Source organism: Streptomyces sp. NPDC037242 (assembly GCF_055604165.1).
The window spans coordinates 1-55,796 of record NZ_JBVJUY010000036.1; the positions used below are offsets into that span (position 1 = coordinate 1).

At 72.6% G+C, this 55,796-nt stretch carries 48 protein-coding genes, 1 other RNA gene, 1 pseudogene and 1 riboswitch (1 of these 51 running past the window's edge); of the genes and pseudogenes, 27 read left to right on the plus strand and 23 right to left on the minus strand.

Annotated elements, in window-relative coordinates; all coding sequences use genetic code 11:
• Window positions 1-289 precede the first annotated feature (289 nt).
• From ACZ7GJ_RS31870 to ACZ7GJ_RS31895, 6 genes are all read right to left on the minus strand, one after another.
• On the minus strand, window positions 290-1,141 hold the full coding sequence (locus ACZ7GJ_RS31870) for an ECF transporter S component (RefSeq protein WP_470756655.1): 852 nt from the start codon (window positions 1,139-1,141) through the stop codon (window positions 290-292).
• A gap of 11 nt (window positions 1,142-1,152) precedes the next feature.
• Window positions 1,153-2,892 (minus strand): ABC transporter ATP-binding protein, encoded by a 1,740-nt coding sequence (locus ACZ7GJ_RS31875; protein ID WP_470756522.1) that lies wholly within the window; start codon window positions 2,890-2,892, stop codon window positions 1,153-1,155.
• Window positions 2,892-4,178, minus strand: a complete 1,287-nt coding sequence (locus tag ACZ7GJ_RS31880) for an energy-coupling factor transporter transmembrane component T (protein ID WP_470756524.1) — start codon at window positions 4,176-4,178, stop codon at window positions 2,892-2,894. The genes ACZ7GJ_RS31875 and ACZ7GJ_RS31880 overlap by 1 nt, the downstream gene beginning before the upstream one ends.
• Entirely contained in the window at window positions 4,175-4,885 is a 711-nt protein-coding gene (locus tag ACZ7GJ_RS31885; RefSeq protein ID WP_470756526.1) for an SCO2322 family protein, read from the minus strand. Before ACZ7GJ_RS31885 ends, ACZ7GJ_RS31880 begins: the two co-directional genes overlap by 4 nt.
• A complete protein-coding gene (locus ACZ7GJ_RS31890; RefSeq protein ID WP_470756528.1) occupies window positions 4,885-6,156 on the minus strand; it encodes a prenyltransferase/squalene oxidase repeat-containing protein in 1,272 nt (423 codons plus the stop codon). The genes ACZ7GJ_RS31885 and ACZ7GJ_RS31890 overlap by 1 nt, the downstream gene beginning before the upstream one ends.
• Before the next feature lie 137 nt (window positions 6,157-6,293).
• Window positions 6,294-6,362: riboswitch (cobalamin riboswitch) on the minus strand.
• 114 nt (window positions 6,363-6,476) lie between these two features.
• A complete protein-coding gene (locus tag ACZ7GJ_RS31895; protein ID WP_470756530.1) occupies window positions 6,477-7,538 on the minus strand; it encodes an MBL fold metallo-hydrolase in 1,062 nt (353 codons plus the stop codon).
• 212 nt (window positions 7,539-7,750) lie between these two features.
• On the opposite strand from ACZ7GJ_RS31895, the gene ACZ7GJ_RS31900 reads away from it, so the two are divergent.
• Together ACZ7GJ_RS31900 and ACZ7GJ_RS31905 are read left to right on the plus strand one after the other, a co-directional pair.
• The gene (locus tag ACZ7GJ_RS31900) at window positions 7,751-9,223 is read left to right on the plus strand and encodes an aldehyde dehydrogenase (protein WP_470756532.1); all 1,473 of its coding nucleotides are present in this window, start codon (window positions 7,751-7,753) and stop codon (window positions 9,221-9,223) included.
• Window positions 9,223-9,456, plus strand: a complete 234-nt coding sequence (locus ACZ7GJ_RS31905) for a ferredoxin (RefSeq protein WP_365927877.1) — start codon at window positions 9,223-9,225, stop codon at window positions 9,454-9,456. Before ACZ7GJ_RS31900 ends, ACZ7GJ_RS31905 begins: the two co-directional genes overlap by 1 nt.
• A gap of 308 nt (window positions 9,457-9,764) precedes the next feature.
• On the opposite strand, the gene ACZ7GJ_RS31910 is transcribed toward ACZ7GJ_RS31905, so the two are convergent.
• Window positions 9,765-10,400 carry a TetR family transcriptional regulator gene (locus tag ACZ7GJ_RS31910; protein WP_470756534.1) on the minus strand — a complete coding sequence of 212 codons (636 nt, stop codon included), beginning with the start codon at window positions 10,398-10,400 and terminating at the stop codon, window positions 9,765-9,767.
• Between the two features lie 205 nt (window positions 10,401-10,605).
• Between ACZ7GJ_RS31910 and ACZ7GJ_RS31915 the strand changes: the two genes are divergently transcribed.
• From ACZ7GJ_RS31915 to ACZ7GJ_RS31925, 3 genes are all read left to right on the plus strand, one after another.
• A complete protein-coding gene (locus ACZ7GJ_RS31915) occupies window positions 10,606-11,919 on the plus strand; it encodes a glycosyltransferase family 4 protein (RefSeq protein WP_470756535.1) in 1,314 nt (437 codons plus the stop codon).
• A 91-nt stretch (window positions 11,920-12,010) separates the two neighbouring features.
• A complete protein-coding gene (locus tag ACZ7GJ_RS31920; RefSeq protein WP_365927891.1) occupies window positions 12,011-12,745 on the plus strand; it encodes a class I SAM-dependent methyltransferase in 735 nt (244 codons plus the stop codon).
• Window positions 12,742-13,830 carry a prenyltransferase/squalene oxidase repeat-containing protein gene (locus ACZ7GJ_RS31925; RefSeq protein ID WP_470756537.1) on the plus strand — a complete coding sequence of 363 codons (1,089 nt, stop codon included), beginning with the start codon at window positions 12,742-12,744 and terminating at the stop codon, window positions 13,828-13,830. Before ACZ7GJ_RS31920 ends, ACZ7GJ_RS31925 begins: the two co-directional genes overlap by 4 nt.
• Before the next feature lie 34 nt (window positions 13,831-13,864).
• Here the strand turns inward: ACZ7GJ_RS31925 and ACZ7GJ_RS31930 are convergent, their stop codons facing one another.
• Window positions 13,865-14,167: a hypothetical protein gene (locus ACZ7GJ_RS31930; RefSeq protein WP_470756539.1), complete on the minus strand. Its 303-nt coding sequence runs from the start codon at window positions 14,165-14,167 to the stop codon at window positions 13,865-13,867.
• 112 nt (window positions 14,168-14,279) lie between these two features.
• Here ACZ7GJ_RS31930 and ACZ7GJ_RS31935 point away from each other — a divergent pair, with 112 nt between their 5' ends.
• Together ACZ7GJ_RS31935 and ACZ7GJ_RS31940 are read left to right on the plus strand one after the other, a co-directional pair.
• Window positions 14,280-14,921, plus strand: a complete 642-nt coding sequence (locus ACZ7GJ_RS31935) for a hypothetical protein (protein WP_470756541.1) — start codon at window positions 14,280-14,282, stop codon at window positions 14,919-14,921.
• A 24-nt stretch (window positions 14,922-14,945) separates the two neighbouring features.
• Window positions 14,946-15,326 (plus strand): hypothetical protein, encoded by a 381-nt coding sequence (locus ACZ7GJ_RS31940; protein ID WP_470756543.1) that lies wholly within the window; start codon window positions 14,946-14,948, stop codon window positions 15,324-15,326.
• A gap of 94 nt (window positions 15,327-15,420) precedes the next feature.
• Here ACZ7GJ_RS31940 and ACZ7GJ_RS31945 read toward each other — a convergent pair whose 3' ends face one another.
• On the minus strand, window positions 15,421-15,900 hold the full coding sequence (locus tag ACZ7GJ_RS31945) for a hypothetical protein (RefSeq protein WP_470756545.1): 480 nt from the start codon (window positions 15,898-15,900) through the stop codon (window positions 15,421-15,423).
• A 47-nt stretch (window positions 15,901-15,947) separates the two neighbouring features.
• The gene (locus tag ACZ7GJ_RS31950) at window positions 15,948-19,406 is read right to left on the minus strand and encodes an ALF repeat-containing protein (protein ID WP_470756546.1); all 3,459 of its coding nucleotides are present in this window, start codon (window positions 19,404-19,406) and stop codon (window positions 15,948-15,950) included.
• Between the two features lie 430 nt (window positions 19,407-19,836).
• On the opposite strand from ACZ7GJ_RS31950, the gene ACZ7GJ_RS31955 reads away from it, so the two are divergent.
• Window positions 19,837-20,355 carry a hypothetical protein gene (locus ACZ7GJ_RS31955; RefSeq protein WP_470756548.1) on the plus strand — a complete coding sequence of 173 codons (519 nt, stop codon included), beginning with the start codon at window positions 19,837-19,839 and terminating at the stop codon, window positions 20,353-20,355.
• A 224-nt stretch (window positions 20,356-20,579) separates the two neighbouring features.
• On the opposite strand, the gene ACZ7GJ_RS31960 is transcribed toward ACZ7GJ_RS31955, so the two are convergent.
• From ACZ7GJ_RS31960 to ACZ7GJ_RS31970, 3 genes are all read right to left on the minus strand, one after another.
• The gene (locus ACZ7GJ_RS31960) at window positions 20,580-21,590 is read right to left on the minus strand and encodes an LLM class F420-dependent oxidoreductase (RefSeq protein ID WP_470756550.1); all 1,011 of its coding nucleotides are present in this window, start codon (window positions 21,588-21,590) and stop codon (window positions 20,580-20,582) included.
• A gap of 105 nt (window positions 21,591-21,695) precedes the next feature.
• Entirely contained in the window at window positions 21,696-22,535 is an 840-nt protein-coding gene (locus tag ACZ7GJ_RS31965) for a hypothetical protein (protein WP_470756552.1), read from the minus strand.
• Window positions 22,536-22,674: 139 nt separating this feature from the next.
• Window positions 22,675-23,607, minus strand: coding sequence for an N-acetylmuramoyl-L-alanine amidase (locus tag ACZ7GJ_RS31970; RefSeq protein ID WP_470756554.1), 933 nt, complete (start codon window positions 23,605-23,607; stop codon window positions 22,675-22,677).
• A 430-nt stretch (window positions 23,608-24,037) separates the two neighbouring features.
• Between ACZ7GJ_RS31970 and ACZ7GJ_RS31975 the strand changes: the two are divergent.
• The 4 genes and pseudogenes from ACZ7GJ_RS31975 to ACZ7GJ_RS31990 all read left to right on the plus strand — a co-directional run.
• A pseudogene (locus ACZ7GJ_RS31975) lies at window positions 24,038-24,175 on the plus strand (glycosyltransferase family 2 protein); the annotation flags it as partial.
• Between the two features lie 582 nt (window positions 24,176-24,757).
• Window positions 24,758-28,348, plus strand: coding sequence for a toxin glutamine deamidase domain-containing protein (locus ACZ7GJ_RS31980; RefSeq protein ID WP_470756556.1), 3,591 nt, complete (start codon window positions 24,758-24,760; stop codon window positions 28,346-28,348).
• On the plus strand, window positions 28,348-28,566 hold the full coding sequence (locus ACZ7GJ_RS31985; RefSeq protein WP_470756558.1) for a hypothetical protein: 219 nt from the start codon (window positions 28,348-28,350) through the stop codon (window positions 28,564-28,566). Before ACZ7GJ_RS31980 ends, ACZ7GJ_RS31985 begins: the two co-directional genes overlap by 1 nt.
• Before the next feature lie 620 nt (window positions 28,567-29,186).
• Window positions 29,187-31,082: an FG-GAP-like repeat-containing protein gene (locus tag ACZ7GJ_RS31990; protein ID WP_470756560.1), complete on the plus strand. Its 1,896-nt coding sequence runs from the start codon at window positions 29,187-29,189 to the stop codon at window positions 31,080-31,082.
• A gap of 138 nt (window positions 31,083-31,220) precedes the next feature.
• On the opposite strand, the gene ACZ7GJ_RS31995 is transcribed toward ACZ7GJ_RS31990, so the two are convergent.
• The 3 genes from ACZ7GJ_RS31995 to ACZ7GJ_RS32005 form a co-directional block, all read right to left on the minus strand.
• Window positions 31,221-31,862 (minus strand): class I SAM-dependent methyltransferase, encoded by a 642-nt coding sequence (locus ACZ7GJ_RS31995; protein ID WP_470756562.1) that lies wholly within the window; start codon window positions 31,860-31,862, stop codon window positions 31,221-31,223.
• 61 nt (window positions 31,863-31,923) lie between these two features.
• Window positions 31,924-32,556, minus strand: a complete 633-nt coding sequence (locus ACZ7GJ_RS32000; protein ID WP_470756564.1) for an SMI1/KNR4 family protein — start codon at window positions 32,554-32,556, stop codon at window positions 31,924-31,926.
• A gap of 65 nt (window positions 32,557-32,621) precedes the next feature.
• Window positions 32,622-33,035: an ATP-binding protein gene (locus ACZ7GJ_RS32005; protein WP_470756566.1), complete on the minus strand. Its 414-nt coding sequence runs from the start codon at window positions 33,033-33,035 to the stop codon at window positions 32,622-32,624.
• Window positions 33,036-33,119: 84 nt separating this feature from the next.
• On the opposite strand from ACZ7GJ_RS32005, the gene ACZ7GJ_RS32010 reads away from it, so the two are divergent.
• From ACZ7GJ_RS32010 to ACZ7GJ_RS32030, 5 genes are all read left to right on the plus strand, one after another.
• The gene (locus ACZ7GJ_RS32010; protein ID WP_470756568.1) at window positions 33,120-33,968 is read left to right on the plus strand and encodes a helix-turn-helix domain-containing protein; all 849 of its coding nucleotides are present in this window, start codon (window positions 33,120-33,122) and stop codon (window positions 33,966-33,968) included.
• Window positions 33,928-34,194: a DUF397 domain-containing protein gene (locus ACZ7GJ_RS32015; protein WP_470756570.1), complete on the plus strand. Its 267-nt coding sequence runs from the start codon at window positions 33,928-33,930 to the stop codon at window positions 34,192-34,194. Before ACZ7GJ_RS32010 ends, ACZ7GJ_RS32015 begins: the two co-directional genes overlap by 41 nt.
• Window positions 34,195-34,255: 61 nt before the next feature.
• Window positions 34,256-36,175, plus strand: a complete 1,920-nt coding sequence (locus ACZ7GJ_RS32020; RefSeq protein WP_470756572.1) for a serine/threonine-protein kinase — start codon at window positions 34,256-34,258, stop codon at window positions 36,173-36,175.
• Between the two features lie 71 nt (window positions 36,176-36,246).
• Entirely contained in the window at window positions 36,247-38,397 is a 2,151-nt protein-coding gene (locus ACZ7GJ_RS32025; RefSeq protein ID WP_470756574.1) for an acyl-CoA dehydrogenase, read from the plus strand.
• Between the two features lie 15 nt (window positions 38,398-38,412).
• Complete coding sequence (locus ACZ7GJ_RS32030; RefSeq protein WP_470756576.1) at window positions 38,413-39,600, plus strand: lipid-transfer protein; 1,188 nt, start codon at window positions 38,413-38,415, stop codon at window positions 39,598-39,600.
• A gap of 134 nt (window positions 39,601-39,734) precedes the next feature.
• On the opposite strand, the gene ACZ7GJ_RS32035 is transcribed toward ACZ7GJ_RS32030, so the two are convergent.
• A complete protein-coding gene (locus ACZ7GJ_RS32035) occupies window positions 39,735-40,094 on the minus strand; it encodes a response regulator (protein WP_470756657.1) in 360 nt (119 codons plus the stop codon).
• Between the two features lie 253 nt (window positions 40,095-40,347).
• On the opposite strand from ACZ7GJ_RS32035, the gene ACZ7GJ_RS32040 reads away from it, so the two are divergent.
• The 3 genes from ACZ7GJ_RS32040 to ACZ7GJ_RS32050 are packed head-to-tail and all read left to right on the plus strand — an operon-like array spanning window position 40,348 to window position 43,268.
• Window positions 40,348-41,202, plus strand: a complete 855-nt coding sequence (locus ACZ7GJ_RS32040; RefSeq protein ID WP_470756578.1) for a MaoC/PaaZ C-terminal domain-containing protein — start codon at window positions 40,348-40,350, stop codon at window positions 41,200-41,202.
• Between the two features lie 23 nt (window positions 41,203-41,225).
• On the plus strand, window positions 41,226-42,302 hold the full coding sequence (locus ACZ7GJ_RS32045; protein ID WP_470756580.1) for a Zn-dependent alcohol dehydrogenase: 1,077 nt from the start codon (window positions 41,226-41,228) through the stop codon (window positions 42,300-42,302).
• 24 nt (window positions 42,303-42,326) lie between these two features.
• Window positions 42,327-43,268, plus strand: coding sequence for a 3-oxoacyl-ACP reductase (locus ACZ7GJ_RS32050; RefSeq protein ID WP_470756581.1), 942 nt, complete (start codon window positions 42,327-42,329; stop codon window positions 43,266-43,268).
• Window positions 43,269-43,293: 25 nt separating this feature from the next.
• On the opposite strand, the gene ACZ7GJ_RS32055 is transcribed toward ACZ7GJ_RS32050, so the two are convergent.
• Window positions 43,294-44,376, minus strand: coding sequence for a hypothetical protein (locus tag ACZ7GJ_RS32055; RefSeq protein ID WP_470756583.1), 1,083 nt, complete (start codon window positions 44,374-44,376; stop codon window positions 43,294-43,296).
• A gap of 208 nt (window positions 44,377-44,584) precedes the next feature.
• Here ACZ7GJ_RS32055 and ACZ7GJ_RS32060 point away from each other — a divergent pair, with 208 nt between their 5' ends.
• From ACZ7GJ_RS32060 to ACZ7GJ_RS32075, 4 genes are all read left to right on the plus strand, one after another.
• Window positions 44,585-45,622 (plus strand): ABC transporter substrate-binding protein, encoded by a 1,038-nt coding sequence (locus ACZ7GJ_RS32060; protein ID WP_470756585.1) that lies wholly within the window; start codon window positions 44,585-44,587, stop codon window positions 45,620-45,622.
• Window positions 45,623-45,722: 100 nt separating this feature from the next.
• Window positions 45,723-46,589: a Nif3-like dinuclear metal center hexameric protein gene (locus ACZ7GJ_RS32065; protein ID WP_470756587.1), complete on the plus strand. Its 867-nt coding sequence runs from the start codon at window positions 45,723-45,725 to the stop codon at window positions 46,587-46,589.
• Window positions 46,586-47,329 (plus strand): zinc ribbon domain-containing protein, encoded by a 744-nt coding sequence (locus tag ACZ7GJ_RS32070; protein WP_365917378.1) that lies wholly within the window; start codon window positions 46,586-46,588, stop codon window positions 47,327-47,329. Before ACZ7GJ_RS32065 ends, ACZ7GJ_RS32070 begins: the two co-directional genes overlap by 4 nt.
• Window positions 47,329-48,639 (plus strand): bifunctional RNase H/acid phosphatase, encoded by a 1,311-nt coding sequence (locus tag ACZ7GJ_RS32075; protein ID WP_470756589.1) that lies wholly within the window; start codon window positions 47,329-47,331, stop codon window positions 48,637-48,639. The genes ACZ7GJ_RS32070 and ACZ7GJ_RS32075 overlap by 1 nt, the downstream gene beginning before the upstream one ends.
• A gap of 67 nt (window positions 48,640-48,706) precedes the next feature.
• Here ACZ7GJ_RS32075 and rnpB read toward each other — a convergent pair.
• Window positions 48,707-49,109, minus strand: an RNA gene (gene rnpB / locus ACZ7GJ_RS32080) — RNase P RNA component class A.
• Between the two features lie 76 nt (window positions 49,110-49,185).
• Between rnpB and ACZ7GJ_RS32085 the strand changes: the two genes are divergently transcribed.
• Window positions 49,186-49,923, plus strand: a complete 738-nt coding sequence (locus ACZ7GJ_RS32085; RefSeq protein ID WP_470756591.1) for a MerR family transcriptional regulator — start codon at window positions 49,186-49,188, stop codon at window positions 49,921-49,923.
• The gene (locus ACZ7GJ_RS32090; protein WP_470756593.1) at window positions 49,920-50,804 is read left to right on the plus strand and encodes a hypothetical protein; all 885 of its coding nucleotides are present in this window, start codon (window positions 49,920-49,922) and stop codon (window positions 50,802-50,804) included. Before ACZ7GJ_RS32085 ends, ACZ7GJ_RS32090 begins: the two co-directional genes overlap by 4 nt.
• 127 nt (window positions 50,805-50,931) lie before the next feature.
• Here ACZ7GJ_RS32090 and ACZ7GJ_RS32095 read toward each other — a convergent pair whose 3' ends face one another.
• Entirely contained in the window at window positions 50,932-51,819 is an 888-nt protein-coding gene (locus ACZ7GJ_RS32095) for a helix-turn-helix domain-containing protein (protein WP_470756595.1), read from the minus strand.
• Window positions 51,820-51,950: 131 nt separating this feature from the next.
• Window positions 51,951-53,390 carry an RNB domain-containing ribonuclease gene (locus ACZ7GJ_RS32100; RefSeq protein ID WP_470756597.1) on the minus strand — a complete coding sequence of 480 codons (1,440 nt, stop codon included), beginning with the start codon at window positions 53,388-53,390 and terminating at the stop codon, window positions 51,951-51,953.
• 102 nt (window positions 53,391-53,492) lie between these two features.
• Here ACZ7GJ_RS32100 and yaaA point away from each other — a divergent pair, with 102 nt between their 5' ends.
• Window positions 53,493-54,293, plus strand: a complete 801-nt coding sequence (gene yaaA, locus ACZ7GJ_RS32105) for a peroxide stress protein YaaA (protein ID WP_470756599.1) — start codon at window positions 53,493-53,495, stop codon at window positions 54,291-54,293.
• A 52-nt stretch (window positions 54,294-54,345) separates the two neighbouring features.
• On the opposite strand, the gene ACZ7GJ_RS32110 is transcribed toward yaaA, so the two are convergent.
• Together ACZ7GJ_RS32110 and ACZ7GJ_RS32115 are read right to left on the minus strand one after the other, a co-directional pair.
• Window positions 54,346-54,921 carry a GNAT family N-acetyltransferase gene (locus tag ACZ7GJ_RS32110; RefSeq protein WP_470756601.1) on the minus strand — a complete coding sequence of 192 codons (576 nt, stop codon included), beginning with the start codon at window positions 54,919-54,921 and terminating at the stop codon, window positions 54,346-54,348.
• Window positions 54,918-55,796: the 3' portion of a PhzF family phenazine biosynthesis protein gene (locus ACZ7GJ_RS32115; RefSeq protein ID WP_470756603.1), read on the minus strand. It continues 33 nt past the right edge of the window; the window shows 879 of its 912 coding nt (coding positions 34-912); the start codon falls outside the window, past its right edge — the gene reads right to left on this strand; the stop codon is at window positions 54,918-54,920. Before ACZ7GJ_RS32115 ends, ACZ7GJ_RS32110 begins: the two co-directional genes overlap by 4 nt.

Consider the following 55,796-nt stretch of genomic DNA (forward strand, 5'->3'; position numbering starts at 1 on the left):
CCACTCACGCGGAGGAGAGGGGTTCGTCGGCGGCTTGTGGAGCGGGGGTGAAACACCCCTGCCGCCTTGCGACTCATCCAGTTCTACAGACGCCCGGATCCCCTGGCAACGACCCCTCTTACTAGTGGTCCTCGCAGCCGGGGCGCAACGGCCCCCCGTCGCACCGGACGGCATCCGTGCAGGTGGGGGCCGGGATGAGGGGGCGGATAAGGACCGCCCGAGGACTACGATCCCGCTTCGTATGTGACCTAGGTCCTGTGGGGCGGGTCACCGCCGAGGGCCCCAGATCTCACCTTCTGTCACCCTTCGTACCCCTTTCGGGGGCGTGGTCGGCGGTGCCCGAAACCCCCGAATCGAAGGAAACCGGCGCATCGAAGGCAGCTTTACGAGTCGCCCGCCGGAGCGCCTTCAGCAGCGTCGCGCCGAGCGTGAGCGTCAGGACCACGGTCAGCGCCGCCCGCCCCAGGTCCCAGCCCAGCGAGGTCGCCAGGCAGTACGCGGCGAAGCGCGCCAGGTTCGCCGCCACCGGGTCCCCCGGGTGGAAGGAGATGCCCTGGCCCATGCCCTGCAGGAGCACCCAGCCCTGGAGGTTCATGATCGTGCCGTACGCGAACGAACCCGCGAAGCCGTACGCCGCGAGCATCAGCAGCTCCGCCCGGCCCCGGATCCGCTCCGGCCCGGGCAGCAGTCCGGCGCCCAGCGAGAACCAGCCCATGGCCAGCATCTGGAACGGCATCCACGGTCCGACCCCGCCCGTCAGCAGGGCCGAGGCGAACATCGTCACCGAGCCGAGGACGAAGCCGAAGCCGGGGCCGAGGACCCGGCCGCTCAGCACCATCAGGAAGAACATGGGCTCCAGCCCGGCCGTGCCCGCGCCCAGCGGTCTCAGCGCCGCCCCCACCGCGGCGAGCACCCCGAGCATCGCCACCGCCTTGGCGTCCATGCCGTCGTCGGCGACGGTCGCGACGACGACCGCGACGAGCAGCGGGAGCAGCGCGGCGAAGAGCCACGGGGCGTCCTGGGAGTGCGCCAGCCCGGACTGCCGGTCGGCCAGCAGCGGCCAGCCGAAGGCGGCGATCCCGATGAGGGTGACCAGGACCAGGGCGGCGGCGGCCCGGGGGCCGATCCGGACCGGGCGCATCGCGGTGCGGCTCACCGCAGCGCCTCGGCGACCTGGCTCACGGTGAGCCAGTGGCCCGGGGCCAGGATCTTCGCCACCTGCGGCGCGAAGGCGGGGGAGGAGACGACGACCTCCGCCGTCGGGCCGTCGGCGACGATCTCGCCGCCGGCCAGGATGACGACGCGGTGGGCCAGCTCGGCGGCGAGCTCCACGTCGTGCGTGGCCAGGACGATGGCGTGCCCGGCCGCGGCCAGGTCGCGCAGGATCGCGATCAGCCGGACCTTGGCGGCGTAGTCCAGGCCGCGGGTCGGCTCGTCGAGGAGGAGCAGGGCCGGGCGGCCGGTGAGCACCAGGGCCAGGGCGAGGGCGAGGCGCTGGCCCTCGGAGAGGTCCCGGGGGTGGGTGTCGTCGGGGACGTCCGGGAGCAGGGCGGAGACCAGGTCCCGGCAGGTGCCGGGGGCGGCCTGCGCGTCGGCGTCGGCGGCGGCGCACTCGGCGGCGACCGTGTCGGCGTAGAGGAGGTCGCGGGGTTCCTGCGGGACGAGGCCGACGCGGCGGACCATCTCGGGGGGCGGCGTGCGGTGGGGGGTGCGGCCGCCGACGGTCACCTCGCCGGTGGTGGGGGCGAGGGTGCCGACCAGGGTGGACAGGAGGGTGGACTTGCCCGCGCCGTTGCGGCCCATGAGGGCCACGGTTTCGCCGGGCGCGACGGCGAGGTCGATGCCGCGGAGCACCTCCGCGCGGCCGCGGCGGACGGTGAGGTTGCGCACCTCCGCCACCGTGTCGGTCGCGGAGGCCGGGGTGGCCGGGGTGGCCGCGGGCTCGCCCCGCCCGAGCAGGCGCGCCAGCAGCCCGGGCCGGGGTGCGGGGTGCCGCTGCGCGGAGCTGCCCCCTCCCCGCCCGTTCCCGAAACCGGGGCTCCGCCCCGGACCGCGCGCCTCAAGCGCCGGCGAGGCTGGATCCAGCCGGGCGCGGAGCGGCCCGGCCATCCGGCGCGCGTCGCGGACCGACAGGGGCAGCGGGGACCAGCCGGCCAGGCGGCCCAGGGAGACCACAGGGGGATGGACGGGGGAGACGGCCATGACCTCCGCCGGGGGCCCCAGGACCGGCGCCGCCCCGGGGGACGGCAGGAGCAGCACGCGGTCGGCGTACTGGACCACCCGTTCCAGCCGGTGTTCGGCCATCAGCACCGTCGTCCCGAGGTCGTGCACCAGGCGCTGGAGCACCGCCAGGACCTCCTCCGCCGCGGCCGGGTCCAGCGCCGAGGTCGGCTCGTCCAGGACCAGGACCCGGGGGTGCGGGGTCAGGACCGAGCCGATCGCGACCCGCTGCTGCTGGCCGCCGGAGAGCGTGGCGATCGGGCGGTCCCGCAGCTCGTTCAGGCCGAGCAGGTCAAGGGTCTCCTCGACCCGGCGGCGCATCACCGCAGGTGGCAGGCCCAGGGACTCCATGCCGTACGCCAGCTCGTCCTCGACCACGTCCGTCACGAAGTGCGCCAGGGGATCCTGGCCGACCGTGCCGACCACGTCCGCGAGCTCGCGCGGCCTGTGCGTACGGGTGTCCCGCCCGGCCACGGTCACGCGTCCGCGCAGGGTGCCGCCCGTGAAGTGGGGGACCAGCCCGGACACGGCGCCCAGCAGGGTGGACTTGCCGACCCCCGACGGGCCGACCAGCAGCGTCAGCTCGCCCTCGGGGACCACCAGGTCGACGCCCGCGAGGGAAGGGGAGGACGCGCCGGCATAGGTGACCGACACCTGCTCGAAGCGGATCACTACGACGCCTCCTTGGGCGGAACGGGTGCCACGAAGGCGGGCAGCAGGCCGATCAGGACCGCGGCCGCGGGCCACAACGGCAGCTCGGGGGCGACGAGCGGCACCACGCCCGGGCGCAGCGCGTCCGGGGCGACGGTCCCCGCGTACACGAGGAGCGCGGCGACGGCCGCGCCCGAACCGGCGACCAGCCAGGCGCGCGGACCCCAGCGGTCGGGCCGGTAGCGCGTCCGCACCGAGCGGCGCCCGCCGAGCCGCAGGCCCGCGAGGGCCAGCAGCAGGCCGATGCCGAGCACGGGCAGCCCGTACGAGGCACCCTCCGCGGCGAGCAGCCCGTACGTGCCGGCGCACATGCCGAGCAGGCCGCCGAGGGTCAGGACGTTGGTGGTGTGCCGGACGGCGGGCGGGACCTCGGCGGTGCGCCCGTACCCGCGCGCGTCCATCGACGCGGCGATCGCGACGGAGCGCTCCAGGGCGCCCTCCAGGACCGGCAGACCGATCTGGAGGACGGCCTTCACCCCGCCCGTGGGGCGGCCGCGCAGCCGGCGGGCGGTCCGCAGGCGGACGACGTCGGCGACCATGTTCGGCGCGAAGGTCATCGCGACGACGACCGCCACCCCGGCCTCGTACAGGGCCGCGGGCAGGGACTTCAGCAGCCGGGCCGGATTGGCGAGGGCGTTCGCGGCGCCGATGCAGACGAGGAGGGTCGCCAGCTTGGCGCCGTCGTAGAAGGCGAAGACCAGCTGCTCGGCGGTCACCCTGCCGCCGAAGCGGATGCCCTGGGCCCAGGCCGGGAGCGGGACCTCCGGGAGGGTGAACAGGGTGTGCGAACCGGGGACGGGCGAGCCGAGCAGCATGGAGAAGAGGAGGCGCAGGCCGATGACGAAGAGGCCGAGCTTGAGGAACGCCCCGTAGGAACGCGCCCAGGGGGCGGCGGTGCGGCGGGCCGCGACGACGTAGCCCGCGACGCCGATGATCAGGCCGAGCAGGAGCGGATTGGTCGTGCGGGAGGCGGCGGTGGCCAGGCCGAGGGCCCAGAGCCACCAGGCACCCGCGTGCAGGGCGGTGGCCCGGTCGGCCTGCGGGGGCCGCCATTTTTTGTACGCCGATCCGTGCGGGCCGCCCTGCGCCCCGGGCCGGCTCCCCCGGGGCGGGGTCCCGTCGGCGGGAGCGGCTCCGGTGGGCGGCCGGGGGCCGGTGGCGCGCCCCGGGCCGCGGCCGGGCGCGGCCGGGGCCTCGGGGGCCGCGGCTTCGGCTTCGGCCGCGCCCGGAGCGTCGGGCTCCGTCATCGGTTGCGGCGGCGGGACTGCCAGACGGCGGCCGCGGCCAGGGCGAGGACCGCGGCGATGCCCGCCAGGAGGCCCGCGGAGGGGCCGCCGTCGCCGGAGTCCCCGGCCGCGGCGGGCGCGGACGGGGCGGGAGAGGGGGCAGAGGGGGCAGAGGCCGAGGTCTTGGGCTCGGCCTCGGCGACCTGGTCGCCGCAGCCCTGCTTCGGGTAGCCGGAGATCGCGCAGAGCAGCGCCGAGCTGTCGTAGCGCAGCGGCTTCGCGACCGCCGCCAGGGCCTCGGCCGCCGTGGCCCCGGGGGCCACCTGCGCACAGGCCGTGCGCGGGGCGTCCTGCGGCGGGGTCTCGCCGGCCGGGGCGTCCGCCGGGACGCCGAAGTCGACGACGACGGCGACCCGCTTGCGGCCCTCCACCGCGGCGGTGGCCCCGCAGACGGCCTCGAAGTCGGCCGCGGCCCGCGGCTTCGCCGCCTCGGCGGAGGCGTCCTGGCTCACCGCGAAGCGGAAGCCCAGCGCGGTGCCGTCCGCGGGGCGGGCGATCGAGGGCCCCTGGGTGGCGTACGCCCACTGCCCGCCGGCGCCGTCCCAGAACGACCAGTAGCGGTAGCCCGCCGCCAGCGCCGGGGTGGCGGCCAGCAGGGTCACCAGGACCCCGAAGGCCACCGCGAAGGTCACCCCGAGGGACAGGGCAGCTGTCGTGAGCCGCCGCATCAGAGCTGGTTCTTCTTCCGGCGGCCGCTCAGCAGGATGCCGATGCCCAGGCCGGCCGCGGCGCCCGCGCCGACGATCCACCACACGCTCTGGCCGCCGGAGGGCTTGTCCTGCCCGGTCTCCACCTTGGTCGCGGCGTCCGCGCCCTGCGGGGCCGGGCCCTGCGCGTTCAGCTCGGCCACGAGGTCGGTGCCGCCGAAGGACTTCGGGTCCTTGCCGCCCGCGTGCGCGGCCAGGATCAGCTGGGCGTACGCGCCCGGGCCGGCCTTCTTCGCCCACGCGGCGGAGTTCTGCTCCAGCCAGGCCAGCGGCTTCGCGGCGGCGTCCTTGTGGCCGCCCGCGGCGAGCGCGATGACCGCGTCGGCTGTGTTGCCGAAGTCGGGCTGCTCGCCCGCGCCCGCGAGGGAGGACACCAGGTGGTCGCCGGACTTGGCCATGGTGTCGGTCAGGTACCGGGCACCGCCCTCGGCCGCGTCCCCCGGGCCGGCGGCGCCGGCCTTGCAGTTGACCGGGTGCTCGGCGACGGGCTGGTCGGCCTTGGGGGCCTCGACGGTCATGCCCTTGCCCAGGAGGCCGAGCACCGCCGCGGCGGTGGCGTCGGCGTTGGGCAGCAGGACGCCCTTGTCCCGCTGGAAGGCGAACGCGCCGGTGGGGGTGTCGCCGGTGGTCCCCTCCTCCCGGCAGGTGATCTGGAACTCCTCCAGGGCGGTGTCGGCCGTCCTGCCGGTCTTGGACTTCACCGTGTCGGGCTTCTCGCCGACCGCCGCGAGGGCGCCGATCACGATGCCGGTGGAGTTGGCGTCCGTACCGGTGTCCATGGCGCCGCCGGGGCTGTTGCTCCAGCCGCCGTCCTCGTTCTGTACCGACTTCAGCCAGGCGACGGCCTTCTTCACCGTCTCGTCGTGACCGCCGAGCGCCGCCAGCGCCTGCACGGCGGCCGCGGTGGCGTTGGAGTCGATGTACGTCGTCGCGTCGCAGGCCTTGGCGGTGTCGGCGCGGAAGGCGGGGAAGGCGCCGTTCGCGCACTGCTGCCCCGTCAGCCAGTCGACGGCCTGCGCGGCCGGCTTGACCCCGGCCGTGTGCTGGGCGAGGAAGGCGAGCGACTGGCGGAAGACCCCGTCGTACGTCGGGTCGTTCTTGCCGTAGAGCCCGGACGGGACCACCGGGGCGGAGGGCGAGGGCGGCGCGGTGTCGGCGAGGGCTGCGGGAGCGGCACCCACGCAGAGCACGGCGGAGGCGGCGAGCGCGGCAGCGCTGCGGCGGACGTTCATGGGGCGGGTGCCTCTCGTGCTGGGGAGCTGGAGGCAGGCACGCACAGGCACCGGGCTCCGGCTCCGTGTACCTCGACGGTGCCGGCCGCCGGAGGGACCGGCGGCGTGAGCCGCGCACCTCCGGTACAGGGCATTCCGGCTCCCCGCCCGGGCATCGCCGGGGTGGGTCACGGTTGCGGGTCAGCGCCGGAATTGCACCGGCTTCCCCCCGTACGGAAGTGTGGACGACGGACTCACTCTACCGGCCCGTAGCCTTCGGGCCGGGTGGCGCCGGGCGGGATCGCCCCTTACAGCCGGGGCCGCCCCCTGAGTCGGCGCCCCTACACCACCGCCCTGTACGCCACCGGGTCGCTGTCCGGGACCGCCTCCGCCCGGCCCTGCTTCACCAGCCGCCGCAGGTGCGCCTCCGCCTCGGAGACGGCGATGTTGCGGGAGCCGTACGGGATCTGCTCCCAGGGGCGGTTCCACTCCATCCGCTCCGCCAGCCCCCACGGGGTCAGCGGCTCGGCCAGCAGTCGCCACAGCCCGGTCAGCCGCGCCTCGTGGTGGTCCAGCAGCTCGCGTACGCGGGCCGGGGCGTCGGTGAAGGCGTGCTGGTGGGCGGGGAGCACCTCGGCCGGGTCCAGGCGGCCGATGCGTTCGAGGGAGTCGAGGTAGTCGCCGAGGGGGTCGGTGACCTGGGTGACCCCGTGCTCGTCCGGGGCCTCGTACAGGCCGATGTGCGGGGAGATCCCGGGCAGCAGGTGGTCCCCGGAGAAGAGGCGGCCGTTGCCGGGGAGGTTCGCGGGGTGCTGCTCCTCCAGGTGGAGGCAGACGTGGCCGGGGGTGTGGCCCGGGGTCCAGATCGCCCGCAGCCGGCGGCCGGCCAGCGGCAGCAGCTCCCCGGGGACGATCTCCCGGTCGGGGACGGCGGCCCGCAGCCCGGGCAGGGTGCGCATCCGGCCGCTCGCGCGGGCCGCGCGCAGGGGGGCGACGTGCGCCTCGGGGGCGCCGGCGGCGGCCAGTTTGTCGCTCATGTAGTCGAACCAGACACCGGGTTCGGAGGCCCGGGTCCGTACGACGACCGCGGTGTCGGCGGCGTGCATGGCGATCCAGGCGCCGGAGGCCTCCCTGACCTGGCCGGACAGGCCGTGGTGGTCGGGGTGGTGGTGGGTGATGACCACGCCGTGGACGTCGGCGACGGCGATGCCGAGCGTGTCGAGGCCGGCGACGAGGGTGTCCCAGGACTCCGGGTCGTCCCAGCCGGTGTCGATGAGGACCGGGCCGCGGTCGGTGTCGAGGAGGTGGACGAGGGTGTGTCCGAGCGGGTTGTCGGGGATGAGGACCTTGATGCCCCACACGCCGCCGCCGTGGTCGGTGACCTGTGACGCGTCCTGTGACATGGGGACTCCCTGTGTGCGCTGCGAGCGGGAAGAGAACGAGAACATGTTGCAGTAGTCGCCCAAGTCGACCATCTTCAGGCCGTTCTGACTAGTCGTTGGATCTTCCGGCCTGTCGGCGGGCCGGTTCGGACCCCCGTTCCGTCCTGGCCGTGGACTCCTGGAACTAGAACTGGTATCAGTTCTGGAACGCCAAGCCGCAGGAGGCATCAGCCATGACCGAGCTCGTGGAACACGGACAACTGTTCATCGGCGGGGAGTGGACGGATCCGCTGGGCTCCGACACGATCCAGATCGTCTCCCCCCACACCGAGCAGGTCATCGGCAGCGTCCCGCACGCCTCGAAGGCGGACGTGGACCGCGCCGTCGCCGTCGCGCGCAAGGCCTTCGACGAGGGCCCCTGGCCGCGGATGTCCCTGGACGAGCGGATCGCCGTCGTCAGCCGGATCAAGGACGCCTTCGCCGTCCGGCACGAGGAGATAGCCCGCTCGATCAGCTCCCAGAACGGGTCCCCGTACTCCTGGAGCATCCTCGCCCAGGCGCTCGGCCCGATGATGGTCTACGACGCCGCGATCACGGTCGCGCGCGCCTACCCGTACGAGGAGCACCGCCAGGGCGTGCTCGGGCCGATCCTCGTACGCCGCGAACCCGTCGGGGTCGTCGCGGCCGTCATCCCGTGGAACGTCCCGCAGTTCGTGGCCGCGGCGAAGCTCGCGCCGGCGCTGCTGACCGGTTCCGCGGTGATCCTCAAGCCGTCCCCCGAGGCGCCGCTCGACTCCTACATCCTGGCCGACATCGCCCGCGAGGCCGGGCTGCCGGAGGGCGTGCTGTCGATCCTGCCCGCAGACCGCGAGGTCAGCGAGTACCTGGTCGGGCACCCCGGCATCGACAAGGTCGCCTTCACCGGCTCGGTCGCGGCCGGCCGGCGCGTCATGGAGGTCGCCTCGCGCAACCTCACCCGGGTCACGCTGGAGCTGGGCGGCAAGTCCGCCGCCGTCATCCTCGGCGACGCCGACCTGGAGACCACCATCGCCGGGATCGTGCCGGCGGCCTGGATGAACAACGGCCAGGCGTGCGTGGCCCAGACCCGGGTACTCGCTCCGCGCAGCCGCTACGAGGAGGTCGCAGAGGCCCTCGCCGCCGCGGCCGGGGCGCTCGTGGTCGGCGACCCGCTCGACCCGGCGACGCAGCTCGGGCCGCTGGTGGCCCAGCGGCAGCAGCAGCGGTCGCTGGACTACATCCGGATCGGGCAGGAGGAGGGCGCGAAGGTCCTCACCGGCGGCGGCCGCCCGGCGGGCCTGGAGCAGGGCTGGTACGTGGAGCCCACCCTCTTCGGCGACGTCACCAACTCGATGCGTATCGCCCGCGAGGAGATCTTCGGTCCGGTCGTCTGCCTGATCCCGTACGGGGACGAGGCGGAAGCGGTACGGGTCGCCAACGACTCGGAGTTCGGGCTCAGCGGCAGCGTCTGGACGGGAGACGTGGAGCACGGCATCGACTTCGCCCGCCAGGTCCGGACCGGCACCTTCAACGTGAACACCTTCAGCCTGGACATGCTGGGGCCGTTCGGCGGCTACAAGAACAGCGGCGTCGGGCGGGAGTTCGGGCCCGAGGGGCTCAGCGAGTACCTGGAGCACAAGATGATCCACCTCCCGGCGGGCTACCAGCCGCCTGCGGCGGGTGAGTGATGGGCGACCGCTGGCACGTCGAGGTGGACCGCGGGGTCTGCATCGGCTCGGGGATGTGCGTGAACCACGCCCCGGAGGGCTTCGCCCTCGACTCGGCCCGCCAGTCGCACCCGCGCTCACCGGAGTCGGACGCGAACGAGCCGATCCTCACGGCGGCCGAGGGCTGCCCGGTCGAAGCCATCATGATCACCCTGGCGGACACGGGCGAGGCGGTGTTCCCCCCGGAGGAGTAGGGGGGTGGGGGTTGGTCGGGTCGGGTCGGGGGTGCGGGGGCGGGACTTGTCTGGGTCAGTGGCGTTGAAGGGTTTGGGGGTTTCCCGACAGTCCTGTCTTTCCGTGGCGGGCCGGTCTGTCAAGGGTGGCCGAAGGCCATCGCGCAGCGACGCGACCGCAGGGAGCGCCCTTGACAGGGCGGACCGACACGGAGAGACGATGGGACTGACGGGAAACCCCCAAACCCGTCGAAGCCACCGCCCAACAGCACCCCCGCTCTCTCTCCCCCCCCGTGCCCCCGGCCGGCCGCGCACCGGGGGCGGTGGGATCAGGACGTTTCCGGTGCCGTCAGGTCGATCAGGCGGCAGACCGTTTCGATGTCGATCTTGACCTGGGCGATTGAGGCGCGGCCCGAGAGCCAGGTGATCAGGGCCGAGTGCCAGGTGTGCTCGATGACGCGGACCGCCGAGAGCTGTTCCGGGGTCGGCGGGGCGTCCAGGCCCATCGCGTCCAGGATGATCGCCGTGGTCAGCCGGGACACCGTGTCCACCTCGGGGCTCACGCTGCGGTCCGCGAAGGTCAGCGCGCGCACCATCGCGTCCGCCAGGTGCGGCTCGCGCTGGAGGGCGCGGAAGGCGCGCATCAGGGTCTCCGCCACCCGGGCCGCCGGTTCGTCGCCCGCCGGGGGGCGTTTGCGCAGCGTGGTGTGCATGTGCTGGAGCTGGTCCTGCATGGTGGCGACGAGCAGGTGCACCTTGGAGGGGAAGTAGCGGTAGAGCGTGCCGAGCGCGACCTGCGAGGACTCCGCGACCTCGCGCATCTGGACCGCGTCGAAGCCGCCGCGGCTGGCCAGCTGGGCGCTGGCGTGCAGGATCCGCCGGCGGCGGGCCTCCTGGCGTTCCGTCAGGGGAGGGGACGCCGGTGTGATCGCCGGTGTCGTGACGGCCTTCGCATCCGCTGTCATGTGTCCCGTTCCTGGCGTGGCGAGGTCTGCTCCGGGGCCAGCATGTCAGGCGCCGGAGCCGTGGCGCGAATCACCTGCTCCACCTCTTACGGTGGGGTTCCCGGCCGGTAGATTCAATGGTCTTCAACGGATCAAGTCTGAAACTTGTTCTACATTATCCGAGCGGTTACGCTCCGGCGAAAGTGCAGGGAGAAGGGGGCCGAGAGTGACCGCTGAGGCCATGGTGACGAGCCCTTTCGTGGGTTCCGCCACCGACGGCGACCGCCCGTTGCGCATCGCACTCCTCACCTACAAGGGGAACCCGTTCTGCGGCGGCCAGGGCGTCTACGTCCGTCACCTCTCGCGCGAGCTCGTCAAGCTCGGGCACTCCGTCGAGGTCATCGGCGCGCAGCCCTACCCGGTGCTCGACACCGGTGCCACCCTCACCGAGCTGCCGAGCCTGGACCTCTACCGCAGCCCCGACCCGTTCCGCACGCCCAAGCGCGACGAGTACCGGGACTGGATCGACGCCGTCGAGGTCGCCACCATGTGGACCGGAGGGTTCCCCGAGCCGCTGACCTTCTCGCTGCGGGCCCGGCGCCATCTGCGCGGCCGCGCCGGTGAGTTCGACGTCATCCACGACAACCAGACCCTCGGCTACGGACTCCTCGGCGACCTGGGCGCACCCCTGGTGACGACCATCCACCACCCCATCACCGTCGATCGGGGGCTCGACCTCGCCGCCGCCAAGGACCGCAAGAAGCGGGCCTCCGTGCGCCGTTGGTACGCCTTCACGCGCATGCAGGGCCGCGTCGCCCGCCGCCTGCCGTCCGTGCTCACCGTCTCCGGCTCCTCCCAGCAGGAGATCGCCGAGCACCTGGGCGTGCGCGACGAGCGCATCCACGTCGTGCACATCGGCGCCGACACCGACCTCTGGTCGCCCGACGCCACCATCGCCGAGGTGCCGGGGCGGATCGTGACCACCTCCAGCGCCGATGTTCCGCTCAAGGGCCTGGTGCACCTCGTCGAGGCGCTCGCGAAGCTCCGTACCGAGCAGCCCGACGCCCACCTCGTCGTCGTCGGCAAGCGCGCCGAGCGCGGACCGGTCGCCCGCGCGATCGAGACGTACGGGCTCCAGGACGCCGTCCGCTTCGTCAAGGGCATCACCGACGCCGAGCTCGTCGACCTGGTCCGCAGCGCGCAGATCGCCTGCGTGCCCTCCCTCTACGAAGGCTTCTCGCTCCCGGCGGCCGAGGCCATGGCCACCGGCACCCCGCTGGTCGCCACCACTGGCGGAGCCATCCCCGAGGTGGCCGGCCCCGACGGCGAGACCTGCCTCGCGGTGCCCCCGGGCGACGCGGGAGCACTGTCCGCCGCGCTGGCCCGGCTGCTGGGCGACCCGGAGCTGCGCGCCCGCCTCGGCGCCGCCGGGCGCGAGCGGGTCCTGGCCCGGTTCACCTGGGCCAAGGCCGCCGAGGGCACCGTGGTGCACTACCGCGCGGCCATCGAGCAGACCGCCCGTACCCGCCGCCCGCGGTGACCTGGCGTCCGATCACGTTGCCGTTCCGTATCACCCCCCGTACCACCCCCCGCATCTCCCCCCGCCCCCACCTCCGCGAAGGCAGGACCCCGTGCTGACCGTCGATTTCTCCCGGTTCCCGCTCGCCGCAGGCGACCGTGTGCTCGATCTGGGCTGCGGCGCAGGCCGGCACGCCTTCGAGTGCTACCGGCGCGGCGCCCAGGTGGTCGCCGTCGACCGCAACGGCGAGGAGATCCGCGAGGTCGCCAAGTGGTTCGCCGCGATGAAGGAGGCCGGCGAGGCCCCGGCCGGCGCCACCGCCACCGCGATGGAGGGCGACGCCCTCGCGCTGCCCTTTCCCGACGAGTCCTTCGACGTCGTGATCATCTCCGAGGTGATGGAGCACATCCCCGACGACAAGGGCGTGCTCGCCGAGATGGTCCGCGTCCTCAAGCCCGGCGGGCGCATCGCCATCACCGTGCCGCGCTACGGCCCCGAGAAGATCTGCTGGGCGCTGAGCGACGCGTACCACGAGGTCGAGGGCGGCCACATCCGCATCTACAAGGCGGACGAGCTCCTCGGCAAGATGGAGGCCGCCGGCCTCAAGCCGTACGGCACGCACCACGCGCACGGGCTGCACTCCCCGTACTGGTGGCTCAAGTGCGCCTTCGGCGTCGACAACGACAAGGCGCTGCCGGTCAAGGCGTACCACAAGCTGCTGGTCTGGGACATCATGAAGAAGCCGCTGGCCACGCGCCTCGCGGAGCAGGCGCTGAACCCCGTCATCGGCAAGAGCTTCGTGGCGTACGCGACGAAGCCGCACCTCCCGGTCGGCGCGGCCCTGTGACCTCGCCCGGGCGCACCGAGCCGGAACACCTGGTCCTGGACGGCGTACTGACCGCCGAGCAGGCCGCCGAGACGGTGGCGGGGATCCTCGCCGCACAGCGCGCGGACGGGGCCATCCCGTGGTTCCGCGGCCACCACCTGGACCCGTGGGACCACACCGAGGCCGCGATGGCGCTCGACGCCGCGGGCGAGCACGAGGCCGCGGAGCGGGCGTACGAGTGGCTCGCGCGGCACCAGAACCAGGACGGCTCCTGGCACGCGGCCTACGCCGACCGCGCGGACGGGGTGGACACCGCCGAGCCGCAGGACGCCGGCCGGGAGACCAACTTCGTCGCGTACATCGCCGTCGGGGTCTGGCACCACTACCTGGCGACGGGCGACGACTCCTTCCTGGACCGCATGTGGCCGGCGGTGTACGCGGCCGTGGAGTTCGTCCTCGCGCTCCAGCAGCCGGGCGGGGAGATCGGCTGGAAGCGGGAGGCGGACGGCACGGCCGTGACCGACGCGCTGCTGACCGGCTCCTCCTCGATCCACCAGGCACTGCGCTGCGCTCTGGCCATCGCCGAGCACCGCGAGGAGCCGCAGCCGGACTGGGAGCTGGCGGCGGGCGCGCTGGGGCATGCGATACGCCGCCACCCGGAGCGGTTCCTGGACAAGTCCCGGTACTCGATGGACTGGTACTACCCGGTGCTGGGCGGTGCGCTCACCGGCGCCGAGGCGAAGGCGCGGATCGAGGAGCGGTGGGAGGAGTTCGTCGTCCCGGACCTCGGGGTGCGCTGCGTGCTGCCGAACCCGTGGGTGACGGGCGGGGAGTCCTGCGAGCTGGCGCTCGCGCTGTGGGCGACGGGGGAGTCGGACCGGGCGCTGGAGATCCTGCGGTCGATCGGGCACCTGCGGGCCGAGAACGGCATGTACTGGACGGGCTACGTCTTCGAGGACAAGGCGGTGTGGCCGGTGGAGCAGACCACTTGGACCGCCGGGTCCCTGCTGCTCGCCGTCGCGGCGCTGGGCGGGGACGAGGCGACCGCAGAGGTGTTCGGCGGTACCTCGCTCCCGGACGGCCTGGAGCCGGACTGCTGCCGCTAGGGGGTGTCTGACGGATGTCCGCGGCAGCCCCGCATCAGCGGCGGTAGAGCCAGCCTGCGGCGACGTGGCCGACGACGAGGTAGGTCACGGCCGCGATGCCGTGGCCGACGACGACCTGGACCCATTCGCGGTGGAAGGTGAACAGGTCGTAGGACCAGGCGGAGAGCCAGGCGGCGGCGTCGTGGACGAAGTCGACGAGGCCGTTGCCCTGGTTGGCGTCCAGCAGGTACAGCAGGATCCACAGGGCGATCACGAAGGCCAGCGCGTCCGCCACCAGTGCGACGGTCCGGCCGGCCTGGCTGCTTCCTCGGGCGTGTACTCGCGAGTGTGTGGGCATGCAGCGCGTCTTGCCCCGTTGGCGGCGCGCAAACCCGAACGGGTCCCCCCGGTGGTGGGGCCGGGCGGGCGGGGTGAGGCTGCGGGGGACACCTCAGTCCCCGGAGGCAATCGTGGCCGTACCCACCACCGTCCGATTCCGCCGCGCCCTCACGGCGCTGGTCCTGTCCACCGCGCTCGTCGCCGGCGCCACCGCCTGCGGCAGCGGCGGTGACGGCGGGGGCCAACGCGAGGAGGTCTCCGCGGCGGCGGTGGCCGAGCTGGCCGCCCTCACGGCCGCGGAGCCCGCGGCCGTGGAGGAGGACGAGCTGGCCGCGGTGACGCCCTCGCCCAGCACCAGCGCCGAGAAGCAGAAGTTCGCCAAGACGCGCTTCGTCGCCAACGCCGGACTCGCGGCCGGGGCGACGTACCAGTGGATCATCAAGCCGTACCGTGCGGGCAAGTTCAAGAAGGGCGCGAAGGGCCGTACGTTCGCGCTCATCAAGGCGGGCCTCGCGGGAGCCTTCGCGTACAACCGGCTGAAGGCGGCGGCGGACAACGCCAAGGGCGACCCGCTGCTGTCGAAGGCGATGGGCCCGCTGACGGCGGGCATCGACTCGCTCAAGGGCCTCGGCAACAAGCTCCGCAAGGGCCAGGCGGGCGACGCGGACATCGACGCCTTCCAGAACGTGATCAACGGCGTCAAGGAGGCGGGCAAGAGCGCGGGCGCCGAGGTGACCGACAAGGTCCCGAGCGCCTCCCAGCTGGGTGGCTGAGCCCGGCCTGTTTGAATGGGCGCTGTGATCGAGTTCGTGATGTTCGCGGCGGCGGCCGCCGGGGCCGGCTGGCTCCTGAGGCGCAAGCACCGCGCGCGGGTGGCCGCCGGGCCCGTGGCCGGGATCCCGTGCATGGCGCGCCGGCCCGCCGGCGAGGGCCGCTGGCGCATCGGCCGGGTGTACGCCGAGCCGGGCGCGGCCCGCTGGGTCCCGCGGCGCGGTGCTCCCGTGGTGCTGGCCGAGGGCCGCGCCACCGCGGTGCGGGTGCCCTCCGTGCGGGAGGGCATCTCCATCAACCCCGGGTCGCGGATCGTGACCTGCGCCTACGCGGGCGGCGGGACGATCGAGATCGCCGTGATGCCGCTGGACCTGCGGGAGCTGCTGGCGGCCGTTCCGCAGGCCTAGGCCTGGGCCCGGCCGCCCGCGGTGTCGTCGAAAACGGTCGAGGGGCGGTCTCGGATGAGACCGCCCCTCGATTGCTGTCTGCCCCCGCCGCGTACTAGTCGGGGAGGGTCACGGACACCAGGTACACGCTCACCCGGTCACCCCGCTCGTCGACCAGCAGGTCGAAGGTGGGCTTCTTGGACGTGGTGAAGGCCGTGTACATGGGGTACGAGCGCCCGGGCTCCACCTTCAGCCCGAGCTCCTCCATGGCGTCCGCCGGGAACGGCGTCTTGGCCTGCGGCTTCCGCTTCCCGTCGACGATGGTCTCGCCGTACGGCCACTGCGTGGAGACCGCGAGGTCGACGCCGTGGTCCGTGAGGTACTGGTCCGCACATGACTTCGACGCGGTGAAGCTCAGCGTCATCTCCGCTCCGAACATCTTGGAACCGGAGAAGCGCAGGTTCTCGGTCTCGCAGGCCGGCAGCTCCAGCCCGAACGTGTCCAGCACCTCCTGGCGGGAGGCGCCGCACCCGGACAGCAGGACACCGGCCGTGACGACGGCCACCGCGGAACGGATCACCGTGCGTATGCGCATCGAGCCACCTTCTCTGTTCGTCGGCAAGATCATATGACGGGTTCCGACTACCTGGTGATGTCGATCGACGTCACCTTGCTGCCCTGGATGGCGAAGTCCTTGCCGTACCCGACCGGGGGCAGCGCGGCCCACGCGCCCAGCGGCGTGCCGCCGTCGCCCGCGTCGAAGTTGTAGTCCTTGTAGACGTCGATGCGGACGTCGCCCTTGATGCGGAACTTGCCGCCCTCCAGCTTGGTGAACTCCAGGTCACCGCTCTGGCGGTAGCTGAACCCGCGCATCGCCGCCCAGAGGTCGGTGTTCTCCGAGAAGCTGAAGCTGTCGTTCTTCCACCAGGAGTCCATGCCCATGCGGCAGGTGGTACCGACGCCGCCGGGGCACTGGGCCGAGGCCTGCTCGGCGAACTCCTTCAGCTGCTTGAACCGGCGGTCCTGCCAGCCCGGAGCCGAGAACATCTTGGTGAAGTCGTCGTTCGTCAGGTCGTAGGGCTTGTCGTTGCGCACGAACAGCCACCGCTCGTAGAGGCGGCAGGCGAAATCGCCGAGCGCGCAGACGCCCGTACCGGCGGCGGCCACCTGCGGCGCCCACTGCGACGCCAGCAGCTTGTCCCAGAAGGACGCGCTGTTGTACTTGGGGTGCTCGGCCTGGTCGGAGCCCGGCTGCAACTCGCCCTTGCCCGTGACGCTGATGCTCGGCTTGGGCTTGAACTCCTCGATGATCTTGTTCATCAGGGCGCCGAGGGCACGGGTGCCCTCGATCTTGGCCTCGGCCGCGCTCTTGCCGGCCGCCAGCGCGTCGTTGCGCGCGCGGTCGGCGGACGCGTACGCGTCCGAGGCGGAGGCGCTGGCCCGAGCCGCGGAGTAGCTCGCCGACTTGGCGGAGCTCTCCGCCCACTGGGCCGCGTTCCTCGCCTGCGCCGCCGCGTTCCTCGCCTGCTGGGCCGAGTTCGTGGCCTGCTGCGCGGACACGTCGGCCGCCTTGGCGGAGTTCTTGGCGTCGGTGGCGTAACCCTCGGCCTTGATCGCGGAGTTACGGGCGTCCTGCGCGTAGCGCAGCGCGTCGTTCTTGGCGTCGTTGGCGGTGGCGGCGTACTCGGCGGCCAGCGAGGCGCTCTGGCTCGCGCTCGCCGCGGCCCCCGCGGCCTTCGCGATCAGACCGCGGACGGTCTCGATGTGCGTGGCGGACTCGCTGTCCTCCTTGGCGGCCTGGAAACGGCCCACGGTCGCGAACTCGTGCAGCATGCTCGGCGGTCCGGACAGGACGACCTGCGCCCTGGCCTGACCCTGCGGTCCGCCGTTGCGGGCGACGTCGAGGGCGATCATCCGGTCGTCCTCGATACGGGCGTCGTACCAGCCCGTCTCCAGGAACTGGCGCAGCGCCTCCGGGGTCTTCGCGTTGATCGCCGCGTCGGCCTCCTTCTGCACGACCGGGCCACCGGTCTGGGAGATCTTCAGGACCTCCACCCGGAAGTCCTCGATCTGCGCCTGGTACTGGCCCGTCTTCAGGAAGGTGGAGACGGTCGAGTACGGGCTGCTCAGCGCGGCACCGGCCGCGGGGCGCAGTGCCGGGGAACCGGTGACGGTCATGGTGCCGACCCGCTCGCGGTCGTCCTGCTCCTCCGCGACGGGGCGGGCGCTGCGCACCCAGGAGACGACGTCGGCGTCCGTGCCGGACAGCGCCGTCTCGGCGGCCATCTTGGTCCAGGCGCCACCGGTCTCGATGATCCGTACGGCGGCCTTGCGGCCCTTGGTGGCGGCGTCGGCCTCGGTCACGCCCGGCGCCACGGCCTCACCGAGGAGCTGGTTGGTCTGCGCGTCGCGCCGGGTGGCCTCGGCCTCGTTGGCCCGGGCCGTCTTGCGCTTGGCCTGGTCCTGGGCCTTCAGGTCCTGGGCCACGACGATGGCCTGCTCCTGCTGGGCCTGGAGCTGCGCCGCCTCGGTCTCGCGGGCGGTCTTCTCGATGACGCTCGCCTGGGTCACCGCGTCCGCGGCCGTCTTGGCGGCCTCGGCAGCCCGGTCCGCGTGCACCTTCGACTGGTTGGCGAAGTTGACGGCCTGACCCGCGTGGGCAGCGGCCTCCTCAGCGGCAGCGGCCGACTTCCGGGCGTGGTCCACGGCGTCGTTGGCGGCCTTGTGCGAGGCCCGCGCGGCGGTGATGGCCTGCCCGGCCAGCCGCTCGGCGTTGCCCGCGGCGTTCTCCGCGGTGGTGGCGGCGGCCCGGGCCCGGGCGGCGGCGTTGTTCGCGCGCTGGGCCTCGGCGCTGGAGATGCCGGACTGGCGTCCGGCCTCGGCGGCGGCGGCGGCCGAAGCGGCGGCGTTCTTGCTCGCGCTCACGGCCGCCTTGGCGGAGCCGACCGACGCGACGAGCGAGTCGATCGCGCTGGACAGCGCGTTCGCGATGGTCTGGGCGCCCTCGGCGGCCTCGCGGGCCACCCGTGCGGCGTCCCGGGCCGCACCGGCCTGGGCGTTGTCCCTGGAGGCGGCGGACGCCGCGTTGTACGCGCGGGACGCGGCGTTGCCGGCGGCCGTGGCGGCGCTGGCGGCGGCCGCAGCCGCGTGGGCCGCCTGCCGTGCGGCGGACATGGCGGTGTTGGCGGCCTGGATCGCGGTCCGGGCCGCGGCGGCGGCGCCGGTCGCCGCGTCGGCGGCGCGCAGTGCGGCCGCGCGGGCCTCCTTGGAGGAGGCCTGCGCCTGGGAGGCTTCCCAAGCGGCCTTCTCCGCGGCGGCCTTGGCGTCGGCGGCGGCGCGGACGGCGCGGTCGGAGGCCTCCTTGGCCGCCAGCGTCTCCGCCTTCGCGTTCTGGCTCGCCTTCTCGGCGACCTGGCCGAGCTGAGCGATGCTCATCGTCTCCTGGTCGCGGGCCCGGGCGACGTGCTGTCCGTTGAGCAGGAACTCGTGGACGGCGGCCGCGGAGGTGTTGAGGGCCTCCTGGGCGGCCTTGTTGAGGTTCGGGCCGGCGGACTGGAGCATCATCATGACCTCGATGCGCTCGTCCTCCGCCCGAGCGGCGTACTGGCCGTCGGTCCGGAACCTCAGCAGCGCGGCGATGCTCTTCTTGTTGATCGCCTTCGTGCCGTCCTCGCGGACGGCGTCCCCACCGGCGGTCATGATGTCGAGCACGGCCATGCGCTCGTCCTCAAGGGCGGCGCCGCTCTTGCTGGGGTCCTGCTTCAGGTAGTCGTGCAGCTGCTGCGGCGACCCGTTGACGGCCGCGTTGAGCTCGGCGGCGACGTTGGGGCCGGCCGCGTTCAGCATCATGAACGCCTTCATGCGTTCGTCCTGCTGCCGGTAGGAGGCCGCGTCGTTCTTCAGGAACGCGCTGACCTCGGCGTCGGTGCCGGCGAGGACCGCGGCCGCGGCCTCCTTGGTCGTCTCGCCACCGGTACGCCACAGTTCGACGAGCTGGGCGCGTTCGCTCAGCTGCGGGACGACCGGGTCGGCGGCGGTGGCCACACCGGCCGCTCCCCCCAGCAGTCCGACGCTCAGCGTGAGCGTTATCGCTCCCGCCACGGTCGAGCGGAGGATTCCCCCGCCCAGCCCGAAGGACGGACCCTGATTCCAGGGCCCGGTGTTCCTATTCAACTTTTATCCCCCACGGATGATGCGTGTGCGAAGCGGAATGCCGAGTCCGGTTTGGTCAGGGACCCGGGCGTCTCGTGGTGACAGTACAGGGAGTACTCGACCATGATCGCGAATGTCCCGATTGCCCGCTATGGTCCTTCGTGGCCTGCGGTTTTGATTTTTTGCGGCCAAGTTGATGTGGTACAAAAGATCTTGCCGTACGGGGCGGTTGATGCGCGGGGGGGAATTTCGCGACCGAAAAGCCTTTTGCGAATACTCGCGAGTAGGGTCTTGTGGCCGTACGGAAAATTTGCGCGCGCGTGTGCCCGAAATTAGGCGACACGCATTCCCCCTCTTTTTTGCATCAGAAAGAGGAAGAATGAAGAAGCTGTCGCGCAATGCACTGATGGTCGGCGCTGTGGTCGCCGCGGTGGGCGCGGTGGGTGTGGCCGGTTCGCTGACCGCGTCCGCGAACCCGGCGCCCGCGGCGCAGGCCGCGAACGCCACGGACATGCCGTACGCGGTGGAGAACTTCGAGTACCCCAAGGCCGAGGCCGAGGCGGCCTTCGCGGCGCGCGGCATCAAGCTCAAGAGCGGCGACGGGCACATCATGTACGTCGACTGCGCCGTCGGCGGGAACCTGCTGGAGCTCTACAGCAGCACCGACCGCACCGACACCTTCTGCTTCAGCGTCACCGGCAACGGCGGCTACCTGAACCTCGAACTGCCCGCCGTGTACTCGGTCAAGGGCAACGACTACAAGGTCCGCGTCGACATGACCGTCGACAACACCGAGGTCTCCTTCGACGTCAAGCAGAACTCCTGGACCAGCGTCGGCAAGCTCCTCGACCCGGCCAAGCGCGACCACGCCCTGGTGGCGATCCGCGCGACCAAGTAGTCCTGCGCCGGCCGCGGCTCGGGCACGTCCCCGGGCCGCGCCCACGCCAACCTCCCCGTACTAGGGGGTGTCTGACGGATGTCCGCGGCGTCGCGACGCCCGGCACGCACTCTCGCCGCACCGACCGAAAGCCCGAGTACGACCAGTACGCGGACTTCCGGTCGGCACGCCGGGAGCACGCACCGGACGCCGCTCCTTCCCCACGGATACCCGCCAGACACCCCCTAGCTGTTGAGTTCCGCCAGCACGCGCAGGGTGTGCGGGTCCGGGGCGGTGACGAGCAGGTCGGTGACCGGGCCCTTGCGCCACAGCTCCAGGCGCTCCGCGATCCGCTCCCGGGGGCCGACCAGGGAGATCTCGTCGGCGAACGCGTCCGGGACGGCGAGGACGGCCTCCTCCTTGCGCCCCGCCAGGAACAGCTCCTGGATGCGGTGCGCCTCCTCCTCGTAGCCCATCCGCCCCATGAGGTCGGCGTGGAAGTTGCGCGCCGCGTGCCCCATGCCGCCGATGTAGAAGCCGAGCATGGCCTTGACCGGGAGCAGCCCCTCGGCGACGTCGTCGCAGACCTTGGCCCGCGCCATCGGGGCGATCATGAATCCCTCGGGGAGGTCGGCCAGGGAGGCCTGGTAGGCGTCCGTACGGGTCGGCGACCAGTACAGGGGGAGCCAGCCGTCCGCGATCCGGGTCGTCTGGGCGATGTTCTTCGGCCCCTCGGCGCCCAGCAGGAGCGGCAGGTCCGCGCGCAGCGGGTGCGTGATCGGCTTGAGCGGCTTGCCGATCCCGGTGCCGTCCGCACCGCGGTACGGGTGGCTGTGGAAGCGGCCGTCCAACGCGACGGGGGCCTCGCGGCGCAGCACCTGGCGGATGACGTCGACGTACTCGCGGGTCGCGGTGAGCGGGCTCGCGGGGAAGGGGCGCCCGTACCAGCCCTCGACCACCTGCGGTCCCGACAGGCCCAGGCCCAGCATCATCCGGCCGCCGGAGAGGTGGTCCAGGGTGAGGGCGTGCATGGCGGTGGCCGTGGGGGTGCGGGCGGCCATCTGCGCGATGGCGGTGCCGAGCCGGATGCGCGAGGTGTGGGCGGCGATCCAGGTCAGCGGGGTGAAGGCGTCCGAGCCCCAGGCCTCGGCGGTCCACACCGAGTCGTAGCCGAGGTTCTCGGCCTCGGCGGCGAGGTCGAGGTGGGCGGGCTGGGGGCCGCGGCCCCAGTAGCCGAGTGCGAGTCCGAGGCGCATGTACGTCCCTCCGCGATGCCACAACTGACGGTGCGTCAGGTGACTGTAGGGCAACGGCCCCCCACCCGGAAGGGTGGGGGGCCGTTGCCCGCGCGGGTTCGGGGATCAGCCGCGCTGGATGCCCGAGGTGTCGTTCAGCACGCCGCGGCGGCCGTCCTGGGTCTGGGCGATCAGCGTGGCCGGGCCGCGCTGCTCCACGGCCAGGTACCAGGTGCCCGGGGCGAGCTCGGCGATCGGCGTGGGGGAGCCGTCCTCGGCGAAGAGGGGGCGGGCCACCGGGACCGCGAACCAGAACGGGGTGAAGTCCGCAGCCGGGGCGGCCGCGGCCTCCTGCGGGGCGGCGCTGTAGTCCGCGCCCGGGGCCGGAGTGGCCGAGGCGTCCTGCGGGGTGCCGCCGTAGGGCGGGACCGGCTGCGGGGTGGCCCCGTACGGCTGCTGCTGGGCGCCCGGGTAGCCGTACCCGGCACCCGGCTGCGGCTGGCCGCCGTACGGCGGGGCGGCCGCGACGGCCGGCTTCGGCTCGGGCACCAGGGAACCGGCGAGCGCCGGGACCTTCGAGCCGAACAGGGTCACGCCGGCCATGGCGAGCGTGGCCAGGAACGCGATGATGCAGCCAGCGCCCAGGTCGGCCCCGCTCGGGCTCGTGATCAGCGACCACAGCGAGGACCACGCGGCCGCGACGGCCAGCACGGTGCCCCACGCGCGCAGCGGCAGCCCCAGGAGCTGGCGCCCCTCGGGCTGGAAGCGGGCCGCGATCAGCAGGCCGGCGGCGATGAAGGCGAGCAGGAAGATGCTGGGGAGCGCCAGACGGTACACGTCGGTGTCCCACACGCTCGGCAGGTCGAGGCCGGTCGCGGAGTAGAAATCGAGGAACGAGGCGATGAACAGCAGCGCCGCTGCTCCGATCACCACGCCGTCGCCTCGAGTGAGGGAGCGGATGTTCACGTGTTAGGTGTCCTTCTCGGTCTCGGTCGTCTCGTGGTGCCGCGGTCGCACGCGTCGTGACGGGAGTGGCGCGGGCGGCACCATGGTACGGAGGTCTACCGCGGCCGAGAGGATCGGGGCGGCGGGCCGTCCCGGGGGACTACCCGCCGAGGAAGCCGACGATGCCGTCCGCGATGCCCTGGGCCGCCTTCTGGCGCCACTCCGGACTCGTCAGTTGCGCCGCGTCCTTGGCGTCACGCATGTTGCCGCATTCGATGAACACCTTGGGGCGGGTCGAGAGGTTCAGTCCGCCCAGATCGTCGCGGACGACCAAACCGGTCCCGCTGCCGAGGTAGTTGGCGGGGGAGGAGCCGGTGGTCCGGGCGAAGTTCCCGGCGATCCGCTCGCCGAGCTGCCGGGAGGGCCCGACGATCTGCGCGGTGTCGGCGCTGCCGCCCTTGACCTTGGCGGGCAGGATGATGTGGAAGCCGCGGTTGCCCGCGGAGACGCCGTCCGCGTGGACGGAGACCACGGCGTCGGCGCGGGCCTCGTTGCCGATGCGGGCGCGCTCGTCGATGCAGGGGCCCCAGGCGCGGGCCTTGCCGGCCTCGTGGGTGAGCAGCACCTTCACACCGCGCGCCTCCAGGAGGGTGCGCAGCCGGCGCGAGACGTCGAGGGTGAACTCGGCCTCCATGTAGCCGGAGTTGGTGGTGGTGCCGGTGGTGTCGCACTCCTTGCGGTTGGTGCCGATGTCGACCTGCTGGTCGATCTCGTCCGTGTGCTTGAAGTTGCCGGTGTTGTGGCCGGGGTCGATGACGACGGTACGTCCGGCGAGCGGATCGGCCTTGGCGCCGTTGCCGGCGCTCGGGGCCGGGCTCGGCGCCGACGTGGGGGCGGCCAGGGGCATCACGATGCGCGGCGGGCGGGAGTCGTCCGGCCCGGCCCCGGCGAGGACCTGGGTCAGCACCCAGCCCGCCAGGCAGGTCGGGGCGACGGCGGCCGCCGCGACGGCGAGCGTGGCCCGCCGCGCGTACCAGGGCCGGGCCGGGGCGGCGTCGGCGGCGGGGGGCTCGGGTCTGTCTTCGTAGGGCACGCGGCGATGCTAGACCTGCGGTCTGCTTGTAGTACGGACCCTAGCCCGTCCGGGGGCGTGGCCGGTGCGGCCCGCCCCCTCGGACGAGGCCCTGCTGGGCGACAGCGGAATGCGGAAACGACGCCCTCAGCAGCCGGATACCACCGAGACGGCCGCCTCCGGCGGCGACGATTCGCCACCCTCCGCCGTCCCCGTCCGCTGACATGCCCGTGAATTGCTGCCGTCGCTCTGTCCGGGAGCCCGGCCAGGTTCGACCTGGCGGGGCTCCCGGAGTGTGAGCCGCTCAGTCAGACCCACCGTGACCGGCCCAGCGAAGGATCGGACCATGAAAACGGCGGCCAATCGGGGAGATTCTCTATGTTGTGCCATCGAACATAAGGACTTTCGTCCCAGCAGCGAAGCAGTTGCACGGAGCCGCGGCATATTTCAGCGCCCACGTCCCCCGCTGGCAGGGCTCAAGTCGTGGTGGGCCGGGTTCTTCGAGGGAGTACGGACCACATGTCCGCCCCGCCGCCCCATGCGGTGGCGGACGGCCTGGAACATGACCCGACTGGGTCGGCCACCGGTCACCAAGGCCGGTCAGGATGTCGCAGCATCGGCACAGGCATGCCGGGACCGAGGCTACCCGGAGGCAAACCAGGTCAAGCCGCAACTGGCGCCACAAAGCTGTTCACACATGGACCTTGCACTCCCCAGCTGACCAAGCCCGCGATACCGTAACCACCCCCCCCTCAGCGACACCGCTCCCGCCCGTTCGCAGTCGCGAAAGATTCTCAGCCACCCGCACAACCACACGGGGGGCTGATTGGTCTCCTTACTGAACGTCGAACCGCATCTTGGGCAGTGGAGCCCGCAGGGATGAGCCGCCGTCGCCCTGGCCTGGGGAGCGTCTTGGGCGGCGGCCGGCTGTGCGGCATGTCCGGCGAACCGCGTCGTGTCGGGCCAGGCGACCGCCCTGGCCGGCGTTGTCATGCCTACGTTCGTCGATCCACGTATTTGAAGGGACTCTTTCGTGCATCGAGCAAGAAGTCGCTGGGGGCTGGGGGATCGGGGGTGGCGCCCGGTCCGACAAGTGACAGGCGGGGTGTTGCCTTTGGCCTTGTTGTCGGGGCTGGTGTCTGCGGTCCCGACAGCGGCCCTGGAGCCCGCGGTGAGCAAGCGCGGTCAGGTCCTGGCGTTCTGGAAGACCGGCGGTCCCGCAACGAAGTCGGCCGCCGGGGCGGCCATGACTGGCTCGGAGTCCGACATCGTTGCGTTCCTCGACAAGGGCCGGGCGGTTGCGGAGAACCTCGATGACCGCGAGGCCGCACTGCAGATCGTGGCCGATGCCGGGCCAGCCGTCCGAAAGGCAGCTGAAGCGGCGCTCGCGGGTACCCCCGAGCAGCTGGACACGTTCCTGAAGGAGGGGTGGAAGGCACCCCTGGCCCACGACCAGCGTGTCCAGGCAGCCGCTATCGGCGAGACAGGCGGCCGCGCGCTGCACGCGGCTGCGGAGGCCGCATTGAACTCGGACATCGAGGCGGTGCGGCAGTTCCTGAACGAGGGGCAGTACACGAAGCGGGACTCCGACGCACGCGTACGAGTAGCCCAGCTGGAGACCGCAGGCGGTCCGAAGGTACGAGCTGGCGCGAGTGCGGCTCTCAACGGGACCATCGAGGAAGTCCGCGACTTCCTGAGCTTCGGCCAGTACGTGGCCCGAGCGCAGGACCAGGAGTACGCCTCGGTCACCGAACTGGCCCAGCAGGCTAATGAGGCCGGGGAGGCGGCAGAGCGGGAGAGTAAGGCCGCGAAGGAGTCCGCTGACAAGGCGATCATGCTGGCCCGCTTGGCCAAGGAGGAGACACAGCGGGCGGCCCGTGAAGCGGCGGACGCCAAGAGTGATGCCGGTCGGGCGGCCGATGCGGCTCGAAGTGCGGCGGAGTCCACCCGCAAGGCGGCCCAGGCCGCACAGGCGGCCATCTCTGCCTCGCGCTCCGCGAACGCTGCAGCTCAGGTTGCCGCTGCGGCGGCGAGCGCTGCCGCGAACGCGGCGGCGGGAGCCGCTACTGCTGCCACCAGGGCGTTGCACAGCGCCGCCAACGGCAAGCGTGACGAGGAACTGTCCAGGCAGGCTCTGCAGGCGGCCGACGCGGCGGAGTCTGCGGCGAAGGCCGCGGACCGGGCCGCGATCGCCGGTGACGCCTCGGCTGCCGCTGCCCGCGCCGCCGCTTCCTCAGCCTCCAATGCCGACGACACCGCCCTGGCCGCGGACGAGGCCAGCGGGTACGCGGAGGCGGCCGGTGTCTCGTCGGACGACGCCCGCTCTGCCGCTGCCACCGCGCGTCGGCATGCAGGCGAGGCCACCCGGGCCGCGAACGCCGCGGCCGGCCATGCTGCCGACGCCGCCCGGCAGGCCCGCAACGCACGGGACTCCGCGCGCTCCGCGGCCCAGCACGCCCGCAACGCAGCCGACGCCGCGATGAAGGCCGGTCAGCACGCGGCCGGTTCGAACGAAGCTGCGCTGGAGTCGAAGGCACACGCGGACGCGGCCCTACTGCGCGCCACGGACGCTGTGGCAGCGGTGGCAAAGGCCAACGAGATTCACGACCTCGCTGGGAAGGCCGAAGCTGAGGAGCTGGCTGCTCGCAGGGCGACCGGCATCAACCAGGCCAAGGACGCGAAGGCCGCTTACAACGCCACCCTCGCTGAGCGTAAGAAGGACGGGGCAGAGTCCGACAAGCTGCACACCGACTTCACCCGCCTGTCCCAGGATGCTGAGCAGCCGACCGCGGACGCCAAGGTGATCGCGGCGACCGGGCGAAAGCTGGCGCTGGCCGCGCTTCAGACCCAGGGCACTTGGAGCAAGGTCGCCGCTGAGGGGGCACTGGCCTCTGCCGACGACGCTGTAGTAGTCGAGTACGCCCGCAACGGGTGGCGTTCCGCCTTCCAGCAGGACGAGCGCGACCAGGTCCGCTCCCTGGCGCAGAACTCCGAGTACAGGGCAGTGATCAGCGCCGCCGAGACGGCGCTGGCCGGTGATGTAGCAAAGATTCATGCCTTCCTGGAGGTCGGCCAGTACACGGCCGCCGCTTCCGACCTGCGGGTGGAGGTCGCCCGTATTGGGGAGGCCGGCGGGCCGGCAGTCAAGAAGGCCGCCGAGAGCGCCATGAACGACACCGGCTATCAGCCACTGCTCGATTTCCTCACCGACATCCAGTACTCCGCCCGCCACAGCGACAATCAGGTCACGGCGGCCTATCTGGCCGAGAACGGCGGCCCGGAGGTCAAGGCGTATGCCGAGATCGCGTTGGAGAGCCCAGCTCCGGCCCGACAGGCCTTCGCCGAGCGGGGCCGGCACAAGGCCGCCCAGCGCGACCAGGCCAACGCCACACACGCCGCCCAAATCAAGCACGTCATCGCCGGATCGGCGCAGGTCGCAGCCCTCGCCCAGCAGCGAGCGGCCGAGGCCCTGAAGACCGCCGCTCTCGCCCTAGACGCGTCGAGCGAGGCTGATGCCTATGCGCAGCAGGCACAGACCTACACCAATGACGCCACACGCTACGCCGAGCAGGCGACCTCATCCGCAAGGAACGCCGAGCTCAGGGCGACGCAGGCCGCAGGCCACGCCGCCACCGCCCGCAACGCGCAGCGCCAGGCGCAGAATGCAGCAAGCAACGCCAATGCTGCGGCCCTGTGGGCCGAGGCAAACGTCGGTCTGGCGCGCGAGCACGCCGATATCGCCGTCTCGGCGGCCGAGGCGGCACGGCAGTCCGCCATCAATGCCGGCAAGAACTCCGCCGAAGCAGCCAGTATCTACCAGCAGCACCTCAACACGTACCTCGCCGAACAGGCAAGGGCGGCCGAACAGGCCTGGTGGGAGAAGGTATACGGCAAGTACACGCAGCTGCGAGACGTCTTCGGTGAAGCCTTCGACGTCGGCCTCGAAATGGGCAAATCGGCCTTGGTGTGGTGGGTAACTGCAACTCCCGAACAGAAGCGGCAGTTCTACATCGAATTCGGGCATGCCGGACTCGACGTGCTGGGCCTCGTTCCCGGATACGGCGAAATCGCCGACGGCGCCAACTGTGCCTTCTATGCGATCGAAGGCTACGCCACCGACGACAATAGTAAGTACGTCGACGCGGCGCTCTCCTGCGCATCCATGATTCCTGTTGCCGGCTATGTCGCGGCAGTCCCCAAGGCCATCAAATGGTCCAAGAAGGCCGAAACGATCCTCGACGCCCTGACCAATCTCCGAAAGAAGCTCAAGGAGCCGGACCTTGGCGGCGCTGGCCTCAACATCGGACCGGGAACACCGTCTGGATCAATCACGGCTTATGGTGGAATTCAGTATTGGATGCCCAGCACCACCGGGCTTAGGGACCTCATCAATCCCAACAGATACACGACGAACTGCATGGTGTGCGCTGTAGAAACAGACGGGATTTTCGCTGGGCGATCCGCCATGGCTGCACCGAATATCACTCCGCAGGACTATAGATCGATCGAAAGGGTGATGGGGCGGTCGTTCAGGCAGGAATCCTTCGCAGGACTGGTTCGATCAATCCATCGAGATGGCCACGGTGCACGAGGCATAATCTTCGGTCAGCGGCAGCCCACCGATGCGAACCCTGAAGCCATCGGACATTTCTTCAACGTGGTCAACAGGAATGGTAGGGTTCTGTTCATCGACGCCCAATCCGGACAATCTCGCAACGTTGACAGATATGATTCGTACATGTTCATGAGGACGGACAATTGATGGACGAAAATCAGGCTCGCGCACTCGCCCAGGAGTTCATCGGCCAATCCTTCACTGTCAGCGCGACCCAAGTCCGAGGGGACAAATATTACGTAAGCTACCGACCCTCGCAGGGCAACGGCGCCAGCCTCGGCGGCAATATGCCCGTAGAAGTCGATCCGAAAAGCCGAACATGCCGCCATATCAGCATCGACGAGGTCTTCGATCTGAATCTCTAATATAATCGAAAATGCGGGCGCGCCTTCTTTACGTCGAAACACACAATTCCTCGCTGAATTATGTCAGCCCCGCGACCGGCCCTGGATGGATCCCACTCCGTCCAGGGCCTTGGCGTATTCTTTCTGGACAGCAGGTGCTATACGTCGATCCGGAGGGCCGCCGATCGAGAAGAGCGTGCCGACCCCGGCGGCACCGACACAGCTCAGTGGCAGACACTGGAGTGGCTGGCGCCGACAGACAAGCAGAGCCTCCGCCTCGCGGCCATGAGGCCACAGAGCCGTTGCAGGTTCCCCGAACGCCGATCCGCGCAAACGATCGACCGGCCTATGCCTGCTCAGCCGATTGCTTCCCGCACCACCCCAAACTGGTGCGGGTTTAGCTCGATCGCTATGCTCTCCTTCGGCCCCCAGGCGATCTTTCCGATCCGCGATGAAGCGGACGGGTCCAGTTTGCGTTTTCGGTATGTCTGGAAGCGCTCGACTGCACCCTCGGATCGTCTCCAGGGTGCGCTTCAGAAAGCGATCACATGGCTTTGCTTACACGCTGGTGGTTGCCCACCGCGACTGCTGCTGTCCTGCTGGGGGCCGCAACTCCTCTCGCCTCTGCCGCAGGTGAGCCGGTGGCGAACGCCGACGCCCCATTCATCGTCGAGGACGGCTCTTACCCGGCCAGTGACTTGGTGTTCGCCGAGACCGGTGCCAGGCTGATCCGCGGCGACGGTGGCATCACCTACACCTCCTGCTCCGGCCCCTACCAGATCAAGATCTGGGCACAAGGCATCAAGCTGGACGAGGAGCGCATGTGCTTCGCCGCCCCGCGCGGCACCGGCTTCCTGACGGTGAACATCCCCGGCGCCTACCGGATCCAGACCTACGAGCGGTCGGTGAAGGCCGACATCTCCATCAACGACGAGCGCAAGACGATCGACTTCCCGGCCAACACCGGTAAGGGCTTCGGCATAGCCAGCGCCGACCGGGTCGAAGCCGTCCTTCTAAATCTGCGTGTCACCGGCTCGGCGGCCACACCGGCCCAGTCACCAGCGGACCCGAGCTACGCGTTCACCGGCAAGCTCACCATCGGCGACGGCAAGCGCTTCTGCACCACTGCGCTGGTGGACCCGCGCTGGGTCCTCGCAGCCAAGAGCTGCTTCGCCGACAACCCCGCCACGAGCAACACCGTCACGGCCGGGGTGCCGAAGGAGAAGACCACCGTCACCGTCGGCCGGACCGACCTGGCCACCTCGGGCGGCCACACCACTGACATCGTCGAGCTCGTGCCGCGGGACGACCGTGACCTCGTCATGGCCCGCCTCGACAAGCCCGCCTTCGGCATAACCCCTGGCGCTGTGTCCGCCACCGCCCCCGCCCCCGGTCAGGAGCTGACTGTCGCTGGTTTCGGACGCACCCAGGCCGAGTGGGCGCCCAGCCAGGTCCACACCGCCGCCTTCACCGTCGGCACGATCGCGGCAACCGGGTTCGACCTGAGCTCGAAGACCCCGGCTGACGCGACCGTCTGCAAGGGCGACGCTGGCGCACCGGTTGTGCGGATCGAAAACGGCAAGCCAGCCATCGTCGCCATCGGCAGCCGCTCCTGGCAGGGCAGCTGCCTCGACAGCAGCGAGACGAAGACCGGCACGTACAGCACCCGTCTCGACGACCTCGGCCAGTGGATCAGCGACCTGCGTTCGCGACGCTCCGCAGCCTCCAACGAGGCCGGTGGCAGTGAGCGGGTGCGGTGGGCCGACTTCGATGGTGACCGCAGGCCCGACTACATCACCATCGCCGACAACGGCGAGGTCAAGGTCTATCTCAACCACGGCGGCGACCCCGCCGGGGCGAACGGCTGGCAGTCCGTCGGGAGGGTAGCCGGCGGACTCACCACCGACCGGAGCCGTGCCCGCCTTGCTGACTTCGACGGTGACGGAAAGGCTGACTACATCGTCATCGACGGGGGCGGCTCCGTGTACGTCTACCTCAACCGCGGTGGCGACACCGGCGGCGGCTGGCAGGGCATCGGCAAGGTCGCCGTCGGACTGACCAACGACGCGAGCAAGGTCCGCTTCGCGGACTGGGACGGCGACGGCAAGACCGACTACATCGTCCTCAGCGACACCGGGGCCGTCGATGTCTACCTCAACCGCGGCGGCGACGTCGGCGGCGGCTGGCAGGGTGTCGGGACCGTCACCACCGGCGCCACCACCGACCGCACCCGGATCCGGTTCGCCGACAACGACGGAGACGGCAAGGCCGACTACTACATCGTCAAGCCCGGCGGAGGCGTCGACCTCTTCAACAACCGCGGCGGCGACGTCGGCGGCGGCTGGCAGCCCATGGGTCAGATCGCGGTCGGCCTGACCAACGACCACCCCAAGGTCCAGTTCGCCGACTTCGACGCCGACGCCCACGCCGACTACATCCTCGGCGACGCCAACGGCGGCGCCACCGTCTACTCCTGGAACGGCGGCGACGGCGGCAACGGCTGGAACGGCCTCGGCAAGGTCGCCGGCGGCGCCTAATGGGAGCCATGGAACCGGGGGATGCTTGGTTCCGTAGCCGCCCGTGAGTGAACGCTCTCCACTCCCCCCAGCGCAGGCCGGGGGTCGGAGTGACTGCACGACGGACGCGCTGCCCTTCTTGGGTGGCGCGTCCGGCTGTTAAATGCCTGTTGACGTGCGGCGGAGGACTCGGAGGGAGTTTGTGGCCGAGGCCTCTTCGAAGGCGCCTGAGGACAGGGCGCGGAGGTAGATGCGGTACGGGGCCTGGCCGCCGTCGGCGGGGTTGGGGAAGACGTCGTGGATCACGAGGGTGCCGCCCACCGCCAGGTGGGGGGCCCAGCCTTCGTAGTCGGCGGTGGCGTGTTCGTCGGTGTGGCCGCCGTCGATGAAGACCAGGCCGAGCGGCCCGCCCCAGGCCGCCGCGACCTGGGGGGAGCGGCCGACCATCGCGATCACGTGGTCCTCCAGGCCGGCCCGGTGCAGGGTGCGGCGGAAGGTGGGCAGGGTGTCCATCAGGCCGATCTCCGGGTCCACGACCGTCGGGTCGTGGTACTCCCAGCCGGGCTGCTGCTCCTCGCTGCCGCGGTGGTGGTCGAGGGTGATCGCCGGGACGCCGGCTTCGCGGGCGGCGTCGGCCAGCAGGATCGTGGAGCGGCCGCAGTACGTGCCGACCTCCAGGAGGGGGAGCCCGAGGGCGGCGGCCTCGGCGGCGGCCTCGTACAGGGCGAGGCCCTCGTCCACGGGCATGAACCCCTTGGCGGCCTCGAAGGCGGCGAGGGTCTCCGGCTTGGGGCTGGCCATGTGGTTCCTCCTGCTGAGCTGCGTGTGGGCGGCCCATGCTGCCCTACCGCCCGGTAGCGCGCTACGCCCGGGGTGCCGGGACCAGGGGGTCCCCGTTCAGTTCGGTTTCGCCCGGGAAGGACCACCACAGTGTGGTGTCGTGGGTCAGGTACGGGACCTGCCAGCCCACCTTGCCGCCGTGGTCGAGGGCGTCGGCGACCTCGTGGAGGTATGCGGCCAGGGACGGCCAGCCGTCGTCGAAGTGCCCCGTGTCGTCGTGCGGGGCGTGGCCCAGGCGGCCCTGGTGTGGTCCCTCGCGCATGTCGATCACCTGGGAGTCGCCGTCGCCGTGCGCCCAAGGGATCCACAGCGGGTGCCATGCGGGCTCGCCGCCCTCCTCGAACGGCTCGCAGAGGTCGGGGTCGTCCCCGACGATCTCCATCGTCATCCGCCAGTGGTCGAGGATGCGCGAGACGGGGATCGGCGGCTGGTCGGGGAGCAGGTTGGCCCACTTCGTGAGCCCGTCGTGGCAGGCCAGCGACTCCACCAGGTCCGCCGGGAAGCGCGGCCCCATCGCGGCCTGCACCGCCTCGACCTCGGCCGGGTCGGCGGGCGGTGCGAGCAGGGCGAACGAGGCGGGGGAGTGGGCCGCCATCCACCCGTCGATCCGGGCCCAGGAACGCCGTACCGGTGGGCTTTGGTCCCAGGTGTTCATGTGCTCCCCCTCGTGTGCGTGAGAGAAGGGTGGCAGCCGGTACTGACAGCGGCCGCAGCCGGGGCTCAGACGTCGCACTCGAACCAGACCGTCTTGCCGGTGGCCCGCGGCTCCGTGCCCCAGCGGTCGGCCACCGCCTCGACCAGCAGCATCCCGCGGCCGTCCTCCGCGAGGAGACCCCTGCGGCCGCGGGTGACGCGCGGCGGGTGCGGGCAGCCGTCCGTGACCTCGACCCGCAGCCCCTGCGGCCGCCGCAGGATGAGCACCGCGCAGCCCCGGCCGGGGACGTGCCGTACGACGTTGCCGACCAGCTCGGTCAGCGCGAGCTCGGCGGCGTCCGTCAGCTCGGCGATGTCCCACTCGGCGAGGAACATGCGCAGGATGCGCCGCATGTGCCGGGCCGAGTGCTCACCGACGGTGAAGCCCATGTGGTAGCTGTCGCCAATCTCCGCCGGGAAGGCGTCAGTTGCGTGATTCATGTCACCAGGGTGGGCAGCCCTGGTTACGCTCGGCTACGGGTTGAAACGAACGCCGCACCGCGTGAACTTGGGGGTGACCGCCTCATGGTCAACATCCGCGATCTCGATCCCAGCGCCTCACCGCTGGACTACTACGGCTCGGAACTCCGCCGCCTGAGAGAGGAGGCGGGGCTGAAGCAGGGGCAGCTCGGCGGGATCGTCTTCTGCACCGCTTCGCTGATCGGTCAGATCGAGACGGCGAGGAAGGTCCCGACCCGGGACTTCTCGGAGCGGGTTGACGCAGCCCTGGGGACCGGTGGGTTCTTCTCCCGCTTGGTGGGGCTGGTCCTGAGGAGCCAGCTGCCGGTGTGGTTCCAGGCGTACGCGGAGATGGAGGCGAAGGCCACCTATATCTCCACCTACCAGGCGCAGCTCGTTTACGGCCTGTTGCAGACCCCTGAGTACGCGCGGGCCGTGCTGGGAGTGCGGACCGAGGGTGACGTAGACGCGAAGGTGGCCGCCCGAATGGAGCGCCAGCGCATCCTGGACCGCGAGAACCCGCCACTGATGTGGGTCGTCATGAGTGAGGCCGTACTGCATCAGGAGATCGGCGGCCGTGAGGTCATGCGGAACCAACTGTCCCACTTGTTGGCTTTGCAGAACCGGGAGTGGGTGAAGGTGCAGATTCTGCCCTTCGAGGCGGGTGCCCATGCGGGGTTGCCGGGCTCGTTCAACCTCTTGCGGTTCGATGACGACCCCGACCTCGTCTACACCGAGGACTTCGTGCAGGGCCATATGACGGCTAATCCGCAGGCTCTCAGGGAGGGTTCGCTCCGTTACGATCATTTGCAGGCCGCTGCCCTCTCCGTGGAAGGCTCGGCGGCACGGATCGCCCGCGTAATGGAGGAGCGCTATGGACACCATCCAGAACCTGACGGGCGCGCGCTGGCGTAAGTCCTCGTACAGCAGTGACACCGGCGGTGACTGCATCGAGTGCGCCCCCCTGGGCGGAGCCGCCTGGCGGAAGTCCTCGCACAGCGGCGACACCGGCGGCGAGTGTGTCGAAGTCGCCGCCCAGCCCTGCCTCGTCGCCGTCCGGGACTCCAAGAACCCCGGCGGCCCCGCCTTCGCCGTGAGCCCCGGTGCCTTCACCGCCTTCGTGAGGGCCTTCGCGCGCTGATCCCCCTTTACCCTGAGGCGAGTTCGACCGACCACAGGGGACCAACGGGGGAACCGGCAGCATGAGTACTCAGGACGACGACGACAACGTCGACGGTGGCATAAAGCCGCTCACCGGCACGGATCCGAGCCGAATAGGGCCGTACCTGCTGCTCGGGCGGCTCGGGGCCGGCGGCATGGGGCGGGTGTTCCTGGCCCGTTCCGAGGGCGGGCGTACCGTCGCGGTGAAGGTGGTGCACGAGGAGCACGTCTCCAACGCGCAGTTCCGGGCCCGCTTCCGCCGCGAGATCGACGCCGCCCGTCGCGTCGGCGAGCGGTACACCGCGCCCGTGATCGACTCGGACCCCGAGGCCGAACGGCCCTGGGTGGCGACGGGGTACGTGCCCGGGCTCTCGCTGGAGCAGATCGTGCGCCGGCACGGGCCCCTGCCCGTGGAGTCCGTGCACGCCCTCGCCGACGGGCTGCTGCACGCGCTCAAGGACATCCACGCGGCCGGGATCGTGCACCGCGACCTCAAGCCGTCGAACGTGATGCTGACCGTCGAGGGCACCCGTGTGATCGACTTCGGCATCTCGCGCGCCCTGGAGACCTCCGTCGAGTCGCTGCTCACCAGCACCGGCATGGTCGTCGGCTCGCCCGGGTTCATGTCGCCCGAGCAGGTCCGCGGGCAGAAGGCCGGGGTGAAGAGCGACGTGTTCACGCTCGGCTGCGTACTGACCTACGCGGCCACCGGCCAGCTGCCCTTCGGCGCCGGGGCCAGCAACCAGCACGCGGTGATGTTCCAGATCGTGGAGGCCGAGCCGGAGCTGGACGGCGTCGGGGACGAGGCGCTGCGTGCGTTCATCCGGCGCTGCCTGGTCAAGGGCGCCGACGACCGGCCCGGCGTGGAAGAGCTGCTGGCGGACCCGGAGCGGGTACGTCCCGCCACGCGCGGCGGTGCGTGGCTGCCGCCCAAGGTCGTCGCGCGCCTCGCCCAGCAGGCGGCGCAACTGCTCGACGCCGAGGCGGCGCCGCCGGAGCGGGAGGCGCCGGAGGCCGGGGCGCCCACCGACCGGGCGACGATCGGGCTGCGGCCGGAGGCGGGCTCCGCCGGGCCGGTGGTCGAGCCCACGCCCGGGCCGGCTGCCGGTGGCGAGACCTCCGAGGGCGAGCGGAAGCGGCGCAAGCGGCCGTGGACCGTCGCGGTGCCGGCCGTCTTCGTGATCTCGATCGGCGGCGGCACGGTGGCCCTGATCCAGCCGTTCGGCGGCGACGGGAACCCGGCGGCCTCGCCCCCCGCGAGCAGCGCCCCCGTGACGCCCGGCGCGGCCGGCGGCTCCCCTTCCGCGGCGAGCGGTTCGCCGAGCGCGGGCACGCAGAGCCCGCAGGCCCCCCAGAGCCCCGACGCCTCGGCCCAGGGCGTACAGGGCGGCCAGGTCGGCGGCGCCGCGCAGGGCGGCGCCGCGGGCGCGGGGACGCCCGGCGGCGGCTCCGGCACCCCGGGCGGCAGCGGTACGGGCAGCAGCGCCGGCAAGGAGACCAGCGCGGGTCCCGCCGCCGGGGGCGCGAGCGCCGGAAGTTCCCAGACGGCCGGCACCGGCACCAACACCGGGACCAGCGCCGGTACCACCCCCGGAGGCGGGGGCTCGCCCAGCGGCGGCGGTTCGTCCGGCGGTGACGCGGTCCCCGCGTACTTCGTCGGCACCTGGGTCTTCAAGGGGTCGTTCAACATCGGTCAGCCGGACACGGTGACCGTCTCCCGCACCGGGGCCGTCCGCCTGATCTCCGACCAGAACGTGGGCCATTGCGAGTACATGGCCACGGTGGTGTCGGTGGTCGGGGCCCGGATGAACATCAGCGCGGGGGCGCAGGACAAGAGCAAGTCCACCGGCCAGTTCTGCGGGACGCTCGATCCTTCGTTCTTCACCAAGAGCGAGCCGATCGGGCTCATGCACAACGTGGGGCCGTCCCACGGCGAGGGGTACTACTACGAACGTTCCTGACCCCGGGAACACGTGAGGAACACGTTCATCTGACCTTCCGTCAGATTGGAACGTGTTCTAGTCTGCCGCGCATGGGCATCGGAATCACGCAAGAACAGCGGGAGTTGGCCGAGGCGGTGCGCGGCTGGGTGGCGCGGGCCGTGCCGCCCGAGGAGGTGCGCAAGCTCCTCGACACCCCGCCGCAGGCCGGGGCGCGGCCCGCGTACTGGGACGGGCTCGCCGCCTCCGGGCTGCTCGCCCCGCACCTGGAGGGCGGCACCCTGCTCGACCTCGCCGTCGTCGTGGAGGAGGCCGGGCGGGCGGCGCTGCCCGGGGCCTTCCTCGGCAGCGCACTGGCCTCGGTGCTGCTGCACCGGGCGGGAGCGGCCGAGCTCACCGCCGCGCTGGCCGACGGCAGCCGGGTCGGCGCCGTCGCGCTGGGCCCCGGCAGCCTGACGGCCGTGGCCGTGGAGGGCGGCGGGTACCTGCTCGACGGCACCGCGCCGCCCGTGCTCGGCGCCGGCGAGGCAGACCTCGTACTGCTGGCCGCCGAGGCCGCGCACGGGACCCGGTGGTTCGCGGTGGACGCCGCCGCGCTGGACATCCGTACCCACGAGAGCGCCGACCCCACGCGGCCCACCGCCGAAGTGCACGCCCGCGGGGTCGTCGCCGGGCCCGGCCGGGTGCTGCAGCTGGACGCGGCCCTGGTCCGGGACCTGGCCTGCACGCTCTTCGCGGCCGACGCCTGCGGCACCGCGGCGTGGGCGCTGCACACCGCCGCCGAGTACGCGAAGGTCCGCGAGCAGTTCGGGCGGCCCATCGGGCAGTTCCAGGGCGTCAAACACCTGTGCGCCGACATGCTCGTACGCCTCGAACAGGCGCGGGCGCTGGCCTGGGACGCCGCGCAGGCGATGGAGGAGCCCGCCGAGGTGCGCTCGCTGGTCGCCGCCCTGGCCGCCGGGAGCGCGCTCGACGCCGCCTACACCTGCGCCAAGGACTGCATCCAGATCCTCGGGGGGATCGGCTTCACCTGGGAGCACGACGCCCACGTATACCTGCGCCGGGCCGTCGTGGCCCGGCAACTGCTGGGCTCCGGCGACGGGCACCGCGTACGGGCCGTGCGGTGCGCGGCCGCCGGCGCGCGGCGGGAGCTGCGCCTCGAACTCCCGGCGCAGGCCGAGGCGTACCGGGCGAAGGCGCGCAGCGCCATCGAGGACGCGCGCGGCCTCGACCCGGCCGCCGCCCGCCGGGTGCTGGCCCCCACCGGGTACGCGGCCCCGTACCTGCCGCCGCCGTACGGACTGGGCGCCGGGCCCGTCGAGCAGCTCGTCGTCCAGCAGGAGCTGCGGGCGGCCGGGGTCAAGGTCGCCGACCTCGGGATCGCGACCTGGGTCGTGCCCTCGCTGCTCGCCTACGGCACCGGGGCGCAGCGCGACGCCTACGCGCTGGCGACCCTGCGCGGGGACGTCACCTGGTGCCAGCTCTTCTCCGAACCGGGGGCGGGCTCGGACCTGGCCTCGCTGCGGACCCGGGCGGAGCGCACCGGGGACGGCTCCTGGAGGATCAACGGGCAGAAGGTGTGGACGAGTTCCGCGCACAGCGCCGACTTCGGGATCCTGCTGGCCCGCACCGATCCGGACGCGCCCAAGCACAAGGGGCTCGGCTACTTCGTCGTCGACATGAGGAACAGCCCCGGCATCGACATCCGGCCGCTCAAGGAGATCACCGGCGAGGCCCTCTTCAACGAGGTCTACTTCGACGACGTGCTGCTCCCGGCGGACGCGCTGGTCGGGGCGGCCGACGACGGATGGAAGGTCGCGCGCAACACGCTGGGCAACGAGCGGGTCCACATGGCCGACCAGATGACCTTCGACACCGGCCTGGAGGCGCTGATCGCGCGCAGCGCCGAGCTCGACGGGGCGTACCGGGCGCGGATCGGTGCGCTGGCCGCCGAGGCGCACGCCCTGGCCTGCATCGGGCTGCGCACCACCCTCCAGCAGGTGTCGGGGCTGGAGCCGGGCGCGGGTGCGTCCGTACGCAAGCTCGTCCAGACCCCGCACCAGCAGCGGACCGCCGAGCTCGCGCTCGAACTGCTGGGTCCGGCGGGCGCGGTGTGCGAGGGGGCGGGGGAGAAGGCGGTGCACGGGATGCTCATGTCCCGCTGCCTGACCATCGCCGGGGGCACCACGCAGGTCCAGCTCAATGTCGTCGCCGAGCGGATTCTCGGCCTCCCGAGGGACTGAAGGGACACCAGGGGCATGAAGTCGTACATCGTGGGCGTCGGCATGACGAAGTTCGAGAAGCCGGAGTCGAGGGACTGGCAGTACTGGGACATGGCCAAGGAGGCCGGGTCCGCGGCGCTGGCGGACGCGGGGGTGGACTACGGGCTGGTCGAACAGGTCCCGGTGGGCTACTGCTTCCAGGCCTCCACGGCCGGCCAGCGGGCGGCGTACGAGCTGGGGCTGAGCGGGGTCCCGGTCTACAACGTGAACAACAACTGCGCGACGGGCTCGACGGCGCTGATGATGGCGCGGCAGTTCGTGGAGGGCGGGATCAACGACTGCGTGCTCGCGCTCGGCTTCGAGAAGATGAAGAAGGGCGCGCTGGGGGGCGGGGCCGACGGCGGCGACTTCAAGACCTCCCCGGTGGCCCGGCACTACGGGATCATGGCCGCCGGGCACGGCTTCGAGATGTCGCCGCCGACCGCGCAGATCTTCGGGAACGCGGCGCGCGAGCACATGGAGCGGTACGGGACCACGGCCGCGCAGCTGGCGGCGGTGGGCGCCAAGAACCACCGGCACTCGGCGAACAACCCGAACGCGCAGTTCCAGGACGTGTACACGGTCGAGGAGATCCTGGCGGCGAAGTCGATCCACGAGCCGCTGACGAAGCTCCAGTGCTCGCCGACCTCGGACGGCGCGGCGGCCGCGCTGGTGGTGTCGGAGCGGTTCGTGGTGGAACACGGGCTGCACGACAAGGCGGTGGAGATCGTCGCGCAGTCGATGACGACGGACACGGAGGCGTCCTTCTCCTCCGGCTCCTGCATCGACGTGGTGGGCAAGCCGATGACCGCCGCCGCGGCCCGTCAGGTGTACGAGGCGTCGGGGCTCGGGATCGAGGACGTCGACGTGGTCGAGCTGCACGACTGCTTCTCGATCAACGAGCTGCTGACGTACGAGGCGCTGGGCATGTGCGAGGACGGCTCCGCCGGGAGCCTGGTGGAGTCGGGCGCGACCACGTACGGCGGGCGGTGGGTGGTGAACCCCTCGGGCGGGCTCATCTCCAAGGGCCACCCCCTCGGGGCCACCGGGCTGGCGCAGGCCGCGGAGCTGGTCTGGCAGCTGCGCGGGCAGGCCGGGGCCCGCCAGGTTTCGGGCGCGCGGGTGGGCCTCGCCCACAACATCGGCCTGGGCGGCGCGGCCGTGGTGACGCTGCTGCGGCGCTAGGGCCGGGCCCTGCGGGGCTGTCCCCTACCCGCCCTTCCGCCGTTCCCCGGGCTCTGCCCGGACCCGCGCCTCAATCTCCCCCAGCTACCGCTGGGAGGTGCCCCCGGGCGGGGCTGGAATTGCCCCGCGGGCGTTCAGGGTTCGAGGGCCGGGTCGACCACCGTTTCGCCCATGGACGCGCGGCGGATCGAATCGGCCAGTTCCTCGATCGGGCCGTCCCGTAGGACCAGCCCCGCCGCGCCCGCCTCCAGTGCGGCCTCCCGCAGGCCCGGGTGCGCCGAGCCCGTCAGGACCAGGACCCGGCACTCCGGGTCCTCCCCGAGGAGCTCGGCGACCGCCCCGAGCTCCTCGACCAGCGCCACCGCGGGCCGGGCCAGCGCGGTGGCCACCACCTCGATGTCGGGCTGGAGCCCGAGCCGCACCGCCAGCGCGGCGGCGTCGGGGAACGCCAGCAGCACCCGCAAGGAGCGGGTCGGGCGGTGGTTCACGGGCATCTCGTCCACCCGGCCAGGGTAGGACCCGCTGGTCCGCACCGATCGTGCAACACGCCTGCCTCTGAGTGATTCTGACGTTAAGTCAGGAGTCTTCCCAACTGCTGGGGCGTGCGTTATACATTCCCTCACCGGATACCTAGAACGCGTTCTAGAGTGCCGGTCCCGCATACGACCTCGGTGCGGCCGACGGTGCGGACGGCCGCACCGAGGTCTTCCATTGCGTCGATTTCACAAGACAGGGAGCAGCATCCCCATGCCGATCGATGCCGCCAGGGCCCTCGCCGCCGACCCCCGCCAAGGGGAGATCGCCTGGGACCACAAGGACATCCAGCTCTACCACCTCGGCCTCGGCGCGGGTCTGCCCGCCACCGACCCCGACGAGCTGCGCTACACCCTGGAGTCCAAGCTCCACGTGCTCCCCAGCTTCGCGACCGTCGCCGGCGCGGGCATGGCCATGATGGGCGGCCTCGCGGCCCCCGGCATCGAGGTCAACCTCGCCCACGTGCTGCACGGCGGCCAGTCCATCGAGCTGCACCGGCCCATCCCGGTCAAGGGCCGGGCCGCTTCCACCGCCAAGGTCGCCGCCGTCTACGACAAGGGCAAGGCGGCCGTGGTCGTCCTGCGCACCGAGGTCGCGGACGCCGACGGTCCGCTGTGGACCTCCGACGCGTCGATCTTCGTACGGGGCGAAGGCGGCTTCGGCGGCGACCGCGGCCCCTCCGTCCGGGAGGAGCTTCCCGAGCGGGCCCCCGACCGCGTCGAGGAGCGGACGATCCGCGAGGAGCAGGCGCTGCTGTACCGCCTCTCCGGCGACTGGAACCCCCTGCACGCGGACCCCGAGTTCGCCAAGCTGGCCGGCTTCGACCGGCCGATCCTGCACGGCCTGTGCTCGTACGGGATGACCCTCAAGGCCGTCGTCGACACGGCCCTCGGCGGGGACGTGTCCCGGGTCCGCGCCTACCGGACGCGCTTCGCCGGGATCGTCTTCCCCGGCGAGACCCTGCGGATCCGGATGTGGCAGGAGCCCGCCCGCGTCCTCGTCTCGGTGACCGCCGTCGACCGGGACGACGCGCCGGTCCTCGCCGACACCGTCGTCGAACACCAGTAATACCGACACAAGGGAGCCGCACCGTGCGCGCAGCACTGCAGAGCGAGATCGGCCAGGACAAGCTCGAAGTGGTCGACGACATGGAGGCCGTGGGCTTCGGCCCCGGCAAGGTGAGGATCCGCATCAAGGCCACCGGCCTGTGCCACTCCGACCTCTCCGCCATGAGCGGCGTCCTGCCGCAGCCCGCCCCCTTCATCCCGGGCCACGAGGGCTCCGGCGTGATCACGGACGTCGGCGACGGGGTCACCACCCACAAGATCGGCGACCGGGTGCTCGTCTGCTGGCTGCCGCCCTGCGGGCACTGCCCGTCCTGTCGGCGCGGCCAGGGCCACCTGTGCCTGGAGGCCTTCGGCAACGTCGCCACCGCCAACTTCCGCCGCGCGGGCAGCGACATCTTCGGCTTCGCCGGCACCGGCACCTTCGCCGAGGAGATGGTGGTCCCGGCGGGCTGCGCCGTGCCCATCCCCGACGACGTCCCCTTCGACATCGCCGCGCTGATCGGCTGCGGCGTGACCACCGGCCTCGGCGCGGCCATCAACACCGCCAAGGTCGAGGCCGGATCCTCGGTCGCCGTCATCGGCTGCGGCGGCGTGGGCATCTCCGTCATCCAGGGCGCCAAGGTGCAGGGCGCCGCCCAGATCGTCGCCGTCGACCCCGTCGCCTCCCGCCGCGAGGCTGCGCTGCGCTTCGGCGCCACCGAAGCGGTCGCCCCGGACGCCTTCGGCGACGCCAAGAACCGGATCACCGCGGGCGAGGGCTTCGACTACGTCTTCGAGGTGGTCGGCAAGTCCGCGACCGCGCACACCGCCTACGAGATGACCCGGCGCGGCGGCTCGGTGGTCGTGGTCGGCGCGGGCGCGCTCGACGACAACTACTCGATCAACATGTTCTCGCTGTTCTTCGACGAGAAGAAGATCCTGCCGTCGATGTACGGGGGCGGCGACGTCCTCCGCTCGTACGAGCGCACCATCGCGCTGTGGCGGGCCGGCCGGGTGGACCTGGCGGGCCTGATCACGCACCGGGTGCAGCTCGGCGAGATAAACGACGCCCTCGACCAGATGCGCACCGGCGTCGCCCTGCGCACCTGCATCGAACTCTGACCTGTTTCGAGAGGAACCGTACGGATGTCACTGCCACTTGAGGGACTCTCCGCCATCGTCACGGGCGCCGGCCGCGGTCTCGGCCGGGCGGAGGCGATCGAACTCGCCCGGCTCGGCGCGAGCGTGGTCGTCAACGACTTCGGACAGAGCGGGCGCGACGGCTCCGGGGAGGCCTCGGCCGCCCCGGCGGAGGAGGTCGCCGCCGAGATCCGGGCCGCGGGCGGGCAGGCGGTGGCGCACCTCGGCGACGTGGCCGACTTCGAGCAGGCGCGCGGGCTGGTCGAGCTGGCGGTCGGCAGCTTCGGCAAGCTCGACATCCTGGTCAACAACGCGGGCATCCTGCGCGACCGGATGGTCTTCTCGATGTCGGAGGCGGAGTGGGACTCGGTCATCCGGGTCCACCTCAAGGGCCACTTCAACACCACGCACTTCGCCTCCGTGCACTGGCGGGAGCGGTCGAAGGCGGCCGGCGGCCCGGTCTACGGCCGGATCGTCAACACCTCCTCCGAGGCCTTCCTCGGCGGCTCCGCCGGGCAGCCGAACTACGCCGCGGCCAAGGGCGGGATCGTGGGTCTGACCACCTCGACCGCCCTGGCCCTGGCCAAGTACGGGGTCACGGCCAACGCCATCTGCCCGCGCGCCCGGACCCGTATGACGGAGGACGTCTTCGCGGGCTTCCAGGTCCCGGAGGAGGGCAAGCTCGACGCCCTCGCCCCCGAGCACGTCGCCCCGCTCGTCGGCTACCTGGCCTCGCCCGCCTCGGCCAGGGCGAACGGGCAGCTGTTCGTCGTGCACGGCGGCATCGTCGTCGTGATGGAGCGCCCGAAGGTGGCGGCGAAGTTCGACACCACCAAGGAGGCCTTCTCCTACGAGGAGCTGGACGAGGTCCTCACCCCGCACTACGAGTCCCGCCCGGCGAACGAGACCTTCGCCGCCGCGGAAGTGCTGGGCCTCAAGCACGGCTGACCGCGGCCGGGACCGCGGCCGGGGCTCAGCGCAGCGGGGCCTGTTGCAGGGGGACGGGCCTCGCCGCGGCGGCCGGGACCGGCTCCAGCCGGATCGGCGGCGGCGGGGCCACCGGCAGGCTCATCCCGAGGATCCCGCACGGCACTTCGGCCGTCGCGTACGGGAGGTGCAGCCGGCCCTCCGCGCTCCACAGCCCCGTCCCGCCGAGCCAGCCGACGGGCCCGCCGAGCCGGAACACGTGCCGGTCGGCGGGGCGCCACAGGGCGAGTCCGCCGTCGTCCAGCCGCAGCGCGACCCCGCAGCTCTCCGGCATCAGGGCCTGCCCCGGCTGCACCGCGAACGGCACGGCCGTGGCCCCGTCGGCGCGCAGGCACTCCGGGAACCGCACCGGCCGGGCACTGCCCAGCACCCCCCAGCCCAGGCGCTGTTCGCCCGGGGCGTCGGAGCGGATCAGCAGCAGCCCGCTGTCGGGGTCGGCCAGCAGCAGCCGGTCGGCGCTGCCCTCCGCGATCTGGAGCAGCGGGGAGACCTCGCCGCCGCGGCCCAGGTCCACGGCGACGGCCTTGACGACCCCGTCCAGCTCGCGGTCCAGCGCCAGTATCCGGCCCGTGCGGTCCAGCCAGACCCCGCCGGAGCAGCGTCCGGGGATCCGGGCCACCGGCTCGGGCCCGAACGGGGTGCCGGCCACCTGCCACACGGTGGTCCCGGACTCGCCCGCGGCCAGGGCGAAGGCCCCGCAGCCGTCGGGGGACGGGGGCAGCAGGGTGACCCGTACGTCTTCCCCCTCGGGCACGACCGCGCCCAGCTCCAACTGCCCGGTCCGCGGGCCCGCCGCGGCCCCGCCCGTCGGGTACAGGAGCGCGAAGGCGTGCCGGTCCGCCACCCGCCGGTGGATCAGCACCCGCCCGTCGGCGAGCGGCAGCACCTCGCTGTCCGCCTCCTCGGGCTGTGCGAGCGGCAGCGGTACGGCGTACGGCTCGGGGCCGGTCAGCGTCCACCGCTCCGGGTAGCGCGCCTCACCGTCCCCGGCGAGCCGAGCGGCGTACGAGCCGTCCGCGGCGATGGTGAAGGGGGCCGTCGTCGTGATCTCGATGGCACAGACAGTCATCTGCGCGTCACCTCCGGTTAAGGAAGCTAGTTTTCGCACTTCCTGCCGAACAACACGACTGCTCATGCTTCACACATACGGGTGGCCGGGCGGTGATTCCCCCATGGCCGTGCTGACGATTGTGCTGTGCGATATCGGGGCGTTTAGGGTGAGGAGCTGGTTAGGCTTGCCTAACTGCCGTGTCGCCCCCGATCCCAGGAGTTCTCCCATGTCCCTCCGACGCCGCTCAGCCGCAGCCGTCGCCCTCGCCACCGCCGCCGCGCTCGCCCTCGCCGCCTGCGGCGGCAAGGACGACAAGGCGGGCAAGGACGCCCCGGCCGCGGGCGGCGAGAAGAAGGCCGTCGCCCAGGGCGGCAAGGACTTCTCGGAGGCGGCGAAGAAGACGGCGGCCTTCGGGACCACCTCCGCGGCCGGCCAGTTCCCGCGCACCGTCACCCACGCGATGGGCAGCACGGAGCTCAAGGCCGCGCCCAAGCGCGTCGTCGTCCTGGACGTCGGTGAACTGGACAACGTTGTCTCCCTCGGCATGCAGCCCGTCGGCTACGCGCCCACCGAGGGCGACGACGGCATCCCCGCCTACCTCAAGAAGGACGCGGGCGAGCCCAAGTCCGTCGGCACCATCAACAACCTCAACCTCGAAGCGATCAACGCGCTCAAGCCCGACCTGATCCTGGGCAGCCAGCTCCGCTCCGCCGACAAGTACGACGCGCTCTCCAAGATCGCCCCGACCGTGTTCTCCATCCGCCCGGGCTTCCCCTGGAAGGAGAACTACCTCCTCAACGCGGCCGCGCTCGACAAGACCGCCGAGGCCAAGGCCAAGCTCGACGCCTACCAGGCCAAGGCGAAGAAGCTCGGCGACGACCTCGGCGAGAAGAAGCCGACCGTCACGATGCTGCGCTACATGCCGGGCAAGACCCGCCTGTACGCGGGCGCCTCCTTCATCGGCACGATCCTGAAGGACTCCGGCATCCCCCGCCCGCAGAACCAGCAGGCCGAGGACCTCGCGGTCGAGATCAGCCCCGAGCGCATGGACGAGGCCGCGGCCGACTGGATCTTCACCGGCGTCTACGGCGCCCAGGACAAGACCAAGCGCGACTCCGCCGAGGGCAACCCGCTGTGGAAGGGACTGGAGGCCGTGAAGAAGGGCCAGGCCAAGGACGTTCCGGACGAGACCTGGTACCTGGGCCTCGGCGTGACCGCCGCCGACAAGGTCCTGGACGACCTGCGCGGCTTCCTCGTGAAGTAACGTCCCCGCCCGGCACACGCAAGCCGGCCCGCCCGACCGTCCGGCCGGTCCTCCAAAGGGGGAACGGCCGGGCGGTCGCCACGGACGGTAGCCTTGGCCCGTGCCCCGTCTCTCTGAAGTCATCGCCGCGCTGGACGCTCTCTGGCCCCCCTCGCGGGCCGAGCAGTGGGACGCCGTCGGCACCGTCTGCGGCGACCCCGACGCCGAGGTCTCCCGGGTGCTGTTCGCGGTGGACCCCGTGCAGGACATCGTCGACGAAGCCGTGAAGCTGGGCGCTGACCTGGTCGTCACCCACCACCCCCTCTACCTGCGCGGCACCACCACCGTCGAGGCCGGCACCTTCAAGGGCCGCGTCGTGCACACGCTGATCAAGAACGACATCGCGCTGCACGTCGCCCACACCAACGCCGACACCGCCGACCCCGGGGTCTCCGACGCCCTCGCCGGCGCCCTGGACCTGCGCATCACCGGCCCCCTCGTGCCCGATCCCACCGACCCCGAGGGCCGCCGCGGCCTCGGCCGGATCTGCGAGCTGGACCACCCCGAGACCCTGCGCGAGTTCGCCGCCCGCGCCGCCGCCCGGCTCCCGCGCACCGCGCAGGGCATCCGCGCGGCCGGCGACCCGGACGCGCTCATCCGTACCGTCGCCGTCAGCGGCGGCTCCGGCGACAGCCTCTTCGCGCAGGTCCGCGCCGCCGGCGTGGACGCCTTCCTCACCGCCGACCTGCGCCACCACCCGGTGTCCGAGGCCCGCGAGCAGAGCCCGCTCGCCCTCGTCGACGCCGCCCACTGGGCCACCGAATGGCCCTGGTGCGAGCAGGCCGCCGCGCAGCTCGACGCGATCTCCGAGCGCCACGGCTGGGGTCTTCGCACCCACGTCTCGCGCACGGTCACCGACCCGTGGACGGCCCACGCGCCGTCCGACGTTTCCTCATCTCCCTCTTCTATCTCAGGAGCCCCCAACTGAACGCCGAGCCCGCCGACCAGATCCGACTTCTCGACGTCCAGGCCCTGGACGTGCGGCTGTCTCAGCTCGCCCACAAGCACAAGTCGCTGCCCGAGCACGCCGAGGTCGACTCGCTGACCAAGGACCTCAGCCAGCAGCGCGACCTGCTCGTCGCCGCCCAGACGCAGGCGAGCGACGCCGCCCGCGAGCAGACCAAGGCGGAGCAGGACGTGGACCAGGTGCGCCAGCGCGCCGCCCGCGACCAGGCGCGCCTGGACTCCGGCACGGGCGTCTCCGCCCGGGACCTGGCGAACCTGCAGAGCGAGGTCGTCTCCCTGGCCAAGCGGCAGGGCGACCTGGAGGACGTGGTCCTGGAGGTCATGGAGCGCCTGGAGGCCGCGCAGGAGCGGGTCACCGGCATCACCGAGCGCGTCGCCGCCCTGGAGGCCAAGCTGGCGGACGCCACCGCGCGCCGCGACGCCGCCACCGGTGAGATCGACGCCGAGGTCGCGGGCATCGCCAAGGACCGCGAGGTCATCGTCGCGTCCATGCCGGCCGCGCTGATCGCCCTGTACGAGAAGATCCGCGTCAAGCAGGGCGGCGTCGGCGCCGCGCGCCTGTACCAGCGCCGCTGCGAGGGCTGCCGCCTGGAGCTCGACCTCGCCGAGGTCAACGAGATCAAGGCCGCCGCCCGCGACCAGGTCGTCCGCCACGAGAGCTGCGGCCGCATCCTGGTCCGTACGGCCGACTCGGGCATCTGATGCCGCAGTTTGTCGTCGAGGCCGACGGGGGCTCCCGGGGCAACCCGGGGCCCGCCGGCTACGGCTCGGTGGTCCTCGACCCGGTGACGGGGGAGACGCTGGCCGAGCGCGCCGAGTACATCGGCGTGGCGACGAACAACGTCGCCGAGTACAAGGGGCTCATCGCCGGGCTGAAGGCCGCCCGCGAGCTGTCCCCCGACGCGGTGGTCCTCGTCCGCATGGACTCCAAGCTCGTCGTCGAGCAGATGTCGGGCCGCTGGAAGATCAAGCACCCGGACATGAAGCCGCTCGCGGCGGAGGCGGCGACGATCCTGCCGCGCTCGCAGGTGAAGTACGAGTGGATCCCGCGCGAGAAGAACAAGCACGCGGACCGGCTCGCCAACGAGGCCATGGACGCGGGCAAGCGCGGCAAGCAGTGGGAGCCGTCGGCCTCGTCGGCCGCGCTGGACTCCTCGGCGGCGAGGGCCCTGGCCGGGCCTCCGGGCGATGCGGCGAAGGGTGCCGCGGCCGTACGGGCGGCCCTGGCCTCCGCCTCCGGCGGTGCTACGAGGACCGGCGCGGCCGAGGCCCCGGCCGCCGAAGCGGGCGGCGCCGGTGCGCTGTTCGCCGAGGCCGAGGCGCGCGTGCCCGGTCAGACCGGTGCGCAGCCCGCGCCGGCCGCCGCGAACGGCTGGGGCCCCGACATGGGTACCCCCGCCACCTTCGTGCTGCTGCGGCACGGCGAGACCGCGCTCACCCCGCAGAAGCGCTTCTCCGGCAGCGGCGGCACCGACCCGGAGCTGTCCCCGGCCGGCCGCCGCCAGGCCGCCGCCGTCGCCGGGGCACTGGCCGCGCGGGGCACCGTACAGGCCGTCGTCAGCTCCCCGCTGCGCCGCTGCCGGGAGACCGCCCAGGCCGTGGCCGACCGCCTCGGACTGGAGGTGGTGGTCGAAGAGGGCCTGCGCGAGGTGGACTTCGGCGCCTGGGAGGGGCTCACCTTCGCGGAGGCGCGCGAACGCTTCCCCGACGACCTCCAGGCATGGCTGGACTCCCCGAAGGCGGCCCCGACGGGCGGCGGCGAGAGCTTCATGGCCGCCACCCGCCGCATCTCGGCGACCCGGGACCGGCTGCTGGCCCAGTACGCGGGCCGCACGGTGCTGCTGGTCACGCACGTGACCCCGGTCAAGGTCCTGGTGCGCCTCGCGCTGGGGGCGCCGCCGGAGGCGCTGTTCCGCATGGAGCTGTCGGCGGCCTCGCTGTCGGCGGTGGCCTACTACGCCGACGGCAACGCCTCGGTCCGGCTGCTGAACGACACCTCGCACCTGCGCTGAGGCGCCGTGGGCAAGAAACGGAAGGACCCCCGCCCATCGGGCGGGGGTCCTTCTGCGTGTGTGACGGCAGACGAGCCGGCCTGTACGCCGGGTTCTGTCGCCCGGAGACCTCGCGGTCGCCGGGGAGACGGCCATCCATCTAGGACCGGCGTTGCCGCCGGTCTCGTGCGGTCTACCCGCGAACATCGGGCGGGCAGCCCTCAAGCGTTCGCGCAGACCCGTCCGGGGACGGATCCTCTTGACCTTGCTCCAGGTGGGGTTTACCTAGCCGCCTGAGTCACCTCAGGCGCTGGTGGTCTCTTACACCACCGTTTCACCCTTACCGGGGACCGAAGCCCCCGGCGGTCTGTTTTCTGTGGCACTGTCCCGCGGGTCACCCCGGGTGGGCGTTACCCACCACCCTGCCCTGTGGAGCCCGGACGTTCCTCGGCGGGATCCGGGGATCCCGACGCGGCCGCCCGGCCGACTCGTCTGTCGTGCCGACCATGCTACCTGCAACGTGTTGGCGCTTGACCTTGACGCAGCGGCAGGGTTTCTACTGGCCCCATGCGGATCGGAGAGATCGCCGCGCTCGTCGGGGTCACCACCCGGGCGATCCGGCACTACCACCATGTCGGCCTGCTCCCGGAGCCGGAGCGGCGCCCCAACGGCTATCGCGCCTACAGCGTGCGCGACGCCGTCCTGCTCGCCCGCGTGCGCCGGCTGACCGAGCTCGGGCTGAGCCTCGACGAGGTGCGCGACGTGCTCGCGGACGACGCGGGGCGCGAGCTGGCCGACGTACTCGAAGAGCTCGACGCCGACCTCGCGCGGCAGGAGGCCGAGCTCCACGAGCGCCGCAGCCGCCTCGCGGTGCTGCGGGGCGCGCCGCCCGGGGAGGGCGAGCCGCTCTCGCCGCAGCTCGCCGCACTGCTGGCGAAGGCCCCGCCGACGGATTCACCGGCCGCAGCCAAGGACCGTGAGCACCTGACGCTGCTCGACGCCTCGGGCACGATCGGCGAGGGGGTCTACGCCGCGCTGGGGCAACTCGCCGCCGATCCGGGCGTGCTCGGGCTCTACGAGCGGCTGGACGAGCTGGCCGACGCCCCCGCCGACGACCCGCGGATCGTGCCGCTCGCCGCCGCGCTGGTGGCGGCCGTCCCCGACGAGGTGTTCGAGCTGATCGAGACCGACGGCAGGCCGGTCGTGGCCGGGTTCAAGGAGGCGCTGCTCGCCGAATACGCCCCCGCGCAGGCGGAAGTCGTACGCCGGGTGATGGAGGCGTTCATGGAGAGGGGCCGGGGATGAGCGGGAACGGGAGCGGGAGCAGTAGCGGCAACGGGGCGCCACGGGTACGGGGTCTGCGCGCCGCGCGGCTGGCGGCGGCCGCCGTCATACCCGGCGAACTGGCCCTCGTCCTCTGCCTCGCGTCCGGGGTGCGGCCGCCCGGGTGGCTCCTCGCCGTCGCCGAGGCGCTCGTGCTCGGGGTCCTCGTCCTGGAGGCCGCGGTACTGCGCGGCCTGTACGCCGGGCGGCGCGCCCGCGGCGAGGCTCCCCGGGCGGCCCTGCTGGGGGCGGTCCGGGCCGTCGTACCGGCGCCGGTCCGGCGCCTCGTCCTGCACGAGCTGCGGGCCGGCGCCGCACTCGGCCGGTGGGTGCTGCGCCGGCCGCCGCACGGGGTGCGCCCCGGCGACCTCGCCGCCGCGTACACCGGACCGCAGACGGCCATGATGTACGCGATGGCCTTCGTGTCGGTGATCGAGACCGTCGCGCTGGGCTTCCTCATCCCCTGGCCGGCCGTCCACCGGATGGTGCTGGTCCTCGACCTGTACGGGGTCGCGCTCGTGCTCGCGATGCACGCGGCCTGCGTCACCCGGCCGCACGTGGTCCGCCCCGACGGTTCGCTGCGCATCCGCTACGGCGCGCTCTTCGACCTGATGGTCCCGCCGGACGCGGTGGCCTCGGTCCGGGTGGACCGCCGCTACCCCGAGGGCCGGCTGGTGACCGTGTCCGGGGACGGTGTGCTCGACCTGATCGTCGGCAGCCAGACCACCGTCACCCTGGAACTGTCCCGGCCGCTCGGCTTCACCCGCCCGCTCGGGGCCCGGGCCGAGGCCCGCACGATCCGCTTCCACGCCGACGACCCCCGTGCGCTGGTGGCCGCACTGCGGCAACCCGCACCCCCGTGACGGGCTGCCGCAGTGCGTGGGGACTCTCCGGGGGGAGGAGGAGTCGTACGCCGAGCGTGGCAAGCCCGACCGGCCCTGTCTTGTCAAAAACGGCACTCCGGCCGGGCCGGGCCCGCTCGGCCCGGGCTCAGCCCGACAGCATCACGCTGGTGATCCGGCCCGGGAGCCGGTCCAGGGGCGAACCCGGGGGCAGGCCGCCGCGCAGCCTGACGAAGCCCGACGGGGGCAGCCCCGTCATGGCCTTCACCTCCCGGCTCAGGTGCGCCTGGTCGTGGAAGCCGCAGGCGGCCGCCACCTGAGCCCCCGCCATCCCCGCCGACAGCAGCCGCAGGGCGTGCTGGAGCCGGAACACCCGCGCCATGCCCTTGGGGGACAGGCCCACCTGCTCCCGGAAGCGCGCCCGCAGATTGCGCGCGCTCCACCCGGTCTCGGCGGTCGCCCGGGCCAGCGACCCGCTGTCGGCCCACAGCAGGGCGAGCGCCCCGCGCACCTCCGGCGCGGCGGCGGGACCGCGCTCCAACCGCCCGCAGAACACCTCGTCGAGCAGGGCGAAGCGCTCCGGCCACGAGGGGAGCGACTGCAAGCGGTCGGCCAGGTGCCTGCCCGAGGGGCCGAGCACGTCGAGCAGGTCCACGTGCGCGTCCTCGAAGTGCGCCATCGGGATGCCGAACAGCCGGTAGGCGCCGAGGGGGCTCATGTTCACCTCCAGGCCGCGCACCGCGCCCGAGTGGACCCCGATCGCCGGCACCGTGCGCGGGCCGCTGATCATGGCCCGGGAGGCGGGTCGCAGCCGGGTCGTCGCGAGCCCCTCCGTACGGGTCACCCACAACCCCTCCGTGAAGGTGAAGACCAGGGTCACGAACCCGGTGGGCAGCTCCAGCCGGCGGCGCGGGGCGGTGAACTCCGTTTCGAATCCGGTGTAGTTGACGATGAGCGGCCGCAGCGCGGCGGCCGGCCGGCGGCGCGCCCCGCGCAACCCCGCCGGGGGCGGCCCGTGCACGTCGACGGACCCCATCCCCGGGCCCTCCCCCTGCCGTTGCCAGCGGCCCCTCGGACCGCGCGGTGCGCAGATGATGACAGGCCCGGGGCCGTCGTGCCAGAGCTGTGGCGCCGGGGCCGTCGGGAGGCGGGGGAGGGCCGGACCGGTCAGGCCGGGGCAAAAAGGATCTTCGAGGTCCCCGGGTCGGCCTGCGTGAGCCGGACCCTGATCCGGTCGCCCAGCGGCAGTTCCGAGGCGGACTCGATGCGGCCGACGACCGCGGGCTCCTCCAGGTGGACCGTGCCGACCAGCGGCTCGTGCTCCTTGACGTCGATCACGGTGCCCTCGAAGGTCTCCCCGACGCGGTCCTTGAGCAGCGCCGCCTCCACCAGGTCCACGCACTCCCGCTCCACCGTGTTGGCCCGCCGTCCGCCGTCCGCCATCTCCCGCGGCAGCGCGTCCAGCGCGTCCACCGCCCACTGCGGCGGCTCGGCGCCCGCGACCGCCGCCACGCACAGCTCGCCCGCGTACCGGTCGACGAGCCGGCGCAGCGGCGCGGTGCAGTGGGCGTACGGGGCGGCCACCGCCGCGTGCAGGACCGGGTCGGGTGTCTCCCCGCCGCTGAAGGCGGTGTACCCGGCGCCGCGCAGCAGGGCCGTGCACTCCTGGAGGAACGCCGCGTGGGCCGGCAGGTGCGGGTCGAGGGAGCGGACGAGCTCGGAGTACGGGACGTGGTGCGGCCAGTCGATCCGCAGGGCCTTCGCGGCCCGCCGCAGCCGGCCGACCGCCCCGTCGGGGGCGCTGGGCAGGGTCCGCAGGATGCCGGTGCCGGCGGCGAGCATCAGCTCGGCGGCCGCCATGCCCGTCATCAGGGAGATCTGCGCGTTCCAGCCGTCCGCCGGGAGCGGGGCGCGGTAGGCCAGGGAGTACGAGCCGCCGTGCTCGACGATCTCCTGCTCGGGCACGTTCAGCGAGATGCCGCCGCGCTCCTGCTCCAGGGCCTCGCGCAGCCGGCCGACGTCCTTCAGGAGGGCCAGCGCCTCCTGCGCCGTGCCGGTGTCGATGGCCTTCTGGACGCCCTCGTAGTCGAACTTGGCCCGGCTGCGGACCAGGGCCCTGCGTACGTCGGTGGTCTCCACCCGGCCGTCGGAGTCCAGGTCGAGCCGCCACAGCAGGGCCGGGCAGGTCTGGTCGGGCAGCAGGCTGGCCGCGCCCTCCGAGAGCACGGCCGGGTGCAGCGGGACCCTCGCGTCGGGGAAGTAGAGGGTGCTGATCCGCCGGTGGGCCTCGGCGTCGAGGGCGCCGCCGGGGGTCACGAAGGCGGCGACGTCGGCGATGGCGTAGTGCACGCGGTAGCCGCCGCCGGGCCGCTTCGCCAGGTGCATGGCCTGGTCCAGGTCCCGGGAGGCCGGCGGGTCGATCGTGAAGAGGGGGACGTCGGTGGCGTCGAGGTCCGGGAGGCGCGGATCGGCCACCGCGCGCTCGGCCTCCGCGAGCGCCGCGGCCGGGAACTCCTGCGGCACCTCCAGCTTCGTCCGCAGTTCACGCAGCGCGGCCCGCAGGGCAGCCCCGTCTGCGCCGGTCATGCTCATGTGACGGCGTGGCATGGACCGAGCCTATGGCGGTGGGGCCGGGGCGGCGCGGCGAGAGCCTTACCCTGGGCCGGGGGCCGCACCCCCTGCGCCGCGTCGTACCGAAGGAGAACCACCGTGCTCGTGCTGCTGCCGCCGTCCGAGGGAAAGGCCGCCGGCGGGCCCGGCGTACCCCTGGAGCCGCAGACGCTGTCGCTGCCGGGACTGGCCGCCGCGCGCGCGGCCGTACTGGAGGAACTGGTCGACCTGTGCGCGGGGGACGAGACGAAGGCCCGTGAGGTGCTGGGCCTGAGCGAGGGGCTGCGGGGCGAGGTCGCCAAGAACGCGGAGCTGCGCGGCGCCGCCGCCCGCCCGGCGGGGGAGATCTACACCGGCGTGCTGTACGACGCGCTGGGCCTGGCCACCCTGCCGGCGGCGGCGCGCGCCCTCGCGGAGGAGTCCCTCCTGGTCTTCTCCGGGCTGTGGGGCGCGGTGAAGGTCACGGACCGCATCCCCTCCTACCGCTGCTCGATGGGTGTGAAGCTGCCGGGGCTGGGCGCGCTGAACGCGTACTGGCGCGAGCCGATGGCCTCGGTGATGCCCGAGGCGGCGGGGGAGGACCTGGTCCTGGACCTGCGCTCCTCGGCGTACGCCTCGGCGTGGAAGCCGAAGGGGGAGACGGCCGGCCGGACGGCCACGGTGCGGGTGCTGCACTCGCAGATCGTGGACGGGGTGGAGAAGCGGTCGGTGGTCAGCCACTTCAACAAGCACACCAAGGGCGTGCTGGTACGCGACCTGCTGCTGGCGGGCGCGCGGCCCGGATCCCCGGCGGAGCTGGTCACGGCCCTGCGGGACCTGGGCTTCACGGTGGAGGCGCAGGCCCCCGCCAAGGCGGCGAAGGCCTGGTCCCTCGACGTGGTCGTGACGCAGATCCACTGACGGGGCCGTCACCCGACGGGGCCGTCACCCGACGGGCCGTCCCCCGGCAGGGTCACCAGAGGCGGTCGACCGCGCCCGGGTGGAGCGGGATGCGAACGCCCGTGAAGGCGGCGCGGTCCGCGGCCGGGTCGGCGGTGAAGAAGGCCGCCAGGACGTTCTTGTCGAAGCCCGGAGCGTCCGTGGCGAGCGGGTCCTGCGGGGTCCCGCCGACCAGGACCGCGCCCGCAAGGACGCGGAAGCCGGCCGCCTCGTAGAACGGGGTGAGCTCCCGGTCGCAGCTGAACAGCGCCACGTCCACGGCCGGGTCGGCGGCGAGCGCCGCGCGGGCCGCCGCCACCAGCCGCCCGCCGTAGCCCCGGCCGCGCGCGGAGGCCCGGGTCACCACCGAGCTGAGCCCGGCCGCGCGGTAGGTCCGGCCCGCGAGCGGCACCGGCTTGTACAGCAGCGCCAGCGAGGCGGCGACCGCCCCGGACCCGTCCAGCAGCACCATCGTCCGGGGTGCGAGCGCCGGGTCGTGGCCGGCCCGCGACCCGGGCCAGGCGTGCGCCTCCAGGGCGGCGACCTGGGCGGCGAGTGCGGCGGGCAGGGCGTCGGCCCCGTACGTCTCGATCGTCGGGCCGGGGGTCACGGGATCCGTACCCCGGCGCCGCCCACCCGGACCCGGGGCTCGCCCGCCCGCAGCTGCACCGTCAGGACACCGGGGCGGCCCATGTCCTCGCCCTGGTGGAGGGTGAGGTCCGCGTCGGCCGGGACCAGGCCGAGCTCGCGGGCGTACGCCCCGAACGCGGCCGCGGCGGCTCCCGTGGCGGGGTCCTCGACGACGCCGCCGACGGGGAAGGGGTCCCGTACGTGGAACACCGCCGGGCCCGCCCGGTGCACCAGCTGGACGGTGGTCAGGTCCAGGCGCCGCATCAGCGCCTCCAGCCGGGCGAAGTCGTACGCGAGGTCCGCGAGCCGGGCCCGGGTGGCGGCGCCGAGCACGAGGTGGCGGGCGCCGGCGTAGGCGATCCGGGGCGGGATCCGCGGGTCCAGGTCCGCCGCGGGCCAGTCCAGCGCGGCCAGCGCCTCGGCGAGGTCGGCCTCCGAGATCTCCTCCACGTGGGGTTCGACGCTGGTCAGCGTGGCCCGCAGGCCGCCCGCGCCTTCGCCCTGCGAGCCGGTCGCCGAGCCGGTCGCCGAGCCGGTCACCGAGACGGGCACGGTCCCGGCCCGGGTCGCGAAGAGCAGCTCGCCGGGGCCGATCCGCTCGCCCAGCGCCACGGCGGTGGCCACGGTGGCGTGCCCGCAGAACGGGACCTCGGCCTTCGGGCTGAAGTAGCGCACGGTGAAGGCCCGGCCGGGCTCGCCGCCGAGGGACTGCGGCGGGGCGGTGAGGAAGGCGGTCTCGCTGTAGCCCAGGCCGGCCGCGATCTCCAGCATCCGGGCGTCGTCGAGCCCGGTCGCGTCGAGCACGACCCCGGCGGGGTTGCCGCCCGCCGGGTCGGCGGAGAAGGCGGTGTAGCG

What these genes read in the sequence shown, in the direction of transcription:
- ACZ7GJ_RS31900 (WP_470756532.1), top strand. Translation starts at nt 7,751, where the DNA reads ATGACCGAGCTCGTGGAACACGGACAACTGTTCATCGGCGGGGAGTGG.
- ACZ7GJ_RS31880 (WP_470756524.1), bottom strand. Translation starts at nt 4,178, where the DNA reads ATGACGGAGCCCGACGCTCCGGGCGCGGCCGAAGCCGAAGCCGCGGCC.
- ACZ7GJ_RS32085 (WP_470756591.1), top strand. Translation starts at nt 49,186, where the DNA reads ATGCGGATCGGAGAGATCGCCGCGCTCGTCGGGGTCACCACCCGGGCG.
- ACZ7GJ_RS31955 (WP_470756548.1), top strand. Translation starts at nt 19,837, where the DNA reads ATGAAGAAGCTGTCGCGCAATGCACTGATGGTCGGCGCTGTGGTCGCC.
- ACZ7GJ_RS31910 (WP_470756534.1), bottom strand. Translation starts at nt 10,400, where the DNA reads ATGACAGCGGATGCGAAGGCCGTCACGACACCGGCGATCACACCGGCG.
- ACZ7GJ_RS31995 (WP_470756562.1), bottom strand. Translation starts at nt 31,862, where the DNA reads ATGGCCAGCCCCAAGCCGGAGACCCTCGCCGCCTTCGAGGCCGCCAAG.
- ACZ7GJ_RS31945 (WP_470756545.1), bottom strand. Translation starts at nt 15,900, where the DNA reads ATGCGCATACGCACGGTGATCCGTTCCGCGGTGGCCGTCGTCACGGCC.
- ACZ7GJ_RS31890 (WP_470756528.1), bottom strand. Translation starts at nt 6,156, where the DNA reads ATGAACGTCCGCCGCAGCGCTGCCGCGCTCGCCGCCTCCGCCGTGCTC.
- ACZ7GJ_RS31895 (WP_470756530.1), bottom strand. Translation starts at nt 7,538, where the DNA reads ATGTCACAGGACGCGTCACAGGTCACCGACCACGGCGGCGGCGTGTGG.
- ACZ7GJ_RS31905 (WP_365927877.1), top strand. Translation starts at nt 9,223, where the DNA reads ATGGGCGACCGCTGGCACGTCGAGGTGGACCGCGGGGTCTGCATCGGC.
- ACZ7GJ_RS31960 (WP_470756550.1), bottom strand. Translation starts at nt 21,590, where the DNA reads ATGCGCCTCGGACTCGCACTCGGCTACTGGGGCCGCGGCCCCCAGCCC.
- ACZ7GJ_RS31885 (WP_470756526.1), bottom strand. Translation starts at nt 4,885, where the DNA reads ATGCGGCGGCTCACGACAGCTGCCCTGTCCCTCGGGGTGACCTTCGCG.
- ACZ7GJ_RS32090 (WP_470756593.1), top strand. Translation starts at nt 49,920, where the DNA reads ATGAGCGGGAACGGGAGCGGGAGCAGTAGCGGCAACGGGGCGCCACGG.
- ACZ7GJ_RS32075 (WP_470756589.1), top strand. Translation starts at nt 47,329, where the DNA reads ATGCCGCAGTTTGTCGTCGAGGCCGACGGGGGCTCCCGGGGCAACCCG.
- ACZ7GJ_RS32000 (WP_470756564.1), bottom strand. Translation starts at nt 32,556, where the DNA reads ATGAACACCTGGGACCAAAGCCCACCGGTACGGCGTTCCTGGGCCCGG.
- ACZ7GJ_RS32030 (WP_470756576.1), top strand. Translation starts at nt 38,413, where the DNA reads ATGAAGTCGTACATCGTGGGCGTCGGCATGACGAAGTTCGAGAAGCCG.
- ACZ7GJ_RS32060 (WP_470756585.1), top strand. Translation starts at nt 44,585, where the DNA reads ATGTCCCTCCGACGCCGCTCAGCCGCAGCCGTCGCCCTCGCCACCGCC.
- ACZ7GJ_RS32040 (WP_470756578.1), top strand. Translation starts at nt 40,348, where the DNA reads ATGCCGATCGATGCCGCCAGGGCCCTCGCCGCCGACCCCCGCCAAGGG.
- ACZ7GJ_RS32055 (WP_470756583.1), bottom strand. Translation starts at nt 44,376, where the DNA reads ATGACTGTCTGTGCCATCGAGATCACGACGACGGCCCCCTTCACCATC.
- ACZ7GJ_RS32025 (WP_470756574.1), top strand. Translation starts at nt 36,247, where the DNA reads ATGGGCATCGGAATCACGCAAGAACAGCGGGAGTTGGCCGAGGCGGTG.
- ACZ7GJ_RS31930 (WP_470756539.1), bottom strand. Translation starts at nt 14,167, where the DNA reads ATGCCCACACACTCGCGAGTACACGCCCGAGGAAGCAGCCAGGCCGGC.
- ACZ7GJ_RS32020 (WP_470756572.1), top strand. Translation starts at nt 34,256, where the DNA reads ATGAGTACTCAGGACGACGACGACAACGTCGACGGTGGCATAAAGCCG.
- ACZ7GJ_RS32010 (WP_470756568.1), top strand. Translation starts at nt 33,120, where the DNA reads ATGGTCAACATCCGCGATCTCGATCCCAGCGCCTCACCGCTGGACTAC.
- ACZ7GJ_RS32015 (WP_470756570.1), top strand. Translation starts at nt 33,928, where the DNA reads ATGGACACCATCCAGAACCTGACGGGCGCGCGCTGGCGTAAGTCCTCG.
- ACZ7GJ_RS32095 (WP_470756595.1), bottom strand. Translation starts at nt 51,819, where the DNA reads ATGGGGTCCGTCGACGTGCACGGGCCGCCCCCGGCGGGGTTGCGCGGG.
- ACZ7GJ_RS31985 (WP_470756558.1), top strand. Translation starts at nt 28,348, where the DNA reads ATGGACGAAAATCAGGCTCGCGCACTCGCCCAGGAGTTCATCGGCCAA.
- ACZ7GJ_RS32005 (WP_470756566.1), bottom strand. Translation starts at nt 33,035, where the DNA reads ATGAATCACGCAACTGACGCCTTCCCGGCGGAGATTGGCGACAGCTAC.
- ACZ7GJ_RS32035 (WP_470756657.1), bottom strand. Translation starts at nt 40,094, where the DNA reads ATGCCCGTGAACCACCGCCCGACCCGCTCCTTGCGGGTGCTGCTGGCG.
- ACZ7GJ_RS31870 (WP_470756655.1), bottom strand. Translation starts at nt 1,141, where the DNA reads ATGCGCCCGGTCCGGATCGGCCCCCGGGCCGCCGCCGCCCTGGTCCTG.
- ACZ7GJ_RS32050 (WP_470756581.1), top strand. Translation starts at nt 42,327, where the DNA reads ATGTCACTGCCACTTGAGGGACTCTCCGCCATCGTCACGGGCGCCGGC.
- ACZ7GJ_RS32100 (WP_470756597.1), bottom strand. Translation starts at nt 53,390, where the DNA reads ATGCCACGCCGTCACATGAGCATGACCGGCGCAGACGGGGCTGCCCTG.